Raw genomic sequence first — 41,416 nt, 5'->3', positions numbered from 1 at the left:
GCATAGGGGAGGGGCGGGGTTGCGCGCAGGGTCGAGGCTGCCCAGATCCCGAGACCCGTCAAGGCAAGGATGGCGAGCGCGGAGCAGCTGCCAAGACGCCGTTGCCGCTGCCCCTCAAGCTTCTGATGAAGCTGGTAGACAGCGCGAAAGGACAGCATGTCTCCCGCTGCGGGTAGAGCCGCTGCCGGGGTGGCTGGCGCCGTACGATAACGCCTTGCGGTCACGGTTCGTCGCCCTCCTCCTGACCCTGCAGATTGACGAGCGCCACCTTCAGGAATCCTGCCTTGCGCAGCAGATCCATGGTTTTCGTCAGCGTCTCGTAATCCACGGTCTTGTCCGCGCGCAGGAAGATGCGCTCATCCTTATGGCCATTCGTCAAGGTCATGAGACGCAGGGGAAGCGCCTCATTGCTGATATCGTCCTCACCCAGAGCCAGGGATTTGTCGGCTTTCACCGTGACGAAAATCGGATTGGCCGGACGCGGGGCCGGTTTCTGGGTTGAGGAGGGCAAATCCACCGGAACGTTGACCGTGCTCAGCGGTGCCGTCACCATGAAGATAACCAGAAGCACGAGCATGACATCGATCAGCGGTGTCACGTTCAGCTCATGGGCATCGAGCGCCGTGTCGTCGGCATGACGCATACGCAGCGCCATGATCAGCGGCCGGCCTGCTCGGCACGCGGTGTTGCAAAGCGCAGCACCTGCCCACCGCCGCCCTGTACATGCAGGCGGCTCAGGTCGCGTGAGACGAGACGCAGAATAAGCGCGGTGAGATCACCCACCTGCGCTTTGCAGCCAAGGCACTGTCGCGAGAGGAAATTATAGATCACGACGGCTGGGATGGCTGCCACGAGCCCCAACGCAGTCGCAAGCAGGGCCTCGGCAATGCCGGGGGCGACCACAGCAAGGCTCGTGGCCTTCGTGGCGGCAATACCGGTGAACGAGGTCATGATGCCCCATACCGTGCCGAAAAGCCCGATAAACGGCGATGTCGCGCCGATCGTAGCCAGAATTCCCGTGCCGCGCATCAGGCGACGCCCTTCTGCCGCTTCCAGACGCTCAAGATGCAGCATGATGCGCTCTTTCAGTCCTTCGCGGTCTTCCAGCACATCGGCAGAGCGTGTCCATTCATTGGAGGCTGCCAGTAGCAGGGCGCGGACGATGCCGATATCGGGGCAAAGCGACTGGGACTCGGCAAGCGAAGCTGCATTTTCCAGCTTCAGTTCGGCCTGTGACAGCGCACGCCTGACACGCATGACCTCAACGACCTTGGCGACAAACACCGCCCAGCTGATCACGCAGGCCACGATCAGCAGCATCATGACGAAGCGCACGACGGGGCCGGCACCGAGGAACATTTCCCACGGGGTGAAGGGAAGTGAGGCGAGGTCGCCAGCGGGCGCAGCCATGAGGCTCTCCTGTTCGTGTGAGGTGCGTACACCCCCATTCGGGGTTTTGTTCTTGTTACGGGGTGTAACCAACCGCTCATTCCCTGTTAATCAGATTCATTCTCAATTACAAGAAGTCGATTGCACAGGAGAGCGCCCATGCTGGTTCACATTCCCAATGTCCTGACACCTGAAGAGCTGCGTCATTGCCATCAGACGCTTGAGCAGGCGTCGTGGCTGGACGGCAAGGTGACCGCCGGGCAGCAATCGGCAAAAGCCAAGCACAACCTTCAGGTGCCGCAGGATTGCGAGGCCTCGCGCGAACTGGGCGAGATCGTGTTGCGGGCGCTGGGCCGGAACCCCGTGTTCAATAGTGCCGCCCTGCCGCTGCGCGTCTTCCCGCCGCTTTTCAACCGCTACGATGTGGGCATGAAATTCGGCGCCCATGTCGATAACGCCATACGCCCCATCCCCGAGAGTGGCTTCAGAATCCGGACCGATGTGTCCTCAACGCTCTTCATCACCGGGCCGGATGAATATGACGGGGGTGAACTGGTGATTCAGGACACTTATGGTGAGCAGCGTGTCAAACTGCCCGCAGGTGACATGGTGCTGTATCCGTCTACCAGCCTGCATCGCGTGAGTGAGGTGACACGCGGCTCACGCTGGGCCTCGTTTTTCTGGAGCCAGTCCATGGTGCGCGACGACACAAAGCGTGCCCTTCTGTATGACTTCGACCGTTCGATCATCGAGACCCGCAAGGCTCTCCCCGATGATCATCCGGGTGTGCTCGGGCTGACCTCGACCTATCACAACCTGCTGCGTCAGTGGGCGGAGCTCTGAGCGCCCTTCCGTTCGTGCTGCTGTCTAGCAGGAGTAAATGAAGGGGAGGTGCTTAGCCAGCGAGGCTGACGCCCTGTCTGCTTCATTTGTCTGAGTGGCAATTCAGGCGTGATATTCGGGGCTGGCCCCATGATGGCACTTGCCGTTATGTCGGGCGTTCCGGTCTCCTGAACCCGAGTGTGCCATGTCGCCCCGCTTTTCCCTTCACTGGCAACGTCTCCTGCTGGTGGGAGCCCCGTTCTGCGCGGTTCTGCTGCCCATGCCTTTTCTTTATGGGGCCTCATGGCGCCTGCTTGGTGTGCCGGTGATCCTGTGGTGGCTGTTTGCCTGTCTGCCGTTCACGACGCTCTGCCTCGCCCTTGCAGTCCGGCCCATGGGGGTAATCGCTAGGGATGCTGCACCTGTCGGAGGGGCAGAACGTTGAGAGTGGCGGGTTTCGTTCTTGTCCTCCTGCTCGCACTGGGCTTGGCCTGCGCGCCGCTCAGAAGCGGCGTCACCCGTGACCCTCGCGCCTTTTTTGCCGCACGAGGGCAGTTCGGCGTTGCGCTCTTCTTTCTGCTTTCAGTAGGCGAGACCTATTCGATCGGTTCGGTGCTGGGCTTTCCCGGAGGTATCGCCGCGAGCGGTTCCATCGACGTGGCATTGTGGTTTATCGGGTATATCCTGCTCGCCTTCCCGGTCGGGATGGTGCTGTATCCCCGGTTATGGCGGGTGGGAAACCGCCTGGGTGCCATAACCCTGCCAGACCTGCTGGGGGGGTATTTCCGGAGTACGCTTGTCGGGCGTGTAACAGGTCTTGTGCTCGTGATTCTGATGCTCCCGCTGGGGACCATGCAGTTCATAGGGCTGGATGCGGTATTTTCGACCCTTGCTCTTCCAGTTTCCCCTGTCATGCTCAGTGCGTTCGCAGCAGTGCTGGCTTTTCTTTTTGTGGCAGGTGCCGGATTGCGTGGTGCGGCGCTGAGTGCGGCATTGAAGGATGGCCTGATCCTCCTTTCCATCGTCTGCGTGGCGTTTGCAGCCCTCCTGGCCTGGACCCATCAGGCGACGCGCCCTCTCAACCTGGCGCTGCGTGGTGCCAGTCCAGATCCTTTTTCGACCTGTGTGATGATCATGAGCACGATCGTGACGCAGGCTTTCGGCTTTTGCATCGCGCCACAAACCGCTGCCGCCGTCTTTTCGGCCCGTGATCCGCAAACCATCAGACGGGCCCAGATCTGGATGCCGCTTTATATGGTGCTGTTTCCGCTGCTGGTCGTCATTGCGTGTTTCGGCCTGACCCATCCCGTCATTATGGGCCGGCCCGACTCAGTCTTTCTCTCGGTAGCGTCGCATCTGCTGCCGGGTTGGGGTGTCGGGATCGTCTCAGGCGCGGTGGCCCTGACCGCGCTCGTCTGGCTCGGGGCGGTGTGCCTCAGCCTTGCGGCGATCGTCACCGGCAGTTTCACGCCGCATCTTTCTGCCCCTGCGCAAAAGCGCACGGGTCTGGCCATCATTGCACTTTATCTTGGCCTCTCCGTGCTGACAGCTGCCCTGCATACCGCGCTGATCGTGACACTCAACCGGCTGTTCTATGTAGGGCTGGTGCAGCTCCTGCCCGCCGTGCTGCTCTGCGTGACCGGATATCGCGTTTCCTCCGCTCGGCTGCTTGCTGCCCTGTTCCTCGGACTTGTATCGGGTGGCGTGGTTTTCGCCTTGGGCTGGGGGCCCTTTGGTCTTAGTCCGGCTCTTCCGGGTTTGCTGGTCAATGGTGCGATACTGTTTCAGGCCGGATTGCCGCGCAGGGATACTGTCTGCCACGGCAAAATGGGGAGGAAGGCCAAAGGCGCCTGATCTCTGAAGGGTCAGGGCCGAATGCGGGAGAACGCTATCTGGGCGGCAAGAGCCACAAGAAGTGTTGTGCCGCCGAGCACCGACAGGGACAAAAGCGGGTTCAGCAGAGCGTGGCCGGTCAGAGCGCCTCTCATGCCGTCAATGCCGTAGGTCAGCGGGTTGCTGAAGGCGAGCGCCCTTATAAGATGGCTCTGCCCTTCAAGGGGAAAGACAGCGCCGGAAAGATAGAAAAGCGGCGTCAGGATAAAATTGACGATTTGTGAAAAGCTCTGGGCATCGCTCATGACGGAGCCCAGCACCGAGCCGAAAAAGGCAAAGAGCAGCGCCAGAAGCAGGGCGAAGGCGAAGGCGAGCGCCAGATGGGCGGGTGAAGGGAGAACACCTGCCAGTGTCAGGCATATCACACTCACGATGATAGCCTGGATCAACGCGACACTTGCCACACCCAGCGCACGTCCCAGCATGATCCAGTGTCGGGAAACCGGCGAGACCAGTGTCTCCTTGATGAACCCGAACTGCCTGTCCCATAGCAAATCCGCACCTGAATAGACCGTGTTGAACAGGATACCTGCGCCCACTACCCCCGGTGCGAGGAACGTGAAATAATCCCCTTCGCCCGCCTTGCGAAAAACCGGCGCAAAGCCCAGACCGAGGGCAACGAGAAACAGGAAAGGCTGTGCCAGCGCCGAAATCAGCCGGCCTCGCGCACGCAAGAAGCTCCTGATCTGCCTGAGCCATAAATTATAGATGACATCGATCATCAAAGCGGCTCTTCCCCGGCTGTAAGAGAGAGGAAACTGTCCTCCAGCGAACCTTGCTGGGCGTGATCCATCACAGCGCTGACCGCGCCTTGGGTCAGGATGCGTCCCTGTTTGATCACAGCGACGCTCTGTGCAACGCGTTCGACCTCATCGAGATAATGGCTCGTCAGAAAAATGGTCGTACCCTGATGGGCCTGCAATGCCTGTAGATGATCCCACAGCACACGCCGTGATTGCGGATCGAGCCCGAGAGTCGGTTCATCCAGAAAAATCAGGGCTGGGCGGTGCAGCAGGGATCTGGCGATCTCGACCCGCCGCTTGAGACCGCCACTCAGGGTACTGACCATCTGCCGCGCATGGTCCGCCATATCGAACAGGGTTAGCGCGTCTGTGATACGTGACGCTCTCTCGGCACGCGGGATGCGATAGAAAGCGCAATGGATCCAGAGATTCTCCTGCACGGTCATGGCGGGGTCCAGGGTGCATTCCTGGAATACCACGCCAAAATGACGCCTGGCTTCCATCGGATCATTGGCCAGATCGATGCCATTCAACAGGATGCGTCCGCTATCAGGGGGAAGCAGGGTAGTCAGCATCTTGATCGTGGTGGTCTTGCCTGCGCCGTTGGGCCCCAGAAAGGCGAAAATCTCACCGCGAGCGACCGTAAAATCCAGACCCGAGACAACCTGCCGATCCCCATAGGATTTGACCAGCTTCTCCACCCTGATCACAGCCTGTGGCGCATCTGCCATGCCCGAAGGCGCGAAGGGCTGGGCACGCTCCGGCCTGCATGAGCGATCATGAGCTTGCTCGGTAGAGGGCGTGGCTGGCGTCAACGGGGTGATATCCCTGTGGCCAGGGTGGCACTCCCGGTTTCCTGCCTCAACAGGCCCCAGCCCTCAAGCGTGTCGATGGCGCTCTCGACACCCTGCTCTGCTTCGATCAGTGGACGCAATGAGGTGGCCTTGTCGCGCGGAGCGCGTGTTGTTGCGCGTCCAATGGCCTCGGCCAGCCTTTCGGCGGTGAGTGTCCTGCGCGACAGGCGCATCGGGCTGATACCGATGGCCTTCAGGCGCCAGCTCCAGAAAAACTGGTCAGCCAGAAACGGTATGATCACCTGAGGCAGGCCAGCACGCGTGGCAGCCGCCACCGTTCCAGCGCCCCCATGATGAACAGCAAGGGATACGCGGGGAAAAAGCCAGTCATGGGGGGCGTTGTCGATGAAAAAGATATCCCCCTCCTGGTCGGGCTTGAGATTTTTGAGCGCCCCCCAGCCTGTCGCGACGATCGCGCGCCGTCCTGTCAGGCGCAGGGCCCTGAGAATGAGTGCGGTAAACTTTTCCGGGTTGCCGGTCATCATGCTGCCAAATCCGACATAAACCGGGGCGGGACCGTCGGCGAGAAAGGCTTCCAGCTCCGGTGAGGGGCGCCAGCTTGTTTTCTGGTCATAGAACCAGCTCCCGGTGACGGCAATGCGCTCACGCGACCAGTCAGCGGGTTGGGGCTGGATGTGCCGACTGAAGGCATAAAGCAGGTAGCGCCTGTTACCTTCGCTATCCGTGTCGGACCACGGTCCCTTCCAGCCAATGGGCGGCAGGGACAGCTCGCGGCGCATGATCGCCACCGGAAACGACATGAAACGCCAGATCAGAAATCGTGCCACATGGGTCAATGTCTTATGCAGGATACCGGGCAGGCGCAGGGCCGGGTTCGGCCACAGGGGAGGCACCCATTTGGACGGGGTCATGGGCATGAATTGCGCCTGAACGAACGCTATGCCCCGCTTCCGGGCAATTGAGGCACCGAGTATCGTGCCGGAGCCCGATCCGATGAGCAGTTCTGCTCCTTCAGTGGCCTTCATCCCCTGCCTGACCCATAGAGGCATCCAGCGACACAAGGCACGGGCAACCTGCCACCCCATGCGCAACTGGTTTCCCTTCTCGAGTGCAGCATGTTCCTGCGTCATCAGATCGGCAAAATCGGACTCGATGGGTGCAAACCCGAGACCACCGCCTGTTATGAGGGACTCGTAACGCGCTGATGTGGCGATACAGACCTCGTGGCCTCGTCTGGCAAGGCCCTGCCCCAAGGCGACGAAAGGACGCGCATCGCCCTGCGTACCGATGGTGAGGATCACGATTTTCATGGTAGCACCCGGTCAGGCGGCAGAGAGGCAGGAAGCAAGGGCGTGGCCCTGTGCGAGACTGACATTGATCAATCGCGCAACGGTCTCGACATGGCCGGGCAGCAGCATATCGCCATGACGGCAGTCAAGGTCATAGGCCGTGATATGGCCAGAGCTGTACGCCCTCCAGGCATACGGGTCGTCCGAGATGATCGTCACCTCGTTCTGGCTTCCCTTGTCCGCAGCCCTCAGGAACAGGATATCGGCATCATTGGGCGTCGGAACATGGGCGAGCAGCATCTCGATATTGCGCCTGGTGATCAGGCGCAGCTTCTCGGCAAGGCTGGTCAGGGCATTGAGGTCGATTTCAGGTAGATCCGGCAGCACCGTTGTGTCCAGTGTGTCCAGAAACAGATCGGCCAGGCCATCGAGCGTTTCAGGCAAGGCTGCATCCTCGACCGGAGCGATCTGCAGGAATTGCAGGGCAGCGCGTATGGCCTGGGGGCTATCCGGATCAAGGTTCTGATCCTGGAGGAGGCAGGGATAGGAGTCCAGCATGGCCAACAGGGCTATTTCCTCCCCCTCCTGTCTCAGGAGAGACGCAATCTCGTGGGCAACGACGCCACCCATGGACCATCCAACCAGATGATAGGGGCCGTGCGGCTGGAGGCGTCGCAACTCGGCAACATAGAAGGCCGCCAGGGCCGCGAGCGTGGCGGGCGCATCGTCTTTCAGCAGGAGCCCGGCATCCTGCAGGCCATAGACCGGATGGGACTCAGAAAGGAGTGGGGCCAGCGTGTTGAAGTTCCAGCTCATACCGATCACGGGATGAAAACAGAAGACCGGCGCGGCATCTCCCTGTGCCCGTATGGCAAGGCATGGTGCAAGCGGGTCGCAGGTGACCGAGCCCCCTTCGAGCAGGGGGGCCATAAGCGCGATCGTCGGAGCGGCAAAAACCTGCCCGACAGGAAGTGCGTAACCCTCGCGTGAGAGGCAGGCGATCATCTGTACGACCATGAGGCTGTCGCCGCCGAGTTCAAAGAAGCTGGTATGGATGTCGACGCGTTCGAGATCGAGCAGTTCGCCCCATAGCGCGCTCAGCCTGCGTTCCGCCGGGGTACGGGCTTCAGTGAAGATCGTGGTCTCCGTCTCTTCACGCAGGGAGGCCAGCGCCGCCCGGTCAAGCTTGCCGCTTGTCATGCGCGGCAGTGTTTCGATGCAGACGATACGCACCGGAATCATCTGGGGTGGAAGCAGGCCAAGAAGGGTGCGTCTGATCTGTGCAGGGTCGAGCCTTGCGCCATGGGTTGCGGGTACGAGATAGGCGGCGAGGAGAGACACGCCGCGAGCAGGGTCTTTCTCGATCATCACGGCGGCCTGCAGGATTTCCGGCAGGCTGAGCAATGTACTCTCGATTTCATTGGGCTCGATACGCATCCCGCGTATCTTGATCTGCTGGTCACCGCGTCCAAAGACGGTCAACGTCCCGTCATGTTCAATGGCGGCCCGATCGCCTGTGCGATAGGCCTTGCGTCCGGGTGCCCCAAGAGGGTCGGGGATGAAGCGGCTTGCCGTGAGTTCCGGCTGATTGAGATAGCCCGTGGCAACGCCATCACCCGCAATCAGCAATTCGCCCACAACGCCATCTGGAAGGGGGGTGAGATCAGGCGCGATGATGTAAATCTGTGTGTTGGCCAAGGCATGGCCCGCGGCCGGCGTATCGTTTTCCTGAGGGTCGAGATGATGCGTTGTGGACCAGATCGTGGTTTCTGTGGGGCCATACAGATTATGCACCGCCCGGCCGAGAAGTAGCATCTGGCGCGCCATATGGGCTGGCATCGCCTCGCCACCGCTCATGAGCATCATACCCTGCAGGGCGCTGCTCTCGGCTGTGCCGAGCAGGGTCTGCCATAGCGTCGGGGTCGCCTGCATGGCTGTGATGTCATGTTTCTGAATAAGGGCTGCCAGACGGCTTGGCTCGAGGATATCCTCGCGGCTGGCAATGACGCAGGCACCGCCGGATACGAGTGGCAGGAGCATTTCGAGCACGGCAATATCAAATGTCCAGGTCGTGACAGCCAGAAGTGTTTCCCGCGCGCTATAGGCCAGTCTTTCCGTGATGGCATGCAGGAAGTTTGTCAGGGCCTTGCGGGGAATAACGACCCCCTTGGGTCGCCCGGTCGTTCCTGAGGTATAGGTGACATAGGCCGTGTCATCCGGGACGGGCGAGGACGAGGCTGTTTTCCCCTGCGAGAGCACCTGCAGCGTGGACGCGTCGCTGGTAAGAGCCCATGCGGTGTATTCTGCCGCCCAGTCGAGATGGGCGGCGTCCGGCACAATGACGGCACTGGGTTCAGCATCTTCTAGGATCAGTTTCGCCCGTGCCTGGGGCGAGGCGATATCGAGGGGCAGCCATGCGGCACCTGCCTGCAGGACAGCGGCAACAGCAAGGATCATGCGTCTGTCGCGTGGCAGGGCCAGAGCGATCAGCTTGCCCGGCCCCATGCCTTCTGCCCGAAGCTGTTCGGCCAAGGCACGGCTCTGTCGAAGAAATACCTCGCGCGTCATCACGCCATAGGCATCGCTGACGAGGGGGCCGGAGCCGCTACTGACCCCATTGTCGATAAGCTCTGACAGGGGAGTGGTAGGCCAGTCGCGGCGGGTCGTCCGGTTTCTGGCTTCCTGCGCGTCGCGTTCGTCTGTTGTGAGCAGGGACAGATGAGCGAGCGTGATATCCGGTGCGTTGGCGATCTGTTCAGCCAGACGCAGGATCCGGGTCAGATGGGCATCCAGTTCATGGGCCGCGTAAAGCGCTGGATTGGCATCGCATTGGAAACACAGGCCAGCGCCGTCCTTGCGGTCGAAGACGAAGATGGTCAGGTCCTCCATCGCGCCATTGCTCAGATTTTCGTTGCGCGCGGTGATGGGACCGAAGGAGAGATTATAGTCGAAAGGCTCGATATTGATGCCGATACGGCTGATCTGGGTGGTATTGCTGAACAGCCCGAGATCACGCCGCATATCCTCGTAGCGATATTGCTGGTGGCGTAACGCGTTGCGCATGGCCCGACGTGCCATGCCGACCAGGTCCGCAAAACGGGTCTCCGGTGTGATCCTGAAACGCAGCGCCACAGCATTGGCGACCATGCCGGGTGTGTGTCTGAGTTGACGATTGGCGCGTGCACTGACGGGCATGCCCACGACAAGGTCGGATTGTCCGGTAACGCGATAGAGATAGGCCACGAGAAGGGCTGTCAGTGTCTGCGGGAGGGTCGCCTCCAGCGCGCGACCGATCCGGGTCAGACTCTCGGCGCGCTCATCCGACATGAAGGCTGCGCGGGTTATCGCGCCGCCTGCCTCGCCGCTGGGAGCACGCTGGGGGCGCAGCGATAACGAAACCGGCTCGGGTGCTTCAGCGAGCGCTTCGCTCCAGTAGGCCTTGTCTTTTTCGAAGCGTGGCGACTTCCGGTAGGCCTGTTCCTGTTCATGCAGGGTCGAGAGTGGCAGGAAGGTGGCCTCCGGAGGGGATATTCCGGCGTTGCGCGCGGTGTAGTGGGCTGCGACACGCGCTGCCACCATCCCGCCGGAAAATCCATCCAGCACAGCATGATGACAGCAGTGAAACCAGATATGATACGTATCGGTGAGCCGCAGCAAGGCGTTCTGCCACAACGGGTCACGCTCCAGATCCAGCGGGGCACGCAGGCGTTCAAGCATCCAGTCACGGGCGGATTGTTCCTGATCGGACATGTCGTGAAACGGAATGACAGGACAGTCGACGGGTGCTTGAGGGCGGATCGCATAAACCGGTCCCTCTGGTTTCCTGAGGATGGCGGTCCTGAGCGTCTCGGCCTCGGCCTGGACGCAAGTGAGTGACTCAATGAAGAGGTCTGTGCGAAGTTCGCCGCGAAGATGGATCGCCTCTGCAATATTCAGGCTTGATCCTGAAGGCGCAAGAAACTGGGTCATCCACAGGCCGCGCTGTGCAGTGGTCAGTGGCAGCGTTTCAGTTCGGGTTTCTTGCAGCATTGTTCCGTGCCAAGCCCTGTTCGGGCATTATTATTTGCGTATATTTCTTAGTTTGCTTTTAGGGATTAGAAATATGTTTTACAATAAACAATAATAATAATTCAGTTCAACACCGGAACCTGGTTGGCGATTGCGTCGAAAATGATTAAACCGGCATGGGCGTGATATCGTCCTGCGAACACCCGAATATACAAATCGAAGCCAGGCAAATCACGGCGCATCCTGCAAAACGGAATGAAAGACTTCGTCAAAATAGGGCACGAGTTGGCTGAACTGCCCGAAAGTGACACATAATATCACATATGTTCAGTTTGGGCAGAGCCATGCCAGGGCAGCCCTTATGGCAACCGCCCTCGCTGATGGGCTTCAATGCATTGATAAACCGGTATAATATTTATGATTGGAAGCCTGATTGGCGCATAAACAGCAATCAGGATCGTTCTGGTCCCACATAATAGGTAACGAATATCACTCTCGTTAGTGTGATTTCGTTCATAACCACTGTTACGGTTATGGTTCTTGGGCACTTAGGGTGTTTTCCCGGCACACAGTATGGGGCCCATTATGGTTCATTCAATCGTTCACGCAGCGCATACCGGCCACGGCGATGGCGCTTCGTCCCAGTCTCCCGCAGCACGGCCCAAGCTGGACCGCATCTTCAATGATCCCGATGGCGTGGTCGAAGACGGTGTGCGCGGCGCACTTCTTGCCCATCCCGACATCATTGTCGAAACGGCCAATCCGCGTGTCGTCAAGCGCGCCAAGACCACGGGCCGTCGCAAGGTTGGCGTGATCACGGGTGGCGGTTCGGGTCATGAGCCGGCTTTCCTCGGCTATGTCGGTACGGGTCTTCTGGACTCGGTAGCCATTGGCGAGATCTTCTCCTCGCCGACGGCGGTGAGCTTCCTCGACGCCATGAAGGAAGCCGATATGGGCGCTGGCGTGGCCTGCCTGTTTGGCAACTACGCGGGTGATACGATGAATGTCCGCATGGCAGCGCGTGATGCGCAGCAGGCTGGCATCAAGGTCGAGACCGTGGTCGCTACCGATGACGTTGCTTCGGCTCCGGCAAGTGAAGCCGAGCGCCGCCGTGGTGTCGCTGGCGAAATCCTGATGTGGAAAGCTGCCGGTGCGCGCGCCGAAGAAGGCGGCTCGCTGGATGAGGTGATTGCCGTGGCCCGCAAGGCCATTGCCAATACCCGCTCCATCGGTGTCGGCCTCACGCCCTGCACCATTGTCGCCAACGGCCACCCGAATTTCTCGATCGAACTCGGCACCATGGAAGTCGGTATCGGCCATCATGGCGAACCCGGCGTGTCGGTTCAGGAACTCGGCCGCTCGCGCGATATCGCCAAGCTGATGCTTGAGCACATCCTGCCCGACCTGCCCTTCACCAAGGGCGACCGCGTGACGGTGCTGCTCTCTGGTCTGGGTGCCACCCCGATCATCGAACTCTATGTGCTGTACGCCGATGTTGCCGATCTCCTGAAGGAGAAGGGCATTGAGGTGGCGCATCGCTTCGTTGGCAATCTCTTCACCTCGCTCGAGATGAAGGGCGCCACCCTGACGATCATGAAGACCGATGAAGAGCTGGACCGCCTGATGGCTGCGCCCGCCGAATCCATCGGTCTGGTGCGCGTTGGCGCCGGTGCGGCACAGGTTCAGGCTGCTGAAGCACCGACGGCCAAGGCCGACCCGGTCGAAGCACTGGTCAAGACCGCGACGGGCGAGAAATACGTACCCAAGAGCGGCATCCCCGTTGCCGAAACCACGAAGGTCATCCCGGCTCTGGTCGATGCCATCGTCAAGGCACGTGACTGGCTGAGCGAGATCGACGGCAAGATCGGTGATGGCGATCACGGCATCAACATGGCCAAGGGCTTTGCCCGCTGCGGTGATGCGCTGGGCGCCAACCCACCGGTCATGGAAAAGGGCCTCGATGCCCTGTCAGATTCGCTGATGGCCGGCATCGGTGGCTCGATGGGCCCGCTTTATGGCCGTTTCTTCGAAGGCATGGCGATCCCGCTGCGCAATGTCGAATTCCTTGATGGCAAGCTCTTCGCCCAGATGCTCGATGGAGCGCTGGCCGGGATCAACAGCCTTGGCAATGCCCGCGTGGGTGACAAGACCCTTGTCGATACGCTGCAGCCTTCGGTTGAGGCCTTCCACAAGGCACTGGATGACGGAAAGTCGTTCGAGCAGGCCCTGATTGCGATGTCGGAAGCGGCAGAACGCGGTCGTGACTCCACGATCGATCTGGTGGCCCGTATCGGCCGCGCCAGCCGACTTGGCGAGCGCTCACGCGGCGTGCTCGATGCCGGTGCAACCTCCTGCTGCCTGATCCTTCAGACAATCGCCAAGGAGCTCGTGGCTCCGGCGCGTAACCACAACGCCTGATACGCCACGAACCGAAAGACCAAGACCATGAACAAGGTCGTTACGCCTGACCTGGGTGCCCTGCAGAAAGAAGCAGCCAGCGTCGCCCTGCCGGAAAAGATGATGGCCGTCGTCGCCTACGAACCCGGCGATTATCGCTGGGAAGAGGTGGACGTCCCCCGCGCCGGTCCCGATGACATCATCATCGAAGTCGAGACCGTTGGCATCTGCGCCGGTGACATCAAGTGCTTCCTGGGCGCCCCTTCCTTCTGGGGCGACAAGGAACAGCCCCGCTACGTCAAGCCGCCGATGATCCCGGGCCACGAATTCATCGGGCGCGCTGTCGAGATCGGTGAGAACCTGCGCGGGCAGTACAAGGTGGGTGACCGCCTGATCAGCGAGCAGATCGTTCCTTGCGACGATTGCCGCTACTGCAAGGGCGGTCAGTACTGGATGTGCGAGCGTCACGACCTGTACGGCTTCCAGAACAACACCAACGGCGCCATGGCGAAGTACATGCGCTTCCCCAAGACGTCGCGCACCCATCGCGTTCCGGAAGACATGCCTGCCGAGGCGGCTGCCCTGATCGAGCCCTATGCCTGCTCCGTTCACGCCGTGAACCGTGCAAACATCCAGCTCGATGACGTGGTGGTTCTGGCCGGTGCCGGTACGCTGGGTCTGGGCATGGTGGGCGCTGCCCGCCTGAAGAACCCGAGCAAGCTGATCGTGCTCGACACCAAGCAGGACCGTCTGGATCTGGCCAAGAAATTCGGCGCGGATATCGTGATGAACCCGCTTGAAGAAGACGTGGTGGCCAAGGTCAAGGAACTGACCGGCGGTTATGGCTGCGATGTGTATATCGAAGCAACCGGCCATCCCTCGAGCGTTCGTCAGGGCCTGCACATGATCCGCAAGCTCGGCCGCTTTGTCGAATTCAGCGTGTTCGGCGATGAAGTGACCTGTGACTGGTCCATCATCTCCGATCGCAAGGAACTGGACGTGCTCGGCGCGCATCTCGGCCCGTATTGCTATCCCTTCACCATTGCCGCCATTGCTGATGGTCGTCTGCCGGTCGAGGGCGTGGTGACCCACTCCCTGCCGCTGGACCAGTGGAAGGAAGGCTTCGACCTGATGAAGAAGGGCGACAAGTCCATCAAGACGGTCCTGATCCCATAAGATCAAGCCTGTTTCAGGTGAGAAAGGCGGTTCCGAAAGGAGCCGCCTTTTCTGTTTTCAGAGTGTCAGCGTGCCTGCAATGCGTGGCGTCACAGTCCCCCCGACCCAGATCGTCTCCCCGTCCCTGACGATTGAGACACGGCCATTGCGGCCCATCGCAGTACCTTGGCTCGCGATATAGCTCTCCGGGGCTACGCCCTTGCCAATCATCCACTGGGCCATGGCGGCATTGAGACTGCCTGTCACCGGGTCCTCAAATCCCTGGTTCTGGCCGACAAAGGCCCTGATCTCGAAGGCAGCGCCCGTCTCATCATGGTTTTCCTGCCAGGGCGCTACGATCCCGTAGAGATTGTCGCCCATTCTCGACCAGTCAGGCCTGACCGAGAGCACATCCTTGCGCTCACGAAGGGAGAGAAGCTGCCAGGGTGGGCCATTATCCCCCCAGGCAGCATCCAGAATATCGTCGGGAGCAAGCCCCAGCGCCGCGCAGGCGGTGTTGCGCTCCTCGATCGTCAGGGGGGTGGCCCGTCGCCTCGGTGGGGCTGCGAAAGCAAAACATGTGCCATCAACCCGCACGCGCACCAGCCCCACACCACATTCCTGCACGATGGTTCCATCATGGGTGTTGCCGGGGAGGGAGGCCCATACGAAGGCCGTGCCGAGTGTCGGGTGCCCCGCAAAGGGAAGCTCACCGCCGGGCGTGAAGATGCGCACGCGATACGAGGCCTCGGGCGTCGTGGGGCGCAACAGGAAGGTCGTCTCGCTCAGATTGGTCCAGTTAGCGATGCGGGCCATCAGCGCATCATCAAGGCCATCGGCATCCAGAATAACCGCCAGGGGATTGCCGGCGAAGGGCGTGGCGGCGAAGACATCGACCTGCCGGAAGGGATGGTCGCTCATGTTCGACCCTTTCGTAGAGCGGGAGGGACAGAACACAAGCGTAACAGACAAAATATTGCACAGGCCAGCCCGGCCGAAAATCGCCACAAAGCGCCGTTTGAACCATGAGATAATGAAGAGGGCCTGAATGCAGGAGGAGCGCAGCCATGAAAGGCGTGTATAGACTGGGCGCTATGCTCGGGGTCGGCATGGTCATGGGTCATGCCGGGATCGCGCAGGCTGATTCTCTTGCCACGCTCGGGAGTCTTTCGGCGCTACGCGAGCACGGTGTGATGTTTCACGTGCAGCACACCAACGAGACGCAGGCGATGATCGGCTCCCCCACGCCCGGGCTGGGGCTGGAGAAGGGCGTCGGCAATGTCGGTATCTTTACCTATGGCAGTGATATCGACTGGGAACGTCTGGCGGGCCTGCAAGGTGTCTCGACGCATATCATTCTCGCCAGTGGTTATGGCAGCCCGACAAGCCACAAATTCGGAGATTTTCTAAACCCGAGCCAGGCCACCTATGGCGGTGTCGGCAATGTCGTGATCCATCTGGTCTCGGCCTATGTCGAAAAATCCATGCTGTATGACCGGGTGAGCGCGGCTGTGGGGCGCATGACGTTCCTCTCCGATTTCTCGGCTAATCCGCTCTACTGCAATTTCATGAACGGCGCTTTTTGCGGCAATCCGCGTGCAGCATCGGATAACAAGGCTCATGCGCCATTCCCCATGTCGAATTGGGCGACGCGGGTGCGCGTGCAGATTACCGATGAGATGGCCATCAAGACCGGTCTCTACCTGACTGAAACCGAGGCGATCTATACGCACCATCAGACACGCACGGGCTTCAAATTCAATGGCGCCACGATCGATGGCATGGCCCTGCCGCTTGAGATGAGCTGGACACCGGTTTTCGGGCCGAGGAAGGGCCTGTCTGGTCTCTACAAGCTCGGCTTCGTTTACGACACGGCCCGTCATGACAGCCGTTTCGAGGGTATGGAAGGGCAGAACCTCTATTTGGTCGGCGCATCGCCACGCCAGATCAAGGGGGCATGGTCGGCATGGGTTATGGCGGATCAGATGGTCTGGCGCTTTAATGGGCGTGGTCGCGATGCCGGGCTGACCCTGCTGGGGGCGGCCTACTGGAACGCGCCACGCACAGCTTTGCGCAAGGCCCAGTATTCTCTGGGGTTGTTCATGAGAGGCATGATCGCCTCCCGCCCGAGCGATGCCATCGGGCTCGATATGACGGTCATTCAGGTCTCACGCGCTGCGCGCCGGGCGCAGCTGGCCGCCTATGCGCGGGAGGGGCATTTGCGGGGGCATACCAGACGACCTCAGGATTGGGGGGGCATCATCGAGGTATTCTATCAATTGCATATCTGGCGTGGTGTCTCGATTGCGCCCGACATCCAGTATTACATCAACCCGGGGCTACAGCCCGGGCTACGGAACCAGCTTCTGATGGGCGTCAAGACGCATATCGAGTTCATCTGACAGAATGACCTTCGTCTCGTGCAAAGCGGGAGCAACTTGCTGGGCAAGCCTGCTCGGGCTGTGCAGGCGGAATGTTGCTGGAAAAGCACATATCTGATCCGAGTTAAGAAAGATTTTAAGAATCGTTTGCATCTGAGTGTAACTTGACCGAAACACAGCGTCGAAGGCCAGGCGCCACGATTCTGAGTATTGATACCTGCACAGTCAGGTAATGGATGGGCATTACCGAAATATATTCGGATGTGTCAAAACATTTCAGGTCGTTATGCGCCTCGCTTTCGCTGTCAATAACGGATTTCTGGTGATTCGTATGCCTGAAGACTGCACGTTCCCTTGTGGAACGCTGAATAATAGCGCCCCCCGCACAGTGGTATCCGGTAGTTACTCAGGAAAACAGAAACGTCTTCTGCTGCTGGCGCTCACGGCCGGTATGGGGCTTGGCGCTGCCGAGGAAGCCGAAGCGCAGGATGCGGTGACGACAGACCAGAAGGCGAGTGATGGGCAGTCCATCGCGCTGCCAGCCGTGCGCGTGCATGGCAAGGAGCAGATCAACACGCTCAACACCAACACGACGACGCTCGATATCGGCCGTATGCCCGATAACGTGCGTGAAACGCCCCAGACGGTCAGCGTCGTGCCCAAGCAGCTGATCGAGGAGCAGCGTCTCTTCACGCTCGATCAGGCGCTGTCCAACGTGCCGGGCATCACCATGTCTGCCGGTGAGGGCAATGGCGGTATGAACGGCAACCAGTTCCGTATTCGTGGCCAGCAGGCACGTGGCGATATCTATGAGGACGGTCTGCGCGATTTCGGCAATTATGTGCGCGACGTTTATAACACCGAGAGCGTCGAGGTGGTGAAGGGACCGTCAGGCGAGTATTTCGGTGCGGGCAATGTGGGCGGCGTCATCAATCAGACGCTCAAGAAGGCGCATAGCGGCAATGCTTTCGGGGCGGATCAGGCCTTTGGCAGCGGCATGCAGTATCGTGGTTCGGCGGATGCCAATTACGAGATCAATGCCCATACCGCGCTGCGTGTGAACGGCATGTACAACAAGCAGATGGTGGCAGACCGCAATAATGTCCGCACCGATCGCTATGGCGCTGCTGCCGATCTGGGTGTCGGGCTGGGGACGAAGAACACCTGGCATCTGAACTATCAGTGGCTCGGCAGCCGCGGTCGCCCCGATTACGGCGTGCCGATGATCCAGATTGGCAAGACCTATCGTCCGATCACGGAATACGGCCTGCCACGTGACACGAATTATTCGCGCAATTTCGACCGCGACATGGGCAATGTGCACATGGTTACCTCGAAATTCGCTTCCGTGCTGTCCAAATGGCTGACCCTGTCGAACGACACTCGCTACTCTCATTACACCCGCAATTTTGCAGCGACGACGCCCGCAGCCTGCTCCGGAGCGTGCGCAACCTCCTTCCTGGCTGGCGGCAATCCGACACTGGCTTATGGCGCCGGTGGTGGCATGGGGTATGATCAGGCGGGCTGGGGCGTGCAGAACGTCAGCATGGGCCATTCCAAGTTCCGGACCGGTTTCATGCATCACGACATCCGTGCTGGTGTGGACATCAATTACACCAAGGATGACCGTCTTTACGGCACCTGGATCAACCGGGTGAACAACCAGCAGATCCGTACGCCGCAATTCGAATATCCGGGCACCATGCTGACTTTCCCGGCAACGGGCAGCCGCACGGCGGATTTCCGCGATCTGGGCCTGTTTCTGGCAGACAAGATCCACCTGACCAAACAGATCTCGGTCTATGGCACAGTGCGTTGGGACGATTACCGCTCGACCTATTGGAGTGCGGCGCAATCCTCGATTGGCGTGCAGAAGCAGAAATCGAACAAGTTCAGCCCGTCCGCCAGCCTGATGTACGAACCGCTGGAGAACACGACCTTCTACTTCACCTTCTCGCAGTCCTATAAGCCTGTGGGTACGGATGTTTCCTCACTGACCATGAGCTCGACAAGCATCGGCGACGTGGCGGCCAATGGGCGGGACCTCAAGCCGCAGCGCAGCGACCTGTATGAACTGGGTGGCAAGGCCGATTTCTTCAACAAGCGCCTTGGCGTAACTGGCGCGATCTTCCAGATCGAGCAGAACAACTCCTTCACCTATGACGATGACGGCAACATCATCACCGGCTTCCAGGATGCAGGCTCCGGTCGTCGCATTCGCGGTCTTGAAGTCAGCGCCACAGGCAAGTTGACCCACAACTGGGAGATCTATGGCTCCTACGCCTATATGGGTGGCAAGGTGACGAACAGCGCGCTCTATGGCGGCAATCGTGCACCGCAGCTGCCTGCGAACAGCCTGTCGGTCTGGAGCACCTATGATGTGTCCAGTCTGGTCCTGAAGCCCAATAACGGCAAGCTGCAGGCTGGCGGTGGTGTGCAGTATTCGTCGGGTTACTGGTCCAACGAAGGCCGTACAGGGCGTATGCCGGATAACGTGTCGCTCAATGGCATGATTTCCTACGACATCTCGCACTACCACGTTCAGTTCAACGCCAATAACCTGACCAATCATCGCAACTACGCCTCGGCCTTCTCGACCTCGCGTGCTGTCCCGCTTTCGGGTCGTACATTCCTCGGTTCGGTCGGTCTGCGCTTCTGAGCCATGCAGGCTGACGTTACTGAGCCGGATCGGGACAATCATGAAGGGGAGGCAGGCGTTACGCCTGCCTCCCCTGAGGTCATTGCGCCGCGTTTGCCGCCACTCGACGCTTCCGTAGCGGCGCAGCTCTATCTCGCACAATGGAATCTCGATCGTGGGGCGGTGAGCGAGGCCTTCTGTCTTTTTTCGCAGGCCGCGCGGTCAGGTCATCCGACATGTCTCAATATGCTGGGGCGCGTTTTCGAGCAGGGCTGGGGGACGAAACGCGACGTGCATGAGGCGCGTCGTCTCTTTGAGCGCGCAGCCTCCGGCGGTGAGGGCTGGGCATACTACAATCTTGCCGATCTTTATCTGGTTGGAGATGGTGTGCACGAAGACCGCAGTCGGGCCTGTGGTCTTTATGCCGAGGCGGCACGACGGGGTGTTGGCAAGGCATTCAACATGCTCGGTCTTATTCTGGAAGATGGTTATGACGACCTTCCCGCCAATCCTTCCAATGCCAGGGAGTGTTTTCAGGCTGGACGAGATTGTGGCGACGAAGCTGCCGCCATCAACCTCGCACGGCTTGATGTCTCATATCACGGGTGAACCGGTGTTTCTCCGCAGTAAGCCAGATCATGCGGTGATCTTGCGAAGACCCTCTGCTTTCAGTTGACAGAGGCTTCCTTGCGTTCACCCATTGCGAATGCCTTGAGGATTGACTCAGCCAGAAGCTTCGCGGCTTTGGGCGTAAGACGCAAATGGGCAGTTGGCGCTACGACAATCTCGTTACCATAAGGACGCTCGGCCGCCAGGGTGACAGTGATGATACCTCCGACATGACCGTAAACCGGGACATTGTCCGCAAAAATGATTGGCGCGGATTCTGCGCTCAGAGACGCGATGCCTTGTGCGATCTGATGCAGGATCTTGTCTGAAATATTGTCTGCCATTTGCAGAATACCCTTGATTATTGATTGAACGCAGACGGATCGAAGCGTCGTGAAAGTGTCATAACGCATTCACTCAAACAAGCACGGTTTCCAAGGCAAAAGCGTGGCATGTCCAGCGCTGCGGCTTGGCCCCGCAGCGTGCAATTTGCATACGTGACTGACTTGGCGAAAAACAAGGTCAATAGTGAGCGATACCCCGAATGTGAAAATACCACCCGGGTCCCGATTGACGCGGGCGGCGCTGAATCGGCTCACATGCGATGGGGTCAGATCAGGCGGCTCATACCTGTCGCAACGGGTGTCTGAGTATCGCCAGAATGTACGATGGCCGATTTTTCTGACAGGATATTCTGCAGTGTCAGATCGGCTCGTATCTTGCCACTGGGGGTACGGATCACAAAGCCCTTGCGTATGAAATGAAAGGCGAAGCGAGTGATGCGATAACTGTTCATGGTCGCGACCAGGCGCTGGCGGAAATCCGGAAGTGATTCGATATCATCGTGTTCGATAATCACCGTCGGTAGTTCACGTTCGGGGAGGACTGGTGGTACGACCATGCAAAGTGCCCCATCAAGTGCCTGGCTGAGGGACAGCGATACATCGTTCGTGTAATAGATATTTCCCTCATACAGGAATTTTTCGCTCAGACGCCCGACGTGAAAAAGCTCGCCCTGATGCAGGAAGCCAAAATCCTGCGTGCGCAGATAGCGTTTGCCATGACGCTCGACAAAGCATTGGGCGTTCCGCAGCGGGCTGTTGAAATAGCCGGTACTGACGCTGGGGCTGTCAATCCATATCTCGCCAACTTTGCCCTCCGTGAGGAAAGAGAGGGTTTCCTGGTCGGCAATGTGGATATGCTGGTCTTCATGGGGTGTGCCGCAACTTGCAAGGGCAGAAGTCATTTCGCGGTCTGTCTCGCCGGCCGAGACGTCGACCGGAACGGCGTCGCCGCGGCTGAGAGCCTCGCGATCAAAAGCCACCAGATTGACGCCTGCGCCTTTGCGCCCGGAGGTAACAAGCAAAGAATTTTCTGCCAGCCCATAGCACGGATAAAACGACTTGCCGCTGAAGCCCTGTCTAGAGAAACGCGCCTCGAATTTAGAGAGCGTGTCGGGGCTGATATTTTCCGATCCATTGAAGGCAATTGCCCAGCGGGAGAGATCCCATTCAGGTGAGGTATCTCTTTCGGGAAGACGGGCGCAGTAACGATAGGCAAAATCGGGGCCACCCGAAATCGTCGCACCATACCGGCTGATTGCCTGTAGCCAGCGTGACGGTTTTTCGATGAACTTGTCAGGCCCCATGAAGTAGAATGGATTACCCGCGGCCAGTGCGGGAAGCACCGCGCCAACCAGCCCCATATCATGGGTAAAAGGCAGCCAGCTCAATCCGGTGTCATTGTCCTGATATTGAAATGAAACCAGCTGGGCATGGATATTATGGCAGATATTGCGATGGGTCAGGCATACGCCTTTGGGGTTTTCTGTGGAACCGGATGTATACTGGATGACAGCAAGCGTGTCAGATGTTGGCATATCGGGTTCGATCGGTGCCGGGGCTTTGAGCGCGCTTTCAAGCGGGATCCATTTTACACCGGATCTGGCTATCTCACCCTGATGGAAAAGAGTCAGGGTATCGCGCTTGCCCAGCACGGCTTTGGCCTGGCTGTCCTGCAGGATGAAGGCAAAACGTTCGATCGCCCCGATAGCGCTGGGATAGACCCCGGAAACCGGAACAAGACCGGCATAAAGGCAGGAAAAGAATGCGACGATGTAGTCGATGCCGTTTTCGAACAGCAGCATGACATGGGCGCCTTTTGGCAAGGTACGCGACAAATGGGCACCTGCCCGCCCGGCCCGCTCATGAAGTTCGACAGCACTCAGCGTGTCGGTCACGTTCTCCCCATCACCAAGGAACAGGAAGATCGGATTTTCTTTTTTCGTGATGCGCCGTAATTTGAGCAGGTCGACGAGAGTACGCTCCTGCCAGGCTGCGGCTCCAAAGATTGCCTGTTCATCTTCATACATCTTGCAGAACCTGTCCGTTCTTATCTTCTTGAGCGAGCGCTACACGCTGTGCATGCAGCTGCTCGCAGTAGCTGATCACATGCATGGGCGCGATCATTCGTGTACATTCAAACTGTCTCGCCGTATCTGCGTGCCGAGGGCAAAATAGAAGATTGTCGTGCTGGAACGGCGTTCTGACATCATGCCAGCAGCTATTGCAGACATGAGGGTTGAAGACACGATACGGCGTGTGAAACTCGTTTGACGGGTGGGTGAAGCCGCTGATCATGATAACCGGAGTGCCCGCCGCCCAGGCCAGCCAGGATAGCCCGCTGGACAATCCGATGAAGAATGCTGCGTGGCGAAGCCAGTAAGCCCGCTCTGCGAGCGGCCTCTCGCCGGTCTCATCCCGTGTGCCATGCGGGATATAATTCCAATGGTTGCCGTGTCCTGCGACATGATCCCTGTCAATGCAGACTACCTCATAGCCAAGCTCATGCAGGCGGTCGATCACGCTCGACCAGCCGATGGGGTTATTCCAGTATTTGCACTGGCTTGAGGCCTGGGTTGCGATAACGACGTATGGCTTCTCGATTGGCCGCTCGGCTATGGGCCACTGGACGATACGGGGTGGAATCTCCTTGTCGTCTACGCCAAGAATATGGGCAGCCGTTCGATGCAGGCCGACAAGTCTGAAATCAGAGGGCTGCCAGTTATGGTCTTCATCCTGGAAAAAAAGACCAATATAGTAGGTAGCATAGAATTTTTCGCGCTCTGCCTCGTATTCGGCAAATGTGCAGCACTTTATGCCTGGGTACTGGCCTGAGAAAAGCTTGCAGGCGGCCGGGCTCATGCCGACTGTCAGGCGGCACTGGTGTTTCTCCTGAAATTTGACAGCGTAGGAAAACCACCCGATCGCGTCACCAAGCGTGCCACCTGGCAGCAGAATGGCAACGTCGCGATCACGGCAATCGTAGTCATGGACGAGAACGGTTTCGTTTGTATCGAGTGACTCGATTTCGATGCGCATTCGTACAAAATAGCGTTTTGCGCCGAGGATCGTGCAATTGCTGGCTTCATCATTGTAAAGATAGAGGGATCGTTCGATATCCAGCAATTTCACACGCCAGCGCCCCGGCGGAATGCTTATGCGTGCCCCGGCATTAAAATCGAATGCAATGTCATTTGAAACCCGCTGTGTGGGTGTTGGCGATGGATCGGGAAAGACCCTGCCATCACTGGAGTTGGATACGCTGCTTTCACTACTGGCAGTCTCGCCTGACGGGGTGGCCTGGCCGGTATGTGCTGATGAGCCCTGGCTTGCCACGGCGACTGCATCAATACTGGTTTCGGCTGATACCGTGTCGGGAGAGTCAAAGTTCAGGATTGAATCGATGATGGAGTCAATCTTGCTCATATCAGCCTCGATCCTGCTGGTCGGCGATCACCTGATCAATCATCATCGCGACCTGTTCGAACGCGATCATCTTGGTGCATTCAAAATCGCGCTCGGTGTTAGCGTGCCGTGGACACCACATGTAATTCGAGCGCTCGAACTCGATGGTGACATCATTCGAGCAACCGTTGCAGACATGCCGGTTGATTACACGATAGGGCGTCTCGAATTCGTTGAGAGGCTCTGTAAACCCGCTGATCATGATGACCGGGCAACCGCTGGCCCATGCCAGCCATGACAGTCCGCTGGACAGGCCAATGAAAAAAGATGCGTGCTTGAGCCACCTAGCGCGTTCGATAAGAGGTATCTCTCCGGTCATATCCTCAACGCCATGCGGAATATGATGCCAGATGGTCCCCTGACCTGAGACGCGATCGCGATCGATGCAGATCACGCGGTAACCCTTCTCCTTCAGGTAATCGACGGTCTTTCGCCAGCCTTCAGGGTTGTTCCAGTATTTGTTGTGTCCCGTAGCCTGGGTCGCAACGCACACATAGGGTTCATCAATGGGGCGGCCACCTTCCGCGAAACGGATCCTGGGGGTTCTCTCCCTGGGCTGTAAGCCGAGTATGTAGGCGCCGGCGACAGCGAGCCCGACCTGACGATAATCGGTCGGCTGGTAATCACGGTTCGTGTCGTTGAAGAATATGAGAACCTTGTACCGCGCGTAGAAGGCCTTTTCCAGAATGGAATTATCGTCAGTCACAATGACCGAGTCATTCTGGCCCGCAAAAAGTTCAGCGAGACCGGGTCTTACCAGACAATACAGGCGACAGCGATGCTTGGCAGCAAATGCCTCTACATGACCCATCCAGGCCAGATGATCGCCAACACCACCCAGATGCATGTCGATCAGGACATCCTTGTCGGTCAGATCTATCTGATGCTCGAATACGGTCGCGCCATTGCGTGAGACACGTAATGCGAAGGGAATGTAGTATCGCTTGACGCTGCAGACCAAGCCACCGGAAAGATCCTGGGAAAACAGCAGCGTGTGTGTGGCGCTGTCGCGGATCTCTGCATGCCACTCACCACTAGGCAGACCGATGCGGCACCCATCCTGAAAATCGTAGTGAATGCCCTCGGGGCCGGCCTGACTTGGGGTGTTATCCATTATTATTGCTTCCGATCAATCAGCCTGGGCTCGTGCGTCATGATCATCCAGTATTTTGTGATAAATTGCCAGAACAGCTTCATTAACGGCCGTAATAGAGTATTGATGAGCGGTCTTTTGAGCTTCGTCCAGCATTCTTTCGATGTGTGGTTGTGGGCCCCCGTTTCTGAATGCCGATATCAACTGGGCAAGACAATCGACGATTTCCTCACATTGCTCTGGTGAAAACCAGTACCCATTGCGATGAGAGGCATAATCCTTGCCACCGGTGCCATGAAAGCCAACCAGGGCACAACGAGAGGCCATGGCTTCGAGTGGCGTGAGTGGTAGCGCCTCCTGCCGGGAAAGGGCGAGAAAGATGGCCGAATGCCCCATGACTTCGGCAACTTCGGTCTGGGGCAATTTTTCAAGCAATTGCCATGGTACGTCGCGTGTTTCCGGATATTTGAGGTGGAGCATCGACATAATGACAAAATATATCGGTGAGTTCACACCCTCCGCAGGCCATTTTCCCGGATTGGTCGCTATGCAGAGATGCTTCTGTCGTGGACGAAACAGCGTCGTATCAACAGAGTTCGGAACCGAGTAAACATTTGGCCCGCGCAGCACAGAGCTGACGGATTGCGCCGCCTCGCGACCAGTCACAATGAAATGCTCGAAACCCATATCAAGAAGCGCCTGGCCGCTTTGATTGTAGCTATAGAGATAGAAGGGGTTCTGGCAGAACAAGACCTTTGTGCCCTCGAAAGGCGTTTGCGCCATTTCGAGAAGGAAGTCCTTCAGGATTTCCGGAAATACCATGATGTCGTCTTTGCCAGCTTCGAACCTGGCACATATTTTTATATTGTCGGGTACGTTCATCCAGTTGGGTTTGCCTGAGGGTTGATAGACCTCGACCTCATGTCCGTCGTTCGCAAGAATAGCTGCGTGCTGATAGGTGACCTTGATTCCTCCTGAAATTAAATCCGGGCTGAATGGATTGAGGAATATTATCTTGGCCATGAAGCGGGTCCTTTCATCGGACGTAGGATCATTAGGGTCAACACAGGAGCGGCCAAGGTGTGGCGAATCCTTGTAAGAGACGTTCGTGTCTTCTCCAAATAAACAAAATCTTCCCAAAGACGTGATTACACGAAATGGTTATCGACATGATCTCTGCACATGAACTCGCATCTGGGTGAGTAGAAGTGTGCCATTTAATGATAATTATCATCACAGACAGTGGATCTGACAATGATTGAAAGTTTTTGTTATTTGTAGATGACCATAAGGTACGGTGGAAAATTCTTATAACAATCAATATGGTAAAGCACAAATAGCGATTGATAATATTTAATGTGTGGTAACTGAACTTTAACTTAGTATTTCAGATTAACGATGTGACTTTGATGAACCGGTTCCATCGTTATTCAATATCAAAAACGTGAAAATTCTATTCGCAGATATAATGTTTGCATTGTTTCGGCCTTCGTGACATCCATTGTTTGTCAATCGACAACCAAAGCGATCAACCCGGTGGTGCAAGTCAATCAAGCCGGTGGTGATTGATGTCATGAACAGTCACGACGACATTTTTGAAGCCCTAGTCGTGCCAAGAGCGGTGAACGGAAGCGTCAAGCCGCCGTTACAGGAGGATTTGAAATGGCTATCACATCAGATGTCACTGCCAAGGGGGCATCGGTAGTCAGTTCTGGTGGCGTATACAGCGTCCTTAGCGGTGCGACCCTCGTCGTCCAGGTCGCTGGCTTCTCTACCAGCGGTGCCATCGTTTCCGGATTCGGCGACGGGACGCGAAATTCCGGTTTCATCCCCGGGCAGTCAGGGGGCACGAACTATCCTGCTCTGCTTCTGGCATCTGGTGGTGGCGTCGTGTCTGGCTCTACCGTGGGTTTCGGTGGCGTCGGCATGGGTGTGTACGGTGGTACCGTTGCGGGCGGAACGGCCTTCGATAGTGGGTCGTTCGTTGCCGCGAATGGTGGTGTCGTCAGTGGGGTCAATATCGGATCCAATGGTGGTCTGCTCGCCTCTACCGTTTCGGGAGAAGGGGGGGGTGCCGGTATTGTGCGGGACGCCCAGGTCCATGCAGGGGGATATGCTCTTGCAGGTGGTGGCTTCACCATCAAGGGGCAGAAATTTGCCGGGGCAGGGATCATATCGCGAGGAAACTTCGATATCGGCTCGACCGAAATCCTGGTTTCGGGTGGCACTGATATGGGAAGCATCATCGGTGGAACGCAGATAGTCTCCTCGGCTGGCATCGCGATGAAGTCCATCTTCAGCGCCGGAACCCAGTTGATCTATGCAGGCGGTGTGGCGAGTGGGTCCATCGCATCTGCGGGCGGCCGTATCGAAGTCTATTCCGGCGGTGTGGGTTCAGGATTCCAGATCGGCTCTGGCGGTTCTCTGCATGTCGGCTCCTATGGCACTGTCAACGGCGTGCAGATACAGGCTGCGGCAGCGGCGTCTGCTGATCTGGCTGCCGTCATTTCTGGCGCCACGATTGCGGGCGGTGGTACACTGACGCTTAATTCCGGTGCAACGCTTGTAAGTGGCGTTCTTTCGGGAACGGACAGTGGCGGCGGCGCTGGCGGCCTGCTCGTTGTCGAGTCCGGAGCCGTTCTGAGCGGCGTTCTCAAGATGGGCTGGAAAAGCAGGCTCGATCTTGACAGCATACTATACACTTCCGGGGCGAAACTCATTGCCTCTACCAACAGTGTTCAAATCGTGGATGCGGATGGCAATCTGCTATGGAGTGGCGCGGTTGCCGGGAGCACGTCGAGTACGACCGCAGACTTCCATCTTGAGAGAGATCCTGTCGATGGCAGTATGATCCTCGTATATGACAAGTGCTTTCTGAAGGGGACGATGATCCGGACCGATCGTGGCGATATCGCGGTTGAGAACCTGGTCGTTGGTGATCGTGTGATTGCCTTCGTTAATGGCAAGGAGGTTGCACGCGAGATCATCTGGACAGGACGTCGTTCCACCTCCGTGCGCCAGGGGCTGCCTGATGATGAAGCCGGTTATCCGGTACGCATACGGCGTAATGCCATAGCCGAGAATATTCCGAACAAGGACCTGCTCGTGACTCCCGAGCATGCGATGTTCCTTGATGGTGCGTTCGTGCCGGCTCGTATGCTGGTCAATGGTCGCAGCATCTTCTACGACCGGACGATCACGCATTTCGATTACTATCATATCGAGACCGCCGAGCATTCGATCATCTGGTCCGATGGGGCGCTCAGTGAAAGTTATCTCGACACAGGCGATCGCTCTGCATTCTCGCTGAACAGTCCCGTTGTGCATCTGCTCAATGCTCCGGAAAATGACTGGGCTCGGGATGCTGCGGCAGCGCTCAGAGTGGATCGCGATTTTGTGGAGCCGCTCCACGCGCGTCTGCAGGTACGCGCGGATGAGTTGAATTTCGGATCGGTAGCGCCTCCCATGCGGATCACGAGTGATCCGGACCTGCGTCTGATAGACCTGACCGGGCGCGAGTTCCGTGCCATCCGTTCCGTGAATGGTTCGCATGTCTTCATGGTGCCGGCAGATGCCGAGGCGGTTCGCATCGTGTCGCGTACATCGCGCCCGGTGGATATGGTAGGACCGTTCCATGATGATCGTCGTCATCTTGGCGTTCTTGTTGGCAAGATCCAGGTTTGGGAAGCTGGTGAAACTCGGTACCTTGATGCGCACCTGAAGACGGACAATCTGTCTGGCTGGGCCAATCGAGAGGCGGGCGAGCATCGCTGGACGACGGGCAATGCACTCCTTCCCCTTGAAGGTTTGCGTCCTGACGTAGTTGCCATGCTCTCCATAGAGATACAGGCAGGTGGGCCTTATCCCGAAGAAGGCGAATCCCAGGTCTGCGGTCTCGCAGCAGGCTGAGAGCAATGCTCTAGGGCAGGCGAAGCGATGAATCAGGTATTTCGTTTTCAGAATTACCTGATTCTCCTGGAATGCCCGTTTCTTCCCTGTTTGTTGTTTTGTGGACTTGTCGCGCGACCGGTTTCGGCTGGTTTGCGATGAGTTCACATTAATTTTAGAATGGCGGGTTCGCGAAATATAAATCCCCATATCCGCCACTTCAGGGGGGGCAAGTCCTTGTTCACAATGGCATGTCAAACAATTCTTATATAGTTTTGTGTTTTACAAATCATTATGTGGTATTGTGCATAAACATTTCCGATATATAACGGCATTGCTTGTAAAGTTCTTCTATGTAACCCAGGAGTTCGTTAAGTAATTATGAACGATCTCCGGATGTGTCCAGGTTTTCATGTGTTTTTGCGAAGGGCGTAACCCGTCTGGCGGCAGATATCGGAGCCTGGCGCGAACTGGAGATGTTCCTGGCGGGAGGATGGCAGGTGGGTATTACCTCAAATAGCTTGAGTGGCGGTGGTACAGTCGTCAGGACAGGGCCGGCATCATATCAGGTGCTGAGCGGTGCAACGCTTATCACTACGGGTGCCGCTTGTTCGACGTCGAATGTCTATGTGGAAGGCCTGGGTCCGGGGGGAACCAATAATCCCTCCATGCTCATCGCTTCTGCGGCCGCGGTTGCCTATGGCGCGACCGCCCTGTCGGGCGGCGTGGTTCTGGCTGGCGGCCAAGGTAAGGTTGCGGGTGGCACGGCATATGACAGTGGCGGCTTCGCGGCCATCAATGATGGTGTGGTCAGTGGTGCCACGATCGGCAATCTGGGTGGTGTGCTCGCCAGCAAGATGCCCCAATATGGTGGCGCGCCGGGCCTGGTGATTGATACCCATGTTCAGGCGGGAGGTGTTGGACTTGCGGGTGGTGGCTTCACCCTCAAGGGACAGTCTTTCGTTGGTCCGGGCATCATCTCGTCCTGCAAATTCGATATCGGGTCGACGGAAGTGCTTGTCAGTGGGGGTACCGATATCGGTAGCCTTGTGGGCGGCGTGCAATATGTGTCGGGTGGCGGTTCAGCAGTGAACACATTGTTCAGCGCAGGCACGCAGCTTCTTGGTGCGGGTGCCTGGGCAAGCGGATGTATCGCCTCGGCGGGTGGCCTCATCCATGTTGGTGGGGGTGCGAGCAGCATTGCCACGACGCTTGGTGCCGGCGGCAGCCTCATCGCTGAGGCATCTGCCATGGTGAAAGCGCTGACAATCCAGGCTGCGGCAGCTGCAACGCTCAAGGCGCAGTCCTACGCTACGACAGCTCTCATCGGGGCAGGCGGCACGTTGAGGGTAGATTCCGGTGCAACGCTGACCAACGCTGTCATCTCCGGTATCAGCGCAGAGGGCGAGGGGCCGGGCGGCTTGCTGATCGTTGAGTCCGGAGCTGTTCTCCGTGGAATTACGATTGGCTGGAAGGGACGTATTGACGTTGATACGCTGAACTGGACAGAAGGGCAGCGCATCATATACGGAAGCAATACAATCAGTATTGTCGACGCGTCAGGAAATATTGTCTGGAGCGCGGATGTTCGTGGTACAAAGGGCAATGCTGCAACAGATTACCATCTCGAAAGGGATCCTGTGGATGGAAGTACTGTCATTGTCTATGACAAATGCTTCCTGCGGGGGACTCTGATCCGGACTGACCGGGGTGAGATAGCTGTGGAAGACCTTGCTGTAGGTGACCGCGTGGCTGCTCTGGTGGATGGCAAGACAGAGTTCCGCGAGATCGTCTGGTTGGGCCATCGTTCCACAATTGTGCGGACGTGGCTGGAGGATGATGAAGCCGGGTATCCGGTACGTATCCTGCGTAATGCGCTTGGAGAAAACGTGCCGAGCAAGGACCTGCTGGTCACGCCCGAACACGCCATGTATCTTGACGGTGCTTTCGTTCCCGCGCGTATGCTCGTGAATGATCGGAGCATCTACTATGATCATTCAATCACGCATTTCGACTATTATCATGTCGAGACGGATGCGCATTCCATCATCTGGGCTGATAACGCGCTGAGCGAGAGTTATCTGGATACAGGTGATCGCAAGCGCTTTGCGCAGCCTGGTTCCGTTGTTCATATTCTGAATGCTCCGGAGTCAACCTGGGAAGGTGATGGTGCGGCACCGCTTCGTGTGGACCGTGGTTTTGTCGAGCCGCTACATGCGTCTCTCGTCCGTCGTGCGGCGTCGTTGAATCTGGGTTCCGTCACGCAGGAACCTGAAGTGACGGAGGATCCCGATCTTCATCTTGTTGATGAAAAAGGGCGGATCATGCGCAAAATGCGCGTCGTGAACCGTTCGAGTGTCTTCATGTTGCCCCCGGATGCCAAGCGGGTCCGGCTGGTATCGCGTGTTTCCAGGCCTGTGGATGTCATCGGAGCATTCCATGATGATCGTCGCCTTCTCGGCGTCCTTGTCGGGGATATCCAGATCTGGGAATCGGACAGAACCCGTCACCTTGCGGATCACCTGACTGACGAACATCTCGATGGCTGGGCAAATATCGAGGATGGTCGTCAACGCTGGACCACGGGTTCTGCGATGATCGATCTCAGTGACCGTCAGTCTGACGCCGTATGTATTGTTGCAATTGAAGTTTTGGCAGGTGGGCCATATCTTGCTCACGCCTCTGCCGGGCATCGCGAAGCTCAGGTGGGCTGAGTTTCACTCATTAATCGGAACTCCTCTCCAGAGGGGGATCCAGGGCGGCCATAATGGCCGCCCCGTTTGCGTTTAGGGATTGTCGTTCATGTTTCACGTTATGGCCCTGCGTTATGCCCGGCAGAACCCGCAATCCCTGGCCTTCGACAGCCTTGCGCAAGACTGGACCTTTGGTCAGCTGGAGCGGGATGTGCGTTCCGTTACCCGGGCGCTCGACAAGTTGAGAGACGCTGATCCAAGGCTTGTCGGTATCCATTGCGGGAATCTCTACTGGCATTGGGTTTTCATTCTCGCACTTGCATCACTCGGTCTTGCCAGCGCGTCTTTTCCTGAAAGTTCGGATCCTTCGTTTCTGCGCGATGTACAGCTACTCGAACCGGACATCATGATCTCGATGGGAGGATTGTCTCTTCAGGACGTCCAGGTCCTCGAAATCAACGAGTCTTGGCTCAGTCGTGTCCGTCAGACTGAAGCAGAGCCGTGCAATCATGCTATCAACTATGACGCCATCTGCCGTTATGCCATTGCCGCAGGAACCGATGCAGAGAGACAGGTACTCTCCATGTCTTTCCGTCAGGCAGAAATGGCGATCATGCATATGGTCATGCAGGATCAGACGCTGAGCGCTGTGGCGTCCATGCAGCCGCACATCCTCTCCACAATCGGTGTCATCTCCCTGACCGGGTTCATTGTCGGGTGTAGCGGGTTATGCAGCGGGGCGCCGCTCAATTTTGTAAGCCACACTGATATTGGCATACTCATTGCCCGCAAAATTCCCACCGTTGCTGTTGTGACGCCCAGTCATCTGGCTCATATCCTCGAAGTACTCCCCCCGGGAATGAAGGCGCTCGACACACTCAGACTTATCGTAACGGGAGGGCGCCTCAATCGTGTGCTGCGTGACAGGGCGCTTGAGCAGCTCACACCTCATGTCATCAGTGCTTATGGTACTGACGAGTGCGGTGCGCTCGCCATCGGCCATGCGCAGGATCTGACCAGTGAGGATATGGTCGGGGCGGTGCTGCCATGGGTCACACTCCAGATTGTCGATGCTGATAATGCGCCTGTTCCGCCGGGTGAGGAGGGTATTGTTCGCATCAGAAGCTCAGGACTTCTGGATGCGTATGTAAGCGAGAATGCAGGTCAGTCACGCCGGTTTTTTGCCGGATGGTTTTATCCGGGAGATCGTGGGCGTGTCGGTGAAGATGGCATGGTTTGTATCACCGGACGCGTAGATGATCTGGTATCAATCGGTGGTGAAAAATTTGACCTTGGGGTGGTCGATGACATTTCACGGAACATTCTCGATATACGGGCGCTGGGCAGCTTTCTCTCTCTTGACGAGGCAGGACGCACGAGGATCAATCTTGCGATTGCCTCGTCATCAGAATTCGATGCCGAGCGTCTCGCACAGGCGCTCAGGGCTTTTTATCCCACCTTGCCGCCTGTTCGTGTCATGTCTGTCGATCATATTCCATGGTCGCTCGATGGGCGCGTTGATCGCGAGCGGCTCTCGGATGCCTTTCATCGTTCCGAAGGTGTCTGAGGGCATAAAAAGACGTCGTTAATGCAGGTCGGCTCTTAACAGGAAGAACAGGATGCAAAATCCTGTCGGCGAAAAAAAACAAGTAAGGTTCGAGTTACGATATGTCGCGCAATAAAAAATCTGATATCGCCATCATAGGAATTGGATGCCGGTTGGCGCCTAATATAACCAATGTTGACGAGCTCTGGTCATTTCTTTGCGCTCAAGGAGAGGCAGTTACCGATATTCCGGAAGAGCGTTGGAGCGTAAAACGTTTCTACGCGGAGGAAATCGAGTCCCCGTCGAAAACCTATATGCGGCGGGGTAGTTTTCTTAAGCGTAACATACACGAATTCGAGCCGCTGTTTTTTGGTATTTCACCGCGAGAGGCGCAGATTCTCGATCCGCAGCAAAAACTGCTCCTCGAAGTAACATGGGAAGCAATGGAGGCTGCGCGTGTCCTCCCCTCGCAATTGTCAGGTCACAAGACGGGCGTGTTCATCGGCATTTTCGCCATTGATGCTCATGCCCATACGTCCAGCCCCTATAATTTGCCGACAGTGCGTGACCATTTTGCGGCGACGGCAACGCCTTCCACCATGCTTTCCGCCCGTTTGGCGCATGTGTTCGATTTCCAGGGACCATGCATGTCGATTGACACCGCATGCTCATCATCGCTCGTGGCTCTCCATCAGGCCTGCCGTAGCCTGAATGAGGGTGATATTGATGTGGCGGTCACCGGCGGTGTCAGCCTTATGGATTGCCCGCAAACCTCGATCTTCATGTCCAAAGGGCATTTCATCGCGCGTGATGGACGTTCCAAGAGCTTTGATGCGGCTGCAGATGGCTACGGTCGCGGTGAAGGCAGCGTGGTGTTCGTGCTCAAGCGTCTGGAAGACGCAGAGCGGGACGGTGATACGATCCATGCCATTGTAAGCGCAACCGGCGTCAATTCGGACGGGCGTACGCAATTTCTCACATCCCCTGATGCTGGCGCACAGTCGCGCCTCATGACCGAGGTTCTTGAGCGCGCCGATGTCGACCCGCGCGATGTGGCTTATGTCGAGACGCATGGTACCGGCACACCTGCGGGTGATCCGATCGAGACCTACGCACTGTCGCAATCCATTGCACGCTTCAAGGACGAGAAACTTGTCATAGGGGCGATCAAGGCCAATCTCGGCCATACCGAGGCTGCCGCCGGTGCGCTTGGCACACTCAAGGCGGCGCTCTGCCTCCGTCACCAAGAGGTGCCGCCTCAGCCCAGTCTGCAGACGATCAATCCCTCGATCCATCTGGATGAATGGAATCTCGATATTCCGCGAGGCGCACCCCGTTCGCTTGGGGGTGAAAAAGTCGCTCGTTTTGCTGGCGTCAACTCTTTCGGATATGGTGGCACGAACGCTATCGCTGTCCTGCGTCGCCCTGATGACAGAGCGCCTGTAAGCAGCAGGTACAAAATGGGGCGACGCATCAACGGCAAGATTCCGTTCCTGCTCACCGCATTTTCCAAGACATCGCTGCCGCTCATGGCGGCTGCCTATCGCGAGCGTCTCGAAGGAGGGGCACGGCCTGCGCTTGCCGATCTCGCCTATAGCCTTGCCACATCACGCACATTGTTCCGCCATCGCCTGCTTGTCATGGCGCATGACGAGCAGGAACTGGCAGACAGGCTTGATGCCTATCTGAGGGACCAGCGCGAGGAAGGTATGTTCCAGGCAACGGTCGAGGCAGAGTCCGGCCGTGGCATGGTGTTTGTCTATTCCGGTGTAGGCCCGCAATGGTGGGGAATGGGTCGCTATCTGCTGCGCGAGGCACCGCAGGCCGTGCTGGACAAGGCGAATGAATGCGACGCGCTGTTCAAGACCTTGTCGGGCTATTCGATCTGCGAAGAGATATTGCGAGAAGAGGCCGATAGCCGCATTGACAGCACGGCCATTCTCCAGCCTGCCATTTTCCTGATACAGGTGCTTGTCACCGAATATCTCGCCCTGCAGGGGATCCTGCCTGAAGCTGTGGTCGGTCACAGCATGGGTGAAGTTGCAGCTGCTTACGTTTCAGGCGGTCTGAGCCTCGAAGACGCTGTCACGGTCATCTATCATCGCAGCCATCTTCAGGGCACACTCGACGGTACTGGCCGTATGCTTGCTGTGGGTCTGTCGGCAGAAGCCGCAAACGAACTGATTGCAGCTGAGGCACCGGAACTCTGCGTGGCCGCCGTGAACGCGCCGACTACCTGCACCCTGGCAGGGCCGGAAGAGGCGATACGTCATCTGGCTGCGCATCTGACACAGAAAGGCCTGTTCAACCGTATCCTGAATGTCGAGGTTCCGTTCCATAGTGAGGTGATGGATCGCATTGAAGGTGATCTTAAGAAGGCTCTTGCATCCCTCACACCCAATGCCGCCACCACGCCTTTTTATTCCACGGTCTATGGCAAACGTGCCGAGGAGGACCATCGGGCAGATTGCGGTTACTGGTTCAGCAATGCCCGACAGCCAGTACTTTTTGCTGCCGCTATCGAAGCCTGTCTGGAGGATGGCTTTACGCAGTTTGTGGAGATCGGACCGCATCCGGTGATCGGACGCGCACTGAAATCGGTAGCGGACAAGCAGCAGGCCAAGCTGAGCGTCATCAGCACTCTCAACCGTCAGGAAAGCGAGGCAAAATGTCTCGAAAATGCGGTTGCCAACATCATCCTGCATACAGCACGGCTCGACTGGGAGGCCATCACAGGTGGTACTCTGATCGATCTCCCGACCTATCGCTGGTCGCGTGAAATATTCCGCATTGAGAATGAACGCGAAAGGCGCTTCCGCCATGGCGGGACAGGTCATCCGCTGATCGGCTTCGGCGCCATGTCCCCCGGGAAATCCTGGGTGGTGGATCTCACTGAGATGGGCGTGCCCTGGCTCAAGGATCACTGCATCGACAACGTCGTGCTCCTACCTGCGGCTGGCTTTATCGAGGCGGCTTTGGCGGTAGGACATGATGTCGAGGGTCAGACGGGCGTCGTGCTCGAAAATTTCGAGGTTCACTCGCCGCTGGTCGTGCAGCCCGGCGATAATCCAATCCTCTATCTCGATTATGACGAAAGTCGGCGTGCGCTTCATTTCCACAGCGCCAAGGAAGAATATTCGGAAATGTGGATCGACCATGGCAAGGTCGATATTCTCTCCGCTGCGCCATGGCCTATGCCGGTGATCGATCGTGCGATGGTCGAGCAGGCGCTTGAACAGGGTGTGGACGGAGCAGGACTATACGAGAAGATCCGCGGCCATGGCTTCCATTACGGCCCGCGTTTCCAGACCCTGCAGCGCCTCGCTGTGCAGGATCATGTGGCGTATGCTCGTATCGGACTGACCGAGGCAGAGCTGGGTTCGGCCGAGGCCTATTATCTGCATCCGGCCCTACTCGATGGTGCGATGCACGCATTGATCGGTCTCGTGCCTGAGAGCTTCTCGGATCATATGTACGTACCCGTCGGCTTTGAGCGGCTGAGCTGCTTTGGCATGGGCAGCACCGAGGTTCTGGCGCGGGTCGAGATCACGGCGATCAGCCAGAGTCAGATCGAGGCTTCCCTACGTCTCTATTCCATGACGGGCATTCCGGTGGCAGAGGTAAAGGGCATGCGCCTTGCGGAAGTGCCACGCATCCACAAGGAGGTCACTACCCGCGTCGAGACGCAGGAATACTATACAAGATGGATAGAGTCAGAAGCCTCGATCCTTTTCGCCGAACCCAAGACCGTGCTTGTTGCCGGACACAGAAGCGCCACGCAGAAAAAACTTTGCGCCCTGTTCGAGGAAAACGGCGTTACGGTCCTTACCACACCGCGTAGCGGGGAGATCACCGCTGAGACAATCGGGCTGGAGCCTGGGCTTGCGCTGGATGCGATCATCTATATGGCGGGCCCGACACCAGAGGTGGATTTTGAAAAGCTGGTCGGGCAGATCAACGACCTGGTGAAGTTTGGCTCCCGCGTTCTCATCGAGGGACAGGAGAAGAGATCCAGGCTGATCTATGTCTCAGAAAACGCGACTTTCTTTGATCCCGAGGATATTCTTGCCAATCAGGCAAAGGTACATCCTGAAGGGGCTGCCCTGGTCGGGTTCTTCAAGGGGCTGATTGATGAGCGTCCTGATTTCCAGGGAAAGATTGTCGACGTTGATACCCTGAATGGGCAGGATGCGCTCACGGCACTCGCGGCCGAGATTCTGCATGAAGATAACGAAGTCGAGATTGCCCTTCGTGAGGGGCGTCGTTTCACCCCGCGTTTCATGCCGGTCGAGGGGCAACCGGACCGTCCCCTGTCGCAGCTTCCTGGCTCGCCGGGTATCAAACTGCAGAAAAGCCGCTCCGGTACGCTTGACGGTCTGTACTATCAGGCTTTCGATGTGCGTCCACCGGGGCGGGGTGAGATCACTGTTCGTGTGCTGGCCACATCGCTGAACTTCAAGGACATGCTCAAGGGCATTTCCGTCCTGCCTGACAAGTTCCTGCTTGATACCTACCATACCACTGAGATGGGTATGGAATGCTGTTTCGAGGTGGAGGCTGTAGGCAAGGGGGTCAAGAATTTCCAGGTCGGGAAGAGATACCTGACATGTCATCCCGGATGCTTTGCCTCCCATATGACAATACCGGTCAAAGGCTTTCGCGCGACGCCACTCGAACTCTTCGAGACACAGGGGCGGCCTGTCACGGTCCATGAAGCGACCGGACTGCCAATTGCCATCGCAACAGCACTTTACAGCCTGTACGACCTGGCGCGTCTGAAGAAGGGGGAGATCCTTCTCGTGCACTCCGCCGCAGGGGGTGTCGGACTGGCTGCCATCGAAATTGCCAAGATCATCGGCGCGCGTATTTTCGCAACAGCCAGTAATGACGAAAAACGCCAGATCCTCCTTGATCGTGGCTGTGAGGCCGTCTGGGATTCACGCAGCCTGGCGTTTTATGATGGTATTCTTGCGGCAACCGGGGGGAAGGGTGTTGATGTTGTCCTGAACAGCTCACCCGGAGAGATCCAGGCGCACAGTCTTGCGCTGCTGTGCAATACCGGTCGCTTTGTCGAAATCGGCAAGAAGGACATCTGGGAAAAGCGCGATCTGTCGCAGTTCAGCTTCAATGGCAACGTGTCCTTCCACGCCTTCGATCTCGATCTGATGATGGCGCGTGATCATCGCAAGGCTGTCTCGATTTTCGACCGTATTCCCTATCTTTCCCGCAAGTTTGATACGGTGGTTCTGCCGCACAAGGTCTATCCCGCCTGTGAAGTACGCGACGCCTTCAAATTCATGTCGTCTGCCAAGCATATCGGCAAGATTCTCGTATCCTATGAAGATCTGGCAAATGTGCGCGCCCAGCGTCAGCCTGTAAGACCGATCGACCCAGCGGCAGCCTATCTGGTGACAGGTGGTCAGGGCGGCCTTGGCTTGGCCACGGCGACGTGGCTGGCAGCCAGTGGCGCACGTCATCTGCATCTCATGGGACGCAGCATACGCCGTGACAAGGAGACGCTTGCCAAGATCAAGGCCCTGAAAAAGGCGGGTGCCCGGGTCACGTTGCATTATGGCGATGTCAGCGTCTTCGAGGATGTAGCCCGTATCAAATCGGCCATTCTGGAGACGAATATTCCGCTCAAAGGTGTGTTCCATGCAGCGGGCATCCTCGATGACCGCCTGATTTCGAAATACTCTGAAGAAAGCCTGCGCAATGTGCTCAAGCCAAAGGTCCTGGGCGGGCATCATCTGGATATGCTGACACGCGACTGTCCGCTGGATTATTTCGTGCTCTACTCCTCGATCGTGACCGTTACAGGCAATATCGGGCAAAGCAGCTATCTGGCGGCCAACGCCTATCTCGACGCGCTCGCCAGCGCCCGCCGCAAGGCAGGCTTCCCGGCGGTTTCCGTGCAATGGGGTCCGATCGCCGAGGTGGGTATGCTGGCTCAGGAAGGTAGCGTCGTACAGTTCTTCGAGAATGCCGGATTCCGGCTGCTTGAAGGCGATGAAGCAGTTTCCCTCCTGCCTGGTCTGATCAACCGGGACCGCGATACGGTGGCAGCTATGGCGATCGACTGGGAGACCTGCTTCACTCAGCACGGGGCAATCGAGCGCAATCCCAAATTCGCGCTTATCAGGCGCGAGAAGAGCATCAAGAATACCTCGGCGCAGAAGCTGGCGCATCTCCAGGCTCTGTCACCCGAGGAGCGTTACGAGTTCGTGCTGGATAACGTGAAGTCGATCCTGGGCAACGTGCTCAAGCTCGAGCCCGACAGCATTGATCCGGGTGCACGGCCAAACGAGCTGGGTGTCGATTCACTGGCGGGTGTGGAAATCCAGACGGCGATCAAGACAGAATTCAATGTCGAGATCTCCCTGCTTGTCCTGTCGCGAAACGAGCCGATACGCGAAATTGCGCGTAACGTGCTGCGCCAGATCAGTCTTAACATGGCATCTGCCTGAGGCGGGACGGCATCGGGAAGGTTCGATAAAAAGGCTGGTGGACGAAAGCCCACCAGCCTTTTTCATGTCTGACAGCATGAGGGCAGGGGGCTACGCTATTCGTTTTCCATTGTCTCGCCCGGAAGCTCGTCCGGCTCTGCCCACGCAATGGCGCCCACGATCACGCTGGATCCAATGACAAAAAGCTGTGCCGAGAGCGGGAGACCAAGATTACGCCCGAAAACCGGGACAAGCTTGCCCGCAAGCCCCTGACCAAGCGAGCCAATGGCATAGCTCAGCCCCATGCCGAAGCTGCGCGTGTCCGAAGGGAAGCGCTTGGCGAGATAATGCGGCACGAGGGCAAAGACGCCCGAGGCAGCAAGCCCCATGATCACGGCCGATACCAGCAGAACGGGGTAGGTCTCCGCACTCAGGAACGGATAGATCGTGAGGATCACCACAAGCAGTGTGCCGATGATCACGCGCAGATCGCCAAAGCGGCTGGCCAGCGCCCCGCAGGATAGCTTGCCCACCAGCGAACCGATACAGAAACAGCCGATTGGCCAGAACACGAGGGCCGGCGTCAGGTGATGAACATTGCGCAGGATCGTTGGATAAAGGCTGTAGATGGCAGCCTTCTGGAACTCCAGAAACGACATCAGCGCAATGGCCTGCACGGCCGCCAGCGTCAGGATGAATTTGGCTTTTGGCTGGGGTGCCGCGCCGTTGAGCCCCTTCTGGCGTTCCTGCTTGAGTGTCCATACCGGGCTTTCCTGAACGCCCCAGCGTATGAAAAGCGCGAGCACGGCGGGGGCCAGCCCTATGAAGAACAGCAGGCGCCATGAGTAGTGCGGGAGGATAACGGCCTGGGCTGCGGTCGCAGCCAGAAACCCCAGCTCATAACCCGACATCATGATGGCCGAGGCCATGGCGCGGCTTTTGCCGGGTACGCTTTCCATCAGAAGGGCTGCGGAAGCCGTCCACTCACCGCCAAAACCGATGCCGAAAAGGAACTGGATGACAATCAGGCTGATCAGGCTGTGAGAAAAGCCTGTGGCTGCTGAAAAGACGCCAAACCACAACACACCCAGCAGAAACGCCAGTCGGCGGCCATAGCGGTCTGCCAGCCATCCCCACCCGGTATTGCCAACGGCACGCCCGATGCTTTGCGCCAGAAGTACCGTGCCCATGGCGCTGATGGTGACCCCGAAATCGTGAGAGATATCGGGCAGGGTGAGCAGCAGCGCTGTCTGGTCGAAGGCGTCGAGAAACCAGCCGAGGAACGCGGCGAAGGTGACGCGCCAGAAGGGTTTGAGCGCGACCAATGGAGGATAGGTGAGGATCTGGGACAGGTAGGATTGGCGGGCGGAGGCCGACATGGTCTCGTCCTTGAGATAGGGGGCGCAGAAAAAACGGATGAAATGAACGGTCTGGGAGAGGGAGTAAAATCGGCTGAGGGCGAAACGGTTCCATCGGATTGAGAGAGCATTACGCCAGATGGGGGGCTGACTGATCAGGTCATGAGGTTCGGATAGAGGACTCCTTCACTCCTCATTCTGCCCCGGCAAGAGCACGAAATCGAGTCCCGTTTGTCGCAGAAGGAAAATCGCCTGGCCTGGTGAGGGGAGGCAAGGCGCAGTGAGGGGATTCAGCGCGTTAAGGGCATATTATAGTTCCCGCTCTACAATTGCCGTCTGCCACCCTTGCCGTGAGGAGCCTTGCCGAGTTGCCACGAGATAGGGGCCCGATCAAGGATACCATAATGGCCGGGCGCAACGGCGCGGTGCTCTCAGATGTTGTGCTCC

The 41,416-nt window shown here is 57.8% G+C and carries 27 protein-coding genes and 1 pseudogene; 13 read left to right on the top strand and 15 right to left on the bottom strand.

Translation table 11 applies throughout. The features are described 5' to 3' along the window. From ED655_RS12995 to exbB, 3 genes are all read right to left on the bottom strand, one after another. The coding region (locus ED655_RS12995; RefSeq protein ID WP_162993520.1) for a hypothetical protein at positions 1-224 on the bottom strand (224 nt) is incomplete at its 3' end. Next, the gene (exbD, locus tag ED655_RS12990; RefSeq protein ID WP_122050515.1) at positions 221-655 is read right to left on the bottom strand and encodes a TonB system transport protein ExbD; all 435 of its coding nucleotides are present in this window, start codon (positions 653-655) and stop codon (positions 221-223) included. The genes exbD and ED655_RS12995, both read right to left, overlap by 4 nt. A gap of 2 nt (positions 656-657) precedes the next feature. Further along, complete coding sequence (gene exbB / locus ED655_RS12985) at positions 658-1,410, bottom strand: tonB-system energizer ExbB (protein ID WP_023979482.1); 753 nt, start codon at positions 1,408-1,410, stop codon at positions 658-660. A 138-nt stretch (positions 1,411-1,548) separates the two neighbouring features. Here exbB and ED655_RS12980 point away from each other — a divergent pair, with 138 nt between their 5' ends. The 3 genes from ED655_RS12980 to ED655_RS12970 all read left to right on the top strand — a co-directional run bounded on the left by ED655_RS12980 (position 1,549) and on the right by ED655_RS12970 (position 4,065). Continuing rightward, positions 1,549-2,232 (top strand): Fe2+-dependent dioxygenase, encoded by a 684-nt coding sequence (locus tag ED655_RS12980; RefSeq protein WP_122050514.1) that lies wholly within the window; start codon positions 1,549-1,551, stop codon positions 2,230-2,232. A gap of 184 nt (positions 2,233-2,416) precedes the next feature. Beyond that, a complete protein-coding gene (locus ED655_RS12975; RefSeq protein WP_122050513.1) occupies positions 2,417-2,656 on the top strand; it encodes a hypothetical protein in 240 nt (79 codons plus the stop codon). A 2-nt stretch (positions 2,657-2,658) separates the two neighbouring features. Further along, a complete protein-coding gene (locus ED655_RS12970; protein ID WP_122050512.1) occupies positions 2,659-4,065 on the top strand; it encodes an SLC5/6 family protein in 1,407 nt (468 codons plus the stop codon). An 11-nt stretch (positions 4,066-4,076) separates the two neighbouring features. Here ED655_RS12970 and ED655_RS12965 read toward each other — a convergent pair whose 3' ends face one another. From ED655_RS12965 to ED655_RS12950, 4 genes are read right to left on the bottom strand one after another with little or no spacing between them, the layout of a single operon-like run. Further along, on the bottom strand, positions 4,077-4,826 hold the full coding sequence (locus tag ED655_RS12965) for an ABC transporter permease (RefSeq protein ID WP_122050511.1): 750 nt from the start codon (positions 4,824-4,826) through the stop codon (positions 4,077-4,079). Beyond that, positions 4,826-5,662 (bottom strand): ABC transporter ATP-binding protein, encoded by an 837-nt coding sequence (locus ED655_RS12960; RefSeq protein ID WP_162993519.1) that lies wholly within the window; start codon positions 5,660-5,662, stop codon positions 4,826-4,828. Before ED655_RS12960 ends, ED655_RS12965 begins: the two co-directional genes overlap by 1 nt. Beyond that, on the bottom strand, positions 5,659-6,972 hold the full coding sequence (locus ED655_RS12955; protein ID WP_122050509.1) for a glycosyltransferase: 1,314 nt from the start codon (positions 6,970-6,972) through the stop codon (positions 5,659-5,661). The genes ED655_RS12960 and ED655_RS12955 overlap by 4 nt, the downstream gene beginning before the upstream one ends. 12 nt (positions 6,973-6,984) lie before the next feature. Further along, positions 6,985-10,980 carry a non-ribosomal peptide synthetase gene (locus ED655_RS12950; protein WP_122050508.1) on the bottom strand — a complete coding sequence of 1,332 codons (3,996 nt, stop codon included), beginning with the start codon at positions 10,978-10,980 and terminating at the stop codon, positions 6,985-6,987. 564 nt (positions 10,981-11,544) lie between these two features. Between ED655_RS12950 and dhaL the strand changes: the two genes are divergently transcribed. Beyond that, positions 11,545-13,377: a dihydroxyacetone kinase subunit DhaL gene (gene dhaL / locus ED655_RS12945; protein ID WP_122050528.1), complete on the top strand. Its 1,833-nt coding sequence runs from the start codon at positions 11,545-11,547 to the stop codon at positions 13,375-13,377. Positions 13,378-13,404: 27 nt separating this feature from the next. Next, entirely contained in the window at positions 13,405-14,532 is a 1,128-nt protein-coding gene (locus tag ED655_RS12940) for an MDR/zinc-dependent alcohol dehydrogenase-like family protein (RefSeq protein ID WP_122050507.1), read from the top strand. Positions 14,533-14,589: 57 nt separating this feature from the next. On the opposite strand, the gene ED655_RS12935 is transcribed toward ED655_RS12940, so the two are convergent. Continuing rightward, positions 14,590-15,432 carry a PhzF family phenazine biosynthesis protein gene (locus tag ED655_RS12935; protein ID WP_122050506.1) on the bottom strand — a complete coding sequence of 281 codons (843 nt, stop codon included), beginning with the start codon at positions 15,430-15,432 and terminating at the stop codon, positions 14,590-14,592. A 146-nt stretch (positions 15,433-15,578) separates the two neighbouring features. Between ED655_RS12935 and ED655_RS12930 the strand changes: the two genes are divergently transcribed. From ED655_RS12930 to ED655_RS12920, 3 genes are all read left to right on the top strand, one after another. Further along, positions 15,579-16,913 (top strand): carbohydrate porin, encoded by a 1,335-nt coding sequence (locus ED655_RS12930; protein ID WP_122050505.1) that lies wholly within the window; start codon positions 15,579-15,581, stop codon positions 16,911-16,913. 310 nt (positions 16,914-17,223) lie between these two features. Then, the gene (locus tag ED655_RS12925; protein ID WP_122050527.1) at positions 17,224-19,551 is read left to right on the top strand and encodes a TonB-dependent receptor domain-containing protein; all 2,328 of its coding nucleotides are present in this window, start codon (positions 17,224-17,226) and stop codon (positions 19,549-19,551) included. Positions 19,552-19,554: 3 nt separating this feature from the next. After that, positions 19,555-20,139, top strand: coding sequence for a tetratricopeptide repeat protein (locus tag ED655_RS12920; RefSeq protein WP_122050504.1), 585 nt, complete (start codon positions 19,555-19,557; stop codon positions 20,137-20,139). Positions 20,140-20,198: 59 nt separating this feature from the next. On the opposite strand, the gene ED655_RS12915 is transcribed toward ED655_RS12920, so the two are convergent. From ED655_RS12915 to ED655_RS12895, 5 genes are all read right to left on the bottom strand, one after another. Next, positions 20,199-20,483: a hypothetical protein gene (locus tag ED655_RS12915; protein WP_122050503.1), complete on the bottom strand. Its 285-nt coding sequence runs from the start codon at positions 20,481-20,483 to the stop codon at positions 20,199-20,201. Between the two features lie 266 nt (positions 20,484-20,749). Beyond that, positions 20,750-22,510 carry an AMP-binding protein gene (locus ED655_RS12910; protein ID WP_122050502.1) on the bottom strand — a complete coding sequence of 587 codons (1,761 nt, stop codon included), beginning with the start codon at positions 22,508-22,510 and terminating at the stop codon, positions 20,750-20,752. Further along, a complete protein-coding gene (locus tag ED655_RS12905) occupies positions 22,503-23,906 on the bottom strand; it encodes an autotransporter strand-loop-strand O-heptosyltransferase (RefSeq protein ID WP_122050501.1) in 1,404 nt (467 codons plus the stop codon). The genes ED655_RS12910 and ED655_RS12905 overlap by 8 nt, the downstream gene beginning before the upstream one ends. 1 nt (position 23,907) lies before the next feature. Further along, positions 23,908-25,059, bottom strand: a complete 1,152-nt coding sequence (locus ED655_RS12900) for an autotransporter strand-loop-strand O-heptosyltransferase (protein WP_122050500.1) — start codon at positions 25,057-25,059, stop codon at positions 23,908-23,910. Between the two features lie 15 nt (positions 25,060-25,074). Further along, positions 25,075-26,061: a glycosyltransferase family 4 protein gene (locus ED655_RS12895; protein ID WP_122050499.1), complete on the bottom strand. Its 987-nt coding sequence runs from the start codon at positions 26,059-26,061 to the stop codon at positions 25,075-25,077. 639 nt (positions 26,062-26,700) lie between these two features. On the opposite strand from ED655_RS12895, the gene ED655_RS12890 reads away from it, so the two are divergent. The 4 genes and pseudogenes from ED655_RS12890 to ED655_RS16150 form a co-directional block, all read left to right on the top strand. Next, the gene (locus ED655_RS12890) at positions 26,701-28,947 is read left to right on the top strand and encodes a Hint domain-containing protein (protein ID WP_122050498.1); all 2,247 of its coding nucleotides are present in this window, start codon (positions 26,701-26,703) and stop codon (positions 28,945-28,947) included. A 377-nt stretch (positions 28,948-29,324) separates the two neighbouring features. After that, on the top strand, positions 29,325-31,640 hold the full coding sequence (locus tag ED655_RS12885; RefSeq protein ID WP_122050497.1) for a Hint domain-containing protein: 2,316 nt from the start codon (positions 29,325-29,327) through the stop codon (positions 31,638-31,640). An 88-nt stretch (positions 31,641-31,728) separates the two neighbouring features. Then, entirely contained in the window at positions 31,729-33,186 is a 1,458-nt protein-coding gene (locus ED655_RS12880) for an AMP-binding protein (protein WP_122050496.1), read from the top strand. A gap of 101 nt (positions 33,187-33,287) precedes the next feature. Beyond that, positions 33,288-34,829, top strand: a pseudogene (locus ED655_RS16150) (beta-ketoacyl synthase N-terminal-like domain-containing protein); the annotation flags it as partial. A gap of 393 nt (positions 34,830-35,222) precedes the next feature. Here ED655_RS16150 and ED655_RS16145 read toward each other — a convergent pair. After that, positions 35,223-35,438: a B-box zinc finger protein gene (locus tag ED655_RS16145; RefSeq protein WP_408735681.1), complete on the bottom strand. Its 216-nt coding sequence runs from the start codon at positions 35,436-35,438 to the stop codon at positions 35,223-35,225. 75 nt (positions 35,439-35,513) lie between these two features. Between ED655_RS16145 and ED655_RS16140 the strand changes: the two genes are divergently transcribed. After that, complete coding sequence (locus ED655_RS16140) at positions 35,514-39,632, top strand: SDR family NAD(P)-dependent oxidoreductase (RefSeq protein ID WP_408735680.1); 4,119 nt, start codon at positions 35,514-35,516, stop codon at positions 39,630-39,632. A gap of 95 nt (positions 39,633-39,727) precedes the next feature. On the opposite strand, the gene ED655_RS12870 is transcribed toward ED655_RS16140, so the two are convergent. Beyond that, positions 39,728-40,990: an MFS transporter gene (locus ED655_RS12870; RefSeq protein WP_051395935.1), complete on the bottom strand. Its 1,263-nt coding sequence runs from the start codon at positions 40,988-40,990 to the stop codon at positions 39,728-39,730. Between the last annotated feature and the right edge of the window lie 426 nt (positions 40,991-41,416).

The organism is Asaia bogorensis (assembly GCF_900465345.1).
Classification (GTDB): domain Bacteria; phylum Pseudomonadota; class Alphaproteobacteria; order Acetobacterales; family Acetobacteraceae; genus Asaia; species Asaia bogorensis_A.
Note: the sequence above shows the minus strand (reverse complement) of the source record. Positions and strands in the feature narration are given on the sequence as shown.

Coding starts and splice junctions, on each gene's coding strand:
- ED655_RS12975 (WP_122050513.1), top strand. CDS start 2,417: ATGTCGCCCCGCTTTTCCCTTCACTGGCAACGTCTCCTGCTGGTGGGA.
- ED655_RS12905 (WP_122050501.1), bottom strand. CDS start 23,906: ATGAGCAAGATTGACTCCATCATCGATTCAATCCTGAACTTTGACTCT.
- ED655_RS12955 (WP_122050509.1), bottom strand. CDS start 6,972: ATGAAAATCGTGATCCTCACCATCGGTACGCAGGGCGATGCGCGTCCT.
- ED655_RS12930 (WP_122050505.1), top strand. CDS start 15,579: ATGAAAGGCGTGTATAGACTGGGCGCTATGCTCGGGGTCGGCATGGTC.
- ED655_RS12910 (WP_122050502.1), bottom strand. CDS start 22,510: ATGTATGAAGATGAACAGGCAATCTTTGGAGCCGCAGCCTGGCAGGAG.
- exbB (WP_023979482.1), bottom strand. CDS start 1,410: ATGGCTGCGCCCGCTGGCGACCTCGCCTCACTTCCCTTCACCCCGTGG.
- ED655_RS12920 (WP_122050504.1), top strand. CDS start 19,555: ATGCAGGCTGACGTTACTGAGCCGGATCGGGACAATCATGAAGGGGAG.
- ED655_RS12900 (WP_122050500.1), bottom strand. CDS start 25,059: ATGGATAACACCCCAAGTCAGGCCGGCCCCGAGGGCATTCACTACGAT.
- ED655_RS12880 (WP_122050496.1), top strand. CDS start 31,729: ATGTTTCACGTTATGGCCCTGCGTTATGCCCGGCAGAACCCGCAATCC.
- exbD (WP_122050515.1), bottom strand. CDS start 655: ATGGCGCTGCGTATGCGTCATGCCGACGACACGGCGCTCGATGCCCAT.
- ED655_RS12965 (WP_122050511.1), bottom strand. CDS start 4,826: ATGATCGATGTCATCTATAATTTATGGCTCAGGCAGATCAGGAGCTTC.
- ED655_RS12925 (WP_122050527.1), top strand. CDS start 17,224: ATGCCTGAAGACTGCACGTTCCCTTGTGGAACGCTGAATAATAGCGCC.
- ED655_RS12935 (WP_122050506.1), bottom strand. CDS start 15,432: ATGAGCGACCATCCCTTCCGGCAGGTCGATGTCTTCGCCGCCACGCCC.
- ED655_RS12870 (WP_051395935.1), bottom strand. CDS start 40,990: ATGTCGGCCTCCGCCCGCCAATCCTACCTGTCCCAGATCCTCACCTAT.
- ED655_RS12890 (WP_122050498.1), top strand. CDS start 26,701: ATGGCTATCACATCAGATGTCACTGCCAAGGGGGCATCGGTAGTCAGT.
- ED655_RS12895 (WP_122050499.1), bottom strand. CDS start 26,061: ATGGCCAAGATAATATTCCTCAATCCATTCAGCCCGGATTTAATTTCA.
- ED655_RS12940 (WP_122050507.1), top strand. CDS start 13,405: ATGAACAAGGTCGTTACGCCTGACCTGGGTGCCCTGCAGAAAGAAGCA.
- ED655_RS12950 (WP_122050508.1), bottom strand. CDS start 10,980: ATGCTGCAAGAAACCCGAACTGAAACGCTGCCACTGACCACTGCACAG.
- ED655_RS12915 (WP_122050503.1), bottom strand. CDS start 20,483: ATGGCAGACAATATTTCAGACAAGATCCTGCATCAGATCGCACAAGGC.
- dhaL (WP_122050528.1), top strand. CDS start 11,545: ATGGTTCATTCAATCGTTCACGCAGCGCATACCGGCCACGGCGATGGC.
- ED655_RS16145 (WP_408735681.1), bottom strand. CDS start 35,438: ATGACGTATCGCCTCTTCCGGCCCTGCCAGGGTGCAGGTAGTCGGCGC.
- ED655_RS16140 (WP_408735680.1), top strand. CDS start 35,514: ATGGATCGCATTGAAGGTGATCTTAAGAAGGCTCTTGCATCCCTCACA.
- ED655_RS12980 (WP_122050514.1), top strand. CDS start 1,549: ATGCTGGTTCACATTCCCAATGTCCTGACACCTGAAGAGCTGCGTCAT.